General features: G+C 38.3%; 48 protein-coding genes and 1 pseudogene. 20 read left to right on the top strand and 29 right to left on the bottom strand.

The features are described from left to right. Window positions 1-102: 102 nt before the first annotated feature. The 8 genes from HC176_RS12685 to HC176_RS19630 all read right to left on the bottom strand — a co-directional run bounded on the left by HC176_RS12685 (window position 103) and on the right by HC176_RS19630 (window position 9,817). The gene (locus tag HC176_RS12685) at window positions 103-402 is read right to left on the bottom strand and encodes a hypothetical protein (RefSeq protein WP_167918854.1); all 300 of its coding nucleotides are present in this window, start codon (window positions 400-402) and stop codon (window positions 103-105) included. A 105-nt stretch (window positions 403-507) separates the two neighbouring features. Further along, complete coding sequence (locus HC176_RS12680; RefSeq protein ID WP_167918852.1) at window positions 508-3,660, bottom strand: FG-GAP-like repeat-containing protein; 3,153 nt, start codon at window positions 3,658-3,660, stop codon at window positions 508-510. A gap of 92 nt (window positions 3,661-3,752) precedes the next feature. Then, entirely contained in the window at window positions 3,753-5,144 is a 1,392-nt protein-coding gene (locus tag HC176_RS12675; RefSeq protein WP_167918850.1) for a T9SS type A sorting domain-containing protein, read from the bottom strand. A 101-nt stretch (window positions 5,145-5,245) separates the two neighbouring features. Further along, window positions 5,246-6,070 carry a hypothetical protein gene (locus tag HC176_RS12670; RefSeq protein ID WP_167918848.1) on the bottom strand — a complete coding sequence of 275 codons (825 nt, stop codon included), beginning with the start codon at window positions 6,068-6,070 and terminating at the stop codon, window positions 5,246-5,248. Window positions 6,071-6,154: 84 nt separating this feature from the next. Further along, window positions 6,155-6,778: a response regulator transcription factor gene (locus HC176_RS12665; RefSeq protein ID WP_167918846.1), complete on the bottom strand. Its 624-nt coding sequence runs from the start codon at window positions 6,776-6,778 to the stop codon at window positions 6,155-6,157. A 46-nt stretch (window positions 6,779-6,824) separates the two neighbouring features. Next, window positions 6,825-8,678 carry a tetratricopeptide repeat-containing sensor histidine kinase gene (locus tag HC176_RS12660; RefSeq protein WP_167918844.1) on the bottom strand — a complete coding sequence of 618 codons (1,854 nt, stop codon included), beginning with the start codon at window positions 8,676-8,678 and terminating at the stop codon, window positions 6,825-6,827. Between the two features lie 38 nt (window positions 8,679-8,716). After that, entirely contained in the window at window positions 8,717-9,385 is a 669-nt protein-coding gene (locus HC176_RS12655; RefSeq protein WP_167918842.1) for a hypothetical protein, read from the bottom strand. 246 nt (window positions 9,386-9,631) lie between these two features. Next, window positions 9,632-9,817 carry a hypothetical protein gene (locus tag HC176_RS19630; protein ID WP_209309708.1) on the bottom strand — a complete coding sequence of 62 codons (186 nt, stop codon included), beginning with the start codon at window positions 9,815-9,817 and terminating at the stop codon, window positions 9,632-9,634. Window positions 9,818-9,855: 38 nt separating this feature from the next. Between HC176_RS19630 and HC176_RS12650 the strand changes: the two genes are divergently transcribed. Continuing rightward, window positions 9,856-10,242 (top strand): pyrophosphohydrolase domain-containing protein, encoded by a 387-nt coding sequence (locus HC176_RS12650; protein WP_167918840.1) that lies wholly within the window; start codon window positions 9,856-9,858, stop codon window positions 10,240-10,242. Window positions 10,243-10,366: 124 nt separating this feature from the next. Here HC176_RS12650 and HC176_RS12645 read toward each other — a convergent pair whose 3' ends face one another. Beyond that, entirely contained in the window at window positions 10,367-11,437 is a 1,071-nt protein-coding gene (locus HC176_RS12645; protein ID WP_209309707.1) for a branched-chain amino acid aminotransferase, read from the bottom strand. Between the two features lie 94 nt (window positions 11,438-11,531). On the opposite strand from HC176_RS12645, the gene HC176_RS12640 reads away from it, so the two are divergent. From HC176_RS12640 to HC176_RS12630, 3 genes are all read left to right on the top strand, one after another. Then, entirely contained in the window at window positions 11,532-12,035 is a 504-nt protein-coding gene (locus tag HC176_RS12640) for a DUF4920 domain-containing protein (protein ID WP_167918838.1), read from the top strand. 6 nt (window positions 12,036-12,041) lie between these two features. Further along, window positions 12,042-12,779, top strand: coding sequence for a tRNA (5-methylaminomethyl-2-thiouridine)(34)-methyltransferase MnmC2 (gene mnmC2, locus HC176_RS12635; protein ID WP_167918836.1), 738 nt, complete (start codon window positions 12,042-12,044; stop codon window positions 12,777-12,779). A gap of 409 nt (window positions 12,780-13,188) precedes the next feature. Continuing rightward, complete coding sequence (locus HC176_RS12630; RefSeq protein ID WP_167918834.1) at window positions 13,189-14,103, top strand: TIGR01777 family oxidoreductase; 915 nt, start codon at window positions 13,189-13,191, stop codon at window positions 14,101-14,103. A 17-nt stretch (window positions 14,104-14,120) separates the two neighbouring features. Here the strand turns inward: HC176_RS12630 and HC176_RS12625 are convergent, their stop codons facing one another. From HC176_RS12625 to HC176_RS12605, 5 genes are all read right to left on the bottom strand, one after another. Further along, window positions 14,121-15,338: an ATP-binding cassette domain-containing protein gene (locus HC176_RS12625; protein ID WP_167918832.1), complete on the bottom strand. Its 1,218-nt coding sequence runs from the start codon at window positions 15,336-15,338 to the stop codon at window positions 14,121-14,123. 16 nt (window positions 15,339-15,354) lie between these two features. Next, window positions 15,355-16,227: an N-acetylglucosamine kinase gene (locus HC176_RS12620; RefSeq protein ID WP_167918831.1), complete on the bottom strand. Its 873-nt coding sequence runs from the start codon at window positions 16,225-16,227 to the stop codon at window positions 15,355-15,357. Window positions 16,228-16,305: 78 nt separating this feature from the next. Further along, entirely contained in the window at window positions 16,306-17,307 is a 1,002-nt protein-coding gene (gene gap / locus HC176_RS12615; RefSeq protein ID WP_167918829.1) for a type I glyceraldehyde-3-phosphate dehydrogenase, read from the bottom strand. A gap of 17 nt (window positions 17,308-17,324) precedes the next feature. Further along, window positions 17,325-18,311: a 6-phosphofructokinase gene (gene pfkA / locus HC176_RS12610; RefSeq protein ID WP_167918827.1), complete on the bottom strand. Its 987-nt coding sequence runs from the start codon at window positions 18,309-18,311 to the stop codon at window positions 17,325-17,327. A gap of 135 nt (window positions 18,312-18,446) precedes the next feature. Beyond that, complete coding sequence (locus HC176_RS12605; protein WP_245234892.1) at window positions 18,447-22,841, bottom strand: translocation/assembly module TamB domain-containing protein; 4,395 nt, start codon at window positions 22,839-22,841, stop codon at window positions 18,447-18,449. Between the two features lie 158 nt (window positions 22,842-22,999). On the opposite strand from HC176_RS12605, the gene tsaD reads away from it, so the two are divergent. The 8 genes from tsaD to HC176_RS12565 all read left to right on the top strand — a co-directional run bounded on the left by tsaD (window position 23,000) and on the right by HC176_RS12565 (window position 29,492). After that, window positions 23,000-24,022, top strand: coding sequence for a tRNA (adenosine(37)-N6)-threonylcarbamoyltransferase complex transferase subunit TsaD (gene tsaD, locus HC176_RS12600; RefSeq protein WP_167918825.1), 1,023 nt, complete (start codon window positions 23,000-23,002; stop codon window positions 24,020-24,022). A gap of 156 nt (window positions 24,023-24,178) precedes the next feature. Continuing rightward, complete coding sequence (locus HC176_RS12595; protein ID WP_167918823.1) at window positions 24,179-24,814, top strand: peptidylprolyl isomerase; 636 nt, start codon at window positions 24,179-24,181, stop codon at window positions 24,812-24,814. Between the two features lie 2 nt (window positions 24,815-24,816). Next, window positions 24,817-25,533, top strand: coding sequence for a 16S rRNA (uracil(1498)-N(3))-methyltransferase (locus HC176_RS12590; protein WP_167918821.1), 717 nt, complete (start codon window positions 24,817-24,819; stop codon window positions 25,531-25,533). Between the two features lie 12 nt (window positions 25,534-25,545). Continuing rightward, window positions 25,546-26,187, top strand: coding sequence for a DUF4159 domain-containing protein (locus tag HC176_RS12585; RefSeq protein WP_167918819.1), 642 nt, complete (start codon window positions 25,546-25,548; stop codon window positions 26,185-26,187). A gap of 76 nt (window positions 26,188-26,263) precedes the next feature. Next, a complete protein-coding gene (locus HC176_RS12580) occupies window positions 26,264-26,761 on the top strand; it encodes a TrmH family RNA methyltransferase (RefSeq protein ID WP_167918818.1) in 498 nt (165 codons plus the stop codon). A gap of 104 nt (window positions 26,762-26,865) precedes the next feature. Beyond that, complete coding sequence (locus HC176_RS12575; RefSeq protein ID WP_167918816.1) at window positions 26,866-27,954, top strand: AI-2E family transporter; 1,089 nt, start codon at window positions 26,866-26,868, stop codon at window positions 27,952-27,954. A gap of 6 nt (window positions 27,955-27,960) precedes the next feature. After that, a complete protein-coding gene (locus HC176_RS12570; protein WP_167918814.1) occupies window positions 27,961-29,139 on the top strand; it encodes a class I SAM-dependent methyltransferase in 1,179 nt (392 codons plus the stop codon). Beyond that, entirely contained in the window at window positions 29,136-29,492 is a 357-nt protein-coding gene (locus HC176_RS12565) for a hypothetical protein (RefSeq protein ID WP_167918812.1), read from the top strand. The genes HC176_RS12570 and HC176_RS12565 overlap by 4 nt, the downstream gene beginning before the upstream one ends. On the opposite strand, the gene HC176_RS12560 is transcribed toward HC176_RS12565, so the two are convergent. The 6 genes from HC176_RS12560 to HC176_RS12535 all read right to left on the bottom strand — a co-directional run bounded on the left by HC176_RS12560 (window position 29,489) and on the right by HC176_RS12535 (window position 33,079). After that, complete coding sequence (locus HC176_RS12560) at window positions 29,489-29,947, bottom strand: RNA methyltransferase (protein WP_167918810.1); 459 nt, start codon at window positions 29,945-29,947, stop codon at window positions 29,489-29,491. The two genes, HC176_RS12565 and HC176_RS12560, sit on opposite strands and share 4 nt — an antisense overlap. Window positions 29,948-30,132: 185 nt before the next feature. Further along, window positions 30,133-30,852, bottom strand: coding sequence for a pirin family protein (locus tag HC176_RS12555; protein WP_167918808.1), 720 nt, complete (start codon window positions 30,850-30,852; stop codon window positions 30,133-30,135). A 20-nt stretch (window positions 30,853-30,872) separates the two neighbouring features. Then, a complete protein-coding gene (locus HC176_RS12550) occupies window positions 30,873-31,745 on the bottom strand; it encodes a pirin family protein (protein WP_167918806.1) in 873 nt (290 codons plus the stop codon). A gap of 52 nt (window positions 31,746-31,797) precedes the next feature. Continuing rightward, window positions 31,798-32,235, bottom strand: coding sequence for a MarR family winged helix-turn-helix transcriptional regulator (locus HC176_RS12545; RefSeq protein WP_167918804.1), 438 nt, complete (start codon window positions 32,233-32,235; stop codon window positions 31,798-31,800). Between the two features lie 27 nt (window positions 32,236-32,262). Beyond that, window positions 32,263-32,547: a GNAT family N-acetyltransferase gene (locus HC176_RS12540; RefSeq protein ID WP_167918802.1), complete on the bottom strand. Its 285-nt coding sequence runs from the start codon at window positions 32,545-32,547 to the stop codon at window positions 32,263-32,265. Further along, the gene (locus HC176_RS12535) at window positions 32,522-33,079 is read right to left on the bottom strand and encodes an NADPH-dependent FMN reductase (protein WP_167918800.1); all 558 of its coding nucleotides are present in this window, start codon (window positions 33,077-33,079) and stop codon (window positions 32,522-32,524) included. Before HC176_RS12535 ends, HC176_RS12540 begins: the two co-directional genes overlap by 26 nt. Before the next feature lie 146 nt (window positions 33,080-33,225). On the opposite strand from HC176_RS12535, the gene HC176_RS12530 reads away from it, so the two are divergent. Both HC176_RS12530 and HC176_RS12525 read left to right on the top strand, forming a co-directional pair. Next, window positions 33,226-34,854 carry an acyl-CoA carboxylase subunit beta gene (locus tag HC176_RS12530; protein WP_167918798.1) on the top strand — a complete coding sequence of 543 codons (1,629 nt, stop codon included), beginning with the start codon at window positions 33,226-33,228 and terminating at the stop codon, window positions 34,852-34,854. A gap of 59 nt (window positions 34,855-34,913) precedes the next feature. After that, complete coding sequence (locus HC176_RS12525) at window positions 34,914-35,336, top strand: DoxX family protein (RefSeq protein ID WP_167918796.1); 423 nt, start codon at window positions 34,914-34,916, stop codon at window positions 35,334-35,336. A gap of 70 nt (window positions 35,337-35,406) precedes the next feature. On the opposite strand, the gene sppA is transcribed toward HC176_RS12525, so the two are convergent. From sppA to holA, 9 genes are all read right to left on the bottom strand, one after another. Continuing rightward, on the bottom strand, window positions 35,407-37,167 hold the full coding sequence (gene sppA / locus HC176_RS12520; protein WP_167918794.1) for a signal peptide peptidase SppA: 1,761 nt from the start codon (window positions 37,165-37,167) through the stop codon (window positions 35,407-35,409). 51 nt (window positions 37,168-37,218) lie between these two features. Then, entirely contained in the window at window positions 37,219-38,295 is a 1,077-nt protein-coding gene (locus tag HC176_RS12515) for an AMP-binding protein (RefSeq protein WP_167918792.1), read from the bottom strand. 1 nt (window position 38,296) lies between these two features. Next, the gene (locus tag HC176_RS12510; protein ID WP_167918790.1) at window positions 38,297-39,253 is read right to left on the bottom strand and encodes a CPBP family intramembrane glutamic endopeptidase; all 957 of its coding nucleotides are present in this window, start codon (window positions 39,251-39,253) and stop codon (window positions 38,297-38,299) included. After that, window positions 39,244-40,302: an o-succinylbenzoate synthase gene (locus HC176_RS12505; RefSeq protein WP_167918788.1), complete on the bottom strand. Its 1,059-nt coding sequence runs from the start codon at window positions 40,300-40,302 to the stop codon at window positions 39,244-39,246. Before HC176_RS12505 ends, HC176_RS12510 begins: the two co-directional genes overlap by 10 nt. Further along, on the bottom strand, window positions 40,303-40,980 hold the full coding sequence (locus HC176_RS12500) for a metal-dependent hydrolase (RefSeq protein ID WP_167918787.1): 678 nt from the start codon (window positions 40,978-40,980) through the stop codon (window positions 40,303-40,305). 78 nt (window positions 40,981-41,058) lie between these two features. After that, entirely contained in the window at window positions 41,059-41,973 is a 915-nt protein-coding gene (gene menA / locus HC176_RS12495; RefSeq protein WP_245234891.1) for a 1,4-dihydroxy-2-naphthoate octaprenyltransferase, read from the bottom strand. Then, window positions 41,961-42,800, bottom strand: coding sequence for a 1,4-dihydroxy-2-naphthoyl-CoA synthase (locus tag HC176_RS12490; protein ID WP_167918785.1), 840 nt, complete (start codon window positions 42,798-42,800; stop codon window positions 41,961-41,963). Before HC176_RS12490 ends, menA begins: the two co-directional genes overlap by 13 nt. A gap of 673 nt (window positions 42,801-43,473) precedes the next feature. Beyond that, window positions 43,474-44,139, bottom strand: a complete 666-nt coding sequence (locus tag HC176_RS12485; protein ID WP_167918784.1) for a uracil-DNA glycosylase — start codon at window positions 44,137-44,139, stop codon at window positions 43,474-43,476. A gap of 4 nt (window positions 44,140-44,143) precedes the next feature. Continuing rightward, window positions 44,144-45,148 (bottom strand): DNA polymerase III subunit delta, encoded by a 1,005-nt coding sequence (gene holA, locus HC176_RS12480; RefSeq protein WP_167918783.1) that lies wholly within the window; start codon window positions 45,146-45,148, stop codon window positions 44,144-44,146. 128 nt (window positions 45,149-45,276) lie between these two features. On the opposite strand from holA, the gene HC176_RS12475 reads away from it, so the two are divergent. From HC176_RS12475 to HC176_RS12450, 6 genes and pseudogenes are all read left to right on the top strand, one after another. Beyond that, window positions 45,277-45,723: a type I restriction enzyme HsdR N-terminal domain-containing protein gene (locus HC176_RS12475; RefSeq protein ID WP_167918782.1), complete on the top strand. Its 447-nt coding sequence runs from the start codon at window positions 45,277-45,279 to the stop codon at window positions 45,721-45,723. Further along, window positions 45,720-46,715: a glycosyltransferase family 2 protein gene (locus tag HC176_RS12470; RefSeq protein ID WP_167918781.1), complete on the top strand. Its 996-nt coding sequence runs from the start codon at window positions 45,720-45,722 to the stop codon at window positions 46,713-46,715. The genes HC176_RS12475 and HC176_RS12470 overlap by 4 nt, the downstream gene beginning before the upstream one ends. 171 nt (window positions 46,716-46,886) lie before the next feature. Next, window positions 46,887-47,723 carry an OmpA/MotB family protein gene (locus HC176_RS12465; protein WP_167918780.1) on the top strand — a complete coding sequence of 279 codons (837 nt, stop codon included), beginning with the start codon at window positions 46,887-46,889 and terminating at the stop codon, window positions 47,721-47,723. Window positions 47,724-47,864: 141 nt separating this feature from the next. Further along, window positions 47,865-48,638, top strand: coding sequence for a 3-keto-disaccharide hydrolase (locus HC176_RS12460; protein ID WP_167918778.1), 774 nt, complete (start codon window positions 47,865-47,867; stop codon window positions 48,636-48,638). 224 nt (window positions 48,639-48,862) lie between these two features. After that, window positions 48,863-49,354, top strand: coding sequence for a T9SS type A sorting domain-containing protein (locus tag HC176_RS12455; RefSeq protein WP_167918776.1), 492 nt, complete (start codon window positions 48,863-48,865; stop codon window positions 49,352-49,354). A gap of 6 nt (window positions 49,355-49,360) precedes the next feature. Further along, a pseudogene (locus tag HC176_RS12450) lies at window positions 49,361-50,309 on the top strand (hypothetical protein); the annotation flags it as partial.

The following is a 50,309-nucleotide window of genomic DNA, read 5'->3' as shown; positions in this document are numbered from 1 at the left end:
TAAAAAATCATCGTTCAGAAAATCTTCTTTCTTCATAAGTGTATAAAATTTAAAATTAAACAAAAAAAAATATCGAGGGTTGCAACCCTCGATATTTAAACTTTACACACTTAGTGAGATACTGCCGTTAAATGGCCCGTCAAGCACCTGTTGATCAACAATAACCTCGCCATTGGCAATAATAGAAACAATATCGTTGTCTATCTGCCCGTGGTCCCAAACTTCTATGGTTGTTTCCCTAGTCGATATTTCCATACACCCCAGATAAGTGTTTTCCCTTCCTAAATTGGTTGTTGGAATGGTTGATGTTTCGTTTACAACTACTGGATCTTCTTTTTTCTCGCACGATAAAAGAAACGTTAGAATGCATAATAGTGCCAAGGTTTTTTTAATAGTTTTCATAATTTTTGTTTTTATGGATTAATAGCTTGATAAATTTAGCTATATGTACCAATGCAAAAAATCCCCGATAGTGGGGATTTTTGAGTTAAAACAGCCTTTATTCCATCACTTTTTTACAATGCGCTTTTTTATGGTTTTTCCGTTTGTTTTTACTTGTAGCATGTACACTCCCGTATTTAAACTTTCAATATTAAAAACGCCCCATTGGGTTGCTATCTGTTTTTTAAAAACCTCTTTTCCGCTCGTATCAAAAATGGCTACATGGGCATTGTTTTGGCCTTTTAATTTTATGTTCAATACAGATGTTGTTGGGTTAGGATAAATACGCAACTGCTCCAATTGCTGTTCTTCCGTGCCCAATGTGCCCACGTTTAGGGTTATAAATGCTCTTCTAATTACAAAATCTGGGGTATCTGTATTTGTAATTTCGCAATGATAAATGCCGCTATCAGAAGTTTGGGCATTGTTGATTACATAGGTATCAGAATTACCGTTTTCGGTTATTGCCACATTATCTTTAAACCATTGATAAGTGTTCTGGGCCAAAACTGTTTTGGTTTTCATCCCTTTTGATGCTATTGGCACATCGGTTACAGTTAGTGTAATGTCGCTTCCTACGCCAATGTTAGTGTCTTCGGGTAAATCTTGGGTAAATTGTGGACTAAATTGAAAATCGGGAATATTGGCTTTATAGGTTTCCAATTCATCGGCAATATCAGTGAATTCAAAATAATTGTTGTATATATGAAGTAATTCCAAAGGCAATGCGGTCAAATCTGGAAAATCTCCGGAATAGGCACTGGTATTATCGCCCCAACCCGGGCCAATGGAACTATGCAAGTGTAAGTGTTTGAGTTTTGTTAAATTAGCTAAAGAAGCCGGTATGCTTCCAGATAAACCACTTTGGTTAAGCCAAAGCGTTTCTAGGTTTACCAAGTTGCCAATTTCTGTGGGGATACTTCCAGAAAAGTTATTTGGCGCTAAATCCAAATACGTGAGCTTAGTAAGATTGCCAATTTCTGGAGGGATGTTTCCTGTTAGTTCGTTGCCCCAAAGGCTTAAATAGGTCAACTCGGTTAAGTTGCCAATTTCTGCGGGTATACTGCCCGTTAAATTGTTGTTGCCAATATTCAGGTCAACCACTCTATTATTTACAACATTGTAGATACCATACCAAGTATTTAATGGTTTTGTGGCATCAAGCCAATTGGTGTTGTTGGTCCAGCTATCGCCGTTGGTACTGTTGTACAAAGCTACCAGGGCATTGTAATCGGCGCTTGTGGTTGGCGGTTCGGTAAAATGGAAAAACCCGCTACGGAGTGTTAAGCCTGCAACTATGCCGCTTGTTGCCTCATAGTAGTAGTACCACTTATAGTCATCGGCCGTGTTAATGGTTACATTTAGCGATGGCCCGCTGGATACATAACCGCCATCGCTACCATCTGCATTAATGCGGTACCAATCGTAACTGTTTTGGCTCCCGCTTACTGAAACATTTAAAGTTTCGGTTTGGCCTATGTCCAAAACAGCTTCCACATCTGGGCTAACTTTGCGTTGTGGGGCATAATAAAACTGCGGCACATTGCTAAAGTAGGTGGCAAACTCGTTTTCAAAATCTCCAAATTGAAACTTGTTGTTATTTATGTCAATATCGGTCAAGTTATTTAAGTGTGTCAAATCTGGAATCTGGCCTTCAAGTTGGTTACCTCCTAAATACAGCCACTCCAGATTTGCACAATTTTGAATGGAAGTTGGAATGTTTCCTGTTAGTCCGTAGGTATAATACAAAACCAGTTGCCTTAGTTTGATTAAATTACCTATACTAGGAGGAATCTCTCCTGCTATATAGGCGTCTTGGATCCAAAAATCTTGCAATTCTGTCAAGTTTGCAATTTCTGGAGGTATGGTACCCGAAACATTATTTTGTGAACCAAGGTCAATACCCGTTACCCTGCCATTGGTTTCGGTAATGCCGTACCAACTGGACAGCGGTTTTGTGGTATCCAGCCAGTTGGTGCTGTCAAACCAATTAGAGCCGTTTAGGGCATTGTACAGGACTACCAAGGTGTTGTAATCGGGGTGATTTTCAACATCAAGTTTTACGTTTCTATAAACCTTTCCATACACGCTTGCATCGAGGTCGACTCCAAAAAGAAATAAATCGTCATCACCATCATTGTCAATATCACCCAAGAGTTTAATTTTTGAATAGTAACCCCCAATAAAAGAATGATCTTCGGCAAGGTTAAAAGTAGCATCTGGTCCACCAAAATACAAATTTGTTTTAGGTTCATTAAATGTATTTATCCCAGTAAAAATCACATCTAAAAAGCCATCTTTATTAAGGTCGGCAGCATCAATAGACCCATTGGCCAATCCCTCAAAGTTGGTTTCTTTATAAGTAAAGTACCCAGGGGCATCATTGCGGTTTAAAAACAACGTGGCACTTTTTACGTTTGTACCGTTATTGGCTCCAGTTATTATAATGTCGTCATCAAAATCATTGTCAACATCCAAGAACAAAAAACCACCGTTCCCTTGGGCAAATTGATGGTAAGGCTGTTCAGTAAACGTACCTGAACCATTATTGAAAAAGTATTTTGATATATATTCGTTACCATCGTAACCTGTAATAAAAAAATCCAGATCGTTATCGTGGTCTATATCATGGAATTTACAATTGCTTACCGAAACATTTGGAAAAGGGGTGATGGCTAGGGTGAATATACCGCTTCCGTTGTTTAAATATAGGTTGGTAAGTCCCGTTGCGCCAATTTCTCCACTTAGCAAAAGGTCGACGTCGTTGTCTCCGTCAATGTCTCCTGTGGTAATGTCTCCCCTGCTCATTCCCGTAAACGCATTTTGTGTGTCTTCTGTAAAACCGCCATTTCCATCATTCAGATAAAGTTTTGCTACTCTACTATAGGTATTGTTAACTCCCATATAAATTATATCCATATCATTATCATTATCAGCGTCAAAAAAGTGTGCAGTACTTACTGAAGCCCCTTTAAAAACGTTGGAGGCACTTTCGGAAAAAATGCCATTTCCGTCATTTAGGTAAAGCTTTGCGATATAAACTCCCAAATTGTTTCCAGTTACGAATAGATCTAAATCGCCATCGCCATCAACATCCGCCATATCGGTAGCCCCTTGACCTACCGGTGGTACACCCGAGTTTTGAATTTCTTGAAAATAAAATTGGGCATTGATAAGTAAAGGGGCAATAAAAATGAATGAAAGTAATAACCGTTTCATAATAAGAGATTTTAAGATTAATTAATCGCATTTTAATTTACCTAAACACCCAATACCAAAACATCGCCAATATTGGGTATTTTAGGGTTTGGTTACTTTTTTACCATCCGTTGGTTTACAACTTCGTTTTTTGAATGGATTCTTAAAACATACAGCCCTTGGGGCAGGTGGGAAATGTTTGCCGTGTTGTTGATTGGCTTTGGTGTGGAAATCAACTTTCCTGTTACATCAAAAATTTCAATCCCTTCTATTTTTTGGTTGGTTTTGATGTTAACATTCCCTGAAGTTGGATTTGGAAATACGCTTACCCTATGCTGCATAAATTTATTTTCTTCCAAAGAAAGTGTACTATTGTTCACTTTAAAAAGCCAATAATCAGAATCGCCATTTGGGGCTTCGGTATTGTCGCCAGATGCCTCGTCAACATCGCTGACTATTATAAAATGGCCGTCGCTGGTTGACAATACTTGTTGGGGAAACTCGTCTGATCCTGTACCAAAAGTTTTTTCGCCCACCAGATTGCCGTTGCTGTCAAGCTCTACCAACCAAATATCGTCTCCGTTACTGCTTTCGGTTTTATCCCCTGAAATATTGGATGAACTTGTACAAGCGAACACATAGCCGCCACCGGCCTTTTTAAATCCACTGGGCTCGTACTCAAAACTATCGCCTCCCAAGGTGCTCTGCCATTCTATAGTGCCCGTGCTGTTAATCTTCAACACCCATAAATCGCTCTCTCCTTTACTGTTTTCGGTTTTGTCTCCCCCGATGTTAGAATCGGAATCTCCGGCCAAAATGTATCCACCATCATCGGTAGGCATCAGAACAGTTAAAATGCTTATGGCTTCTGAAGTGCCTCCATAGGTTTTTTGCCAATCTATAGTATTGCTGGCATTTATTTTAATTACCCAATAGTCTTCATTATTGCTTGTATTTATGGTTTTATCGCCCGAAATGCCCGATTCGGCAATTACCCCGAGTATATATCCGCCGTCGGCCGTCAGCTCAATAACGGTGGTTTCTTCATCGGCATCTCCTCCTAGTGTTTTATCCCAGGTTTTCGAGCCTGAACCATTGGTTTTTACAACCCAAACATCGGTAAAACCTCTGGAGTTTTCAGATTTGTCTCCAGATATATCGGAATCGGAATCGCCCAGAATAACAAAACTACCGTCGGCTGTTTCAATGGCGGTTACGGCATAGTCGTCACCACTTCCTCCATAGGTTTTATCCCACTGCACAACGCCGCTGCTGTTGGTTTTTACAATCCAGTAGTCTGCCGCTCCTTTACTGGCCTCGGATTTATCTCCTGAAATGCCGGATTCTGAGCTTCCGATGAGCATAAAGCCTCCATCTGAGGTAGGGATCACATCTTCAATATGATCAAACGAATTTCCCCCTATGGTGTTCTGCCATATTATCTGGGCATTTAGGTTGAAATGAACGGTAACAGAAAAAATGATAAAAAGTAGTATTGGTTTCATAACTTGATATTTTATTGATTAATAGCTTTTTCGAAGTTATAGAACTACTTAACATAAAAACATCCCCATTATTGAGGATATTTATTGTACTGTAGAACTTCTTAGTTGTTGGGATTCGCATTTTTATTTTCAGATAGCGAAACACCAATATTGATTCCTATGCCCAGCCACGGTTTTTTATCATATTTCCAATTAACATCTTTGTCGTTGTTTCCGAGAAAATCTACTCCGTATTGAAAACCTATATTTATGGAATTTGTAAACTGGTACATTAAGCCAACAGAACAACTAAAGGCACTAGCTGTCCTATTAGCTTCTTCGTTATCTGAAGTTTCCAAGTTGCTGTTTTTAGGGTTAAGATTTACAGTTGCCAGCCCTATTCCAACAGTAGGGGTGATTAGGTCTTTATCGAACTTTAGCCGGTCTGTTCTTATTGGAAAACTTAGATTCATACCTATATTCACATTCTGTTCAAAATCAAAATCGTCCATCCTTATTTTAAACGGAACAGTAAAGACTCCAGCAGACACCCCTTTAAACCTAGTATAAACTTCTGCGGTTAAATCTTTAAACTTGTTTAATGGTAATCTATGGGTTTTAATAAACCCAATTTCACTATCTCCCCTATTTTTCGATCCATCATTTTGTGTCTTTTCAATTTCGGCTTGTTTCTGAGTGTCATAGAAGAACATGTTATTCAACAATTCTACTTTCTTCCCACTTCCCACAAATTTGTAATAAACAAAAGACACACTTTTTGAATCTAAACTATCAACATCAGTAACATATACGTTATGCCCTTTTTTAAATTGTACTGATTGGTCATCATTGTAAACCGGTGCAAGAAATTGATACGTTGCCTTTTCCTTTTGGCAGAAAGAAGTCGTTGAGCAAAAAATTGACAACAGAAATAATAGCTTTTTCATGGTACGTAAATTTTATTGATTACGTACCAAACTTATGAACCTAAACACCACCAAACCATACCCAATACAGGGTAAAAACGCGAATTAAAACCTATACTTTTTCTCCAGGGCATAACGCATCAGTTCGCCTTTGCCTTGAAGTCCTAAAATGCGTGCCATGTTTTTGCGGTGGGTATCTACGGTGTGTGTGCCAATAAATAACTGATCGGCAATTTCGCGCGAGGTTTTCCCTTGTGCGATCAGTTCGAGTATTTCAATTTGCCGTTTGGTGAGTACGCCCTTGGTTTTGTTGCTCGATTCAGAATTAAGTGCATTGGTGTTGATGTTGGCATCAAAATAAGTTTTGCCCTTTGCTACCGCCAAAATGGCCTGGTGCACTTCTTCCAACGACGAGTTTTTTAAGATGTACCCAGAGGCACCGGCATCCATCATTTGTTGGATAGCTTCCAACTGGTCGAACATGGTAAAGGCCAAAACATAAATTTCTGGGTATTGGTTTTTTATTAGCCTTGTGGCCTCAATGCCATCTGTTTTAGGCATGCGGATATCGGTAAGCACTACGTTGGGGCGCTTCTTCCCCACTATATCAAGCAGTGCTTGGCCATCGTTGGCGGTGCCCACTATGGATATACCGTCTTCGTATTCCAATAGCAGCTTAATGCCATCGATGAGCGATTGGTGGTCTTCGGCTATGGCTAATCGTATCATTTTAGTTTTTAGTTTCAGGTTTGCTGTTAATGGTTCTTAATTTTCGTTAAATGGGTATATCAATTATTATGGTGGTGCCTTTGTTCGTTTCAGACTCTATGGTCATTTTACCGTCCAGAAATTCCACCCTTTTATCAATACTGCTCAAGCCCATACCTTTGTTTATTGTGGTTATTTGGCTGGGGTTAAAGCCCTTGCCGTTGTCTTCAACCATAATATTCAGGCTGTCGTCGTGGTTGGTTATGTGTATGGTGGCCTCGGTGGCATTGGCGTGCTTTATAACGTTGGCCACGAGTTCTTGTATCATCCTAAAAATGGCAAGTTCCAAACTGTTTTTCATTCGGTTTTCAAGTCCGTGGTCAATCACCTCGATGGCCAGTTGGTTGGCGTCCGAAATTTTGCTGGCCATATCTTGTACTGCCCTTAACAGCCCTTGTTTGGCGATAACGCCAGAGTTTTTGGCATGGGCAATGCTGCGTATTTTTTGGTAGGCTTCGTCTAAAAGGTTAGTGGTTTTGTTGTACAGTTCGGGGGTTTGCTTGTCTTTTAGTGCATTGAAGTGCAGCTTTACAGTGGCCATAAGGCCGCCCAGATCGTCGTGCAGATCGTTGGCTATGCGCTGGCGTTCTTTTTCCTGTCCCTCGATCATGGCATCGATGCTTAACAGTTCCTGTTCTTTTAAAACGGTGGCCAGTTTTTGGGTTTCGAGGGCTTTTTCCTGTTCTGCCAGTTTTTGTTTTTTACGGGTGTTCTTTTGGATGAGGAAGGCCGTGGTACCGCCGAAAACCAAAAGGGCAAAAGCCACTGAAAGATAAATGTTCCTTTTTTGTTGTTCTTTTTCTACTTTTATTTTTAATTCTAAGTTTTCCCGTTCTTTTTTTTCTGTTTCAAATTTTATACTGTATTCTTCTATTTTTTTCAACAGCTCGATACTGTTTAGCGAATCGTTCAAAACTTCAAATTTTTTTCTGTTGTATAACGCTTCTCTGTAATTTTTAAGTGTTTCGTAATAGTTTGCCAAATCTTCAAAAATGAATGATTGCATTTTTATGTTTCCGGTAGAATCTGCGTACTTTTTGGCTTGCATGTAATATTTAACACTTGATGCTGAATCATTTTTTATTTTACTGATTACGCCTTTGTTAAAGTACAAACTGGCCATGCCTTCTTTACTTATTTTATAGTTAAGTGCTTTATCGAAATAGGCTTCTGCTGAGTCTATTTCGTTCATTTGCCCCAAATAAATGCCTCCAATATTTTGCAGAACAGATCCGCTTATACTGGAATTGGGGTTGGTGCTGAACGCCTTTTTATAATAGAATATAGCCGAATCCTTTTGGTTGGTGGTGCTAAAGTAGGTTCCTAAGTTATTGTGGTTGTACACTAAATTGGCCGTGTCTTTCAATGCCTCTAATTGGTTGTTGTTTTTTTTCAGGTAGTAGTAATTTTTGTCCTGTTTGTTTATCTGCGCATATACTATGGCTGTTTTTTGATACACTTTAGATTTTAATTGCATAGAAGCCAAATCGTTACCATCTAAAAGTTTCAATGCCGATAAAAAATAGTAAATAGATGAATCGGGGTGTGTTTTAAGCAACCTGTGGATATTGCCAAAACAATAATCTAAATTGGCTTTGTCGAAATTTGGTAAAACGGCATAGTTTTTTTTTGATTTGTACAAATACTGCTTTGAAGCTTCTTTATCGATCCAATAGCTGTTTTTAAATAGCTCGATGAAGATTTTATTTTTTTCGGCAGGCACTAACGAATGGTTTTTTAGGCCACCCTCCAAAAACCTTATTGCCTTTTCATAGTCTTGTTTTAAGTACAGTTTTTGGGCACTGTCCATCAATTTAACAAATACATTTTCTTGCCCTAATGCAAAGCATGTAAAAAGCATAAAAAATATGGAAAGCCTAAGGTACAATGTTATTTGGTTTAGTTAGGTTGTCTCCATTTATCTGGAGTGTTGGGCGCTTCATTGGTTGTGGTTGCTATGCCAGATCTTTCGGTCCCCTTATCTGCAACCCCAGAACTGTCATCACTGCGGTTTACTTTTGGGTTGAATTTAATCCTTAATACCTCCTCTCCATTTTCTCTAGACAGAAAAGTTTGGAATGCTTTTTTCGCACCCGCATTTGAATCAAAATGGGTTGAATCGAGCTTAAACGAAACTAAATAAGAAGATTCGGAGTCATCAAACTTCACTTTATATTTCATTATATTTTTGGTGTTTTTTCTATTATTTTTAATTGTATATTTTTTTAACACAATAGATTCTATTTTACACTCATAAGCAATAAACGTAATGGTATAATTTAATACTCTTGTACTATCAGCATTAAACTCGGCTGTAATTACCGGCTTAAAATCCATTGACCCTAAATTTGTGCCTTTACATATTTCTGATTCGGTATAATTGATCGTATTATTTATGACATAAGAACCAGACTCCTCGGAAGGGTTTCCCATTTTTTTTATAGCATTTAATATTTCCTTATTCTGTTTTTTAATAATTTCTATATCCGCTTTGCAGCAGTTTTGGCAAGAAACTATAACACTCAACACAAAAAGTGATAGTAAAACAACTTTTAACTTATTTTTCATTTTTTATGGCTTTAGGTTAGCATTACACAAATATCTCCAAAAACAAATAGCGAAAACATACCCAAAACAGGGTAAATTTAAATCGTGGCGCAAAATGGTTACAATGGTTTTGGGGAGGTAATCTATTATTAAGAAATCAAAAATTTCTTATGATTAATTTATGTGAAAATCGTACAAAACCACTCAAAATATCGACAAAAAGCAAATAAAGACGAAGTAAGGGCTTTACCTAACAAAAACCCCTAACTACTTAAAGAAAAACTTGATAGCCGAAATAAAAAGAATAAAGGCAATAAAGGCGATAAGAATCCAAACACTACCGGCATAAAACTTTTTATGGAGTTTTAAATCCTTGCGATACGTGTAGGCTATAATGATGGCGAAAACAATAAAAAATAAAACGCCGAAAACAATTTGACCTTTACTGAACATATGGTTATTTTTATGCAAATTTAATGAATTAGCAATAGATGAAAAATAAAATAGAAGCCGTAAAGGCATTTCATACAGCATTTAAAATCGGGCACCGCGAAACCCCAAAAGCCGATTTAGGAACGGAGAAAAACCTGTTGCGTTACAAATTGATGCGTGAAGAGAACGAAGAATATTTGGAAGCGGCCAACAACAACGATTTGGTTGAAGTAGCCGATGCCTTGGGAGATATGCTTTACATTTTATGCGGCACCATTATCGAACATGGCCTGCAACATAAAATTGAAGAAGTTTTTGAAGAAATACAACGTAGTAACATGAGTAAATTGGGAGAAAACGGGGATCCCATTTATCGTGAGGACGGCAAAGTTCTAAAAGGGCCCAATTATTTTAAACCGAATATTGAAGCTATTTTGGATAAGTAAGAATCGTGTCATACTTAAATTGATTCAGCATAACTGATGTCTTTATTAAACAAAAAAAAGAAGCGAAATCGCTTCTCTTTTTTTTTGTTTTATTCCGTTTGGACGAACCTTAAGGACTTCTTTTTTACTTCACCTCCATTCGCCACCCAAAAGGGTCTTCAACTTTATTGGTCTGTATATCGGTAATACGTTTTTTTAGGAAACTCGCGTACGAATCGTCCGTTAATTTTGGCAATTCGTAATCGTTATCCTTGTAACCAAAACCAGAAATTGGCGAAATTACCGCAGCTGTACCTGCACCGAACATCTCTTTAAGAGAACCGTTTTGGGCCGCTTCAACCACTTCTTTTACACTTAATTTTCTAACTTCAACAGGGATGTTTTCAGATTTTGCCAACTCAATAATACTCTTTCTAGTAATACCATCAAGAATTCTATCGCTTGTTGGTGCCGTGACCAATGTATCATCAATACGAACAAAAATATTCATGGCACCAGCTTCCTCGATATATTCGTGACTGGTATCATCGGTCCAAATGACTTGTTGGTAACCTTTTTCAACCGCCAACTGTGTTGGGTAAAATTGCCCAGCATAGTTTCCTCCTGCTTTGGCAAAACCAACACCTCCATTAGCCGAACGCGAGTACTTTTCTTCAATAAGTACTTTTACTTCACCAGAAAAATAAGCGCCAGATGGTGCCGTACAAATAATGAATTTATACTCATCTGCCGGTGAGGCATGGAATCCGTTTCCGCTGGCAAATACAAACGGACGGATGTAAAGTGAACTGCCCTCCTTTTCAGGAATCCAATCTTCATCTACTTTTAACAACGCTTTTAAACCATCCATAAAATAGTTCTCTGGCAATTCCGGAATGGCCAATCGCTTGGAGGAAATATTCAAACGTTTAAAATTATCCAGCGGTCGGAATAACCAGACTTTTCCATCGGCATCTTTATAGGCTTTCATCCCTTCAAAAACCGACTGCCCGTAATGGAAAATCTTGGCAGAAGGATCTAAGGTAATGGGTTGGTAAGGCACCACTTTTGGAGCTTCCCATTCGCCGTTCTTAAAATCGCATTCCAACATGTGATCTGAAAAAACATGCCCGAATTTCAAATTATTGAAATCTATCTCGCTGATTTTAGAAGTTTTAGCTTTCAAAACCTCTATATCGTGGATTATAGTACTCATAAGTCCAGTTATTTAAAGAGACAAATTTAAAGAAAATCGTTTTTAAAAAAGCGGTATATTTACATAAATCGTTTAAAATTGAAATAATAATATTATGAAGCGCATAACCGTCTTCGTTTTTTGTGCATTCGCATTACTATCGTGCAAAAATAAAACCGAACAAGTTCCTGAAATACCGCAAGTCATTTCAGAAACCAACTATAAATCCTTCGGAAAAACCATCGTTCCTGACGATGCTATAGCTGCTAAATCCATGGCCGCACATTACGAAAAGATGTCTACCGGCGACAGCATTAATTCCAAAATTAAGGCCAAAGTAAACAGTGTATGCCAAGCCAAAGGCTGCTGGATGCGACTGGATTTGGAAAACGGCAACGAAGTTATGGTGAAATTTAAGGACTACGGATTTTTTGTTCCGAAAGACATCACCGGAAAACAAGTTATTGTAAACGGAAAAGCTTTTGTAGATGAAGTTCCGGCTGAAGCATTACGCCATTACGCCCAAGACGCCGGAAAAACGGAAGAAGAAATTGCCAAAATTACAACACCAAAGCGCACTCCTTCATTTGAAGCCGACGGTGTTTTATTGATAAACTAACCAACTTTGAAAAGAGAAATTATAGTTACCGCCGATGGTTCTACCACCATCTACATCCCCGAATGGAACGAACAGTACCACTCCAAACATGGCGCTATTCAAGAGGCTTACCACGTGTTTATAAAACATGGTTTGCTTTATTGCAACGAAAGGTACCATTCTAAAAATGTTATAAAACCATTAAAAAATGTCACTTCGAGCGAAGTCGAGAAGTCAGGTTCAGATAGAATTTCAATTCTAGAAATAGGTTTCGGTACGGGATTAAACGCCTTTTTCACACTTTTGGAAGCTGAAAAGCTGCAACAAAATATTAACTATGTAGGAATTGAAGCCTATCCTGTTTCAGCCGAAGACATTTCAAAACTGAATTACACAAAAGAATTAAAAGCCGAAAATAGCGCTTCTATTTTCAAAAAAATCCATGATGTTTCTTGGGAAGAAAGCCATCTTATAACAGACTCCTTTTCACTGACCAAACGGCAACAATTCTTTTCTGAAATTGATGATGAATCCAGCTTCGATTTAATTTATTTTGATGCTTTTGGGGCACGTGTTCAGCCAGAATTATGGACGGAAGACATCTTTAAACGCATGTACCGCGCATTAAAATCCAACGGTGTTTTGGTCACGTATGCGGCTAAAGGCAGTGTGCGCCGCGCCATGCAAAGCGTTGGCTTTTTGGTTGAAAAATTGCCCGGCCCACCAGGAAAACGTGAAATGTTACGCGCTTGGAAAGAAGCGTGACATTCAACGACCCCAAAAAAAAAGTAAAAACAGAAGTTAAATGCTGAGAGCAACGAAACATTCAGCGATTTAGAATAACTTCACAGAGCTAAATGTTACGCGCTCGGAAAGAAGCGTGACATTCAACGACTCAAAAAAAAAAGGAAAAACAGAAGTTAAATGCTGAGAGCTACGAAGCATTCAGCGATTTAGAATAACTTCATAGAGCTAGATGTTACGCACTTGTAAATAAGCGTGACATTCAGCGATTCAAAAAGACAATAAAAACGGAGCTAAATGCTGAGAGCGACGAAATGATAAAGCTGTTTTCTATTTACTAATAATCAATATTTTCAGCACTCAATCTGTTAAACCTAACCTAAAATCGAAGTATGGCACCTTTCGTTTTGTAATTTTATAAAAAAAGAACATGCGCATTTTAATTACAGGGGCAACAGGATTAATCGGACAGGAAATAGTTAAGCTATGCCATGAAAAAGATATTCAGGTACACTATTTAACTACGAGTAAATCCAAAATTGAGAACCAAGAAAACTACAAAGGGTTCTATTGGAATCCGAAGGACGAATACATCGACACCCAATGTTTTGACGGCGTAGATACAATTATCCATTTGGCGGGGGCAACAGTTGCCAAACGATGGACACCTGCTTACAAAAAGACCATTATTAATAGCCGAAAAAACACCACTGAACTTCTAATAAATAATTTAAAAGGTGAAAATCACCAAATAAAGCACGTGGTTTCGGCCAGTGCCATTGGAGTGTACCCCGATTCCTTAACAAACTATTACGACCAAACTTTCAATCAAATCAGTCCCACGTTTTTGGGTAAAGTGGTGCACATTTGGGAAAAAGCAGTTGATGGTTTTGCCAAAGTCGGTGTTGAAGTTTCGAAAATTAGGATTGGCTTGGTGCTTTCTGAAAAAGGTGGTGCTTTACCACAAATGGCCAAACCCATTAAATTAGGTTTAGGAGCAGCTTTTGGAAGCGGAAAACAATGGCAATCGTGGATACATATTACAGATTTGGCACGAATGTTTCTATACGTTGCCGAAAACCAATTAAGCGGCATTTATAACGGCGTGGCACCTAACACAGTAAGTAATACCGACGTTACCAAAACCGTAGCCAAGGTTTTAAAAAAGCCCTTGTTTTTGCCCAATATCCCGCAATTTTTCATGAAGTTGGTTTTGGGCGAAATGCATATTTTATTATTTGAAAGCCAGCGCGTCAGCTCAAAAACCATTGAGGATAAAGGTTTTCATTATAAGTTTAATTATTTGGAACCTGCCTTAATCGATTTACTGGGAACAGAGAGTTAAAACTTATTGCATTTTCGTTACACCCGCTGCCCTGTAGAACCCGTTTCTGATGGCGTTAGCTGATAGGTAAAATGCGGATTGATGTGCTCTTCCTTTCGGTGCGATACATAAAGAATGGCCGTGCGGCTTTCTTCTGATATTTTATTGATGAGTTGTGAAAATATTTTGGCATCAGTATCATCGAGTCCGTTGGTAGGCTCATCCAGAATAAGCAATGGCGGATGTTTTACCATAGCGCGGGCAATGAGCACCAAACGCTTGTGTCCGGGCGAAAGAAATACAAAATCCTTATCTTTTTTTTCAAACAATCCGATGAGTTTAAGCCATTGATGGGCAATATGAATTTGTCTTTCGGTGGGGTACTTATACAATCCAATGGAATCAAAAAAACCAGAAAGAATCATTTTTTCGATGGAATCCAATCGCCTGAAACCACGAAGCATTTCTGAGGTATAATGGCCTATATTGCTTTTAATATCCCAAACCGTTTCTCCGGTGCCCTTTTTCATTCCGAACAAAAGAATATCTTGATTATAGGCTTTGGGGTTATCTCCCGAAATTAAGGTGAGTAATGTGCTTTTTCCCGATCCATTAGGTCCTACCAATTGCCAAAATTCGCCTGGTTTTATTTCCCAACAAATATCTTTTACAATGGTGCGCCCCCCATAGGCTACGTTTACCTTGTTGAATTTAACCAACGGATTGAACACTTCTGTTGGAACATGCTCGGGCTCGGGTAAATCGTTTACAAAATAATTTTTGTCATCGGTTTTCAATTCACCATCCGCTTTTACGAATTCCCCGTTTTTGAAAGTATAAATCGTTTTTATAAACGGAAGAATATCTCGCTTTCTGCTGGTTATTTGAATGATGGGTTTGCTTTGGCTTAAATCCTTAAGCGTATGGGAAATGTTGGTTTGTGTGGCTACATCTAAACTATCGAATACATTATCTACAATAATATAATCGGGGTTTTGGTTGATTAAATGCCTTAGCAGTGCTTTTTTGCGCTCGCCTTGCGAAGAATGCTCTAAGCTATTTTTGGTATCGGTGAGCACACTAAAATCATCGTGCCGCTTTTCTTCCTCTATAAATTTATTAACTGTAATTTCAGAAAACAAACTCCCCTTTAAACCAGAGAGCGGCTTATACCGCTCACCAGATAAAAGTTCATCAATAAGCTGCTGTTTATTGGCACTATTAGAAATATAGTAAGCTACATGCCTTGTCGACATAAATGTTCGGCTTGATTTACTTCTGCTTTTTTAAATTTTCAACATGGAAAGGTATTAAACCGTCAATTGGCCTGCGCTGGAAGTTACCAGCAATAAAGCCCATTTCTTCGGCAACTTGCTTAATTTCTTCTTGTGCATAATAAGCAATAGATCCCGCAAAATGTACAGGTGTTGTTTCAAGCACCTCTTTATATTGCATAATCATATTTTCGACGAAAAGACGGATGCCTTTCTTGATAAGATTTATGGTGTACTCGGAATCTTTATTCAAAAACATAAATTCAGCAAAATTGGCCAAATACGCATTCGGGCTAGGTTTTTTATAAAGATTGTTCTTAATAAAATCGGCCTCCATATTGTATCTACTACCAAAAGCCACCTTTATATTTTCCGGCATGTGATTGTAATAATAATCCCGAATAAGCTGCTTACCGTAGTAGTTTCCTGAAGCATCGTCCATTAAGGTGTAGCCTAAAGAAATTACACGTTGGTGCAGTTTTTCGCCATCAAAATAGCTGCAGTTCGATCCTGTTCCCAAAATACAAACCACTGCCGCTTCTTTTGGATGATTAATTGTTGAATAAACTGCCGCGAGTGTATCTTCATTCACCTCGACATGGGCATTAGGAAAAAGGTCTTTTAAAACCCCAATCAATAACTTTTTGGCGTTATCGGTACCACATCCTGCTCCATAAAAATAAAGATGCGTTACATTCGGGCTATTTTCAACCAAAACGTCGCTTTTTTGGATGCGCTTGGCCAATTTGCTTTCACTTAAAATAGCAGGATTAAGGCCTTCTGTGCGAACCTTTTCCAATAGTTTATTTCCGTTATAATCTACAGCAATCCAATCGGATTTTGTAGAACCACTATCTACAATTAAAATCATAAGTATAAAGCTAAAAAGAAACTCCACAGCACTTAACGAAAAGTACTGCGGAGCTCATTATATTAAATAATCTTCAAATTAAATTTTACTAATGTGTTGAGCTAAGTCAATCAATTTAGTAGAGTACCCAAATTCATTATCGTACCAAGATACTAATTTAAGGAAATTATCATTTAAAGCAATACTTGCTCCTGCATCGAAAACACTAGTTAATGATTCTGAAACGAAATCTTGAGATACTACAGCCTCTTCAGTGTAACCAAGAACACCTTTTAAATCGGTTTCTGAAGCTTTTTTAAGCGCTGCTTTTACTTCATCCCAAGATGCTGATTTTTCAGTTCTTACGGTTAAATCTACAACAGATACATCTGGAGTTGGTACTCTAAATGCCATACCTGTTAATTTTCCGTTCAATTCTGGAATTACTTTACCTACGGCTTTAGCTGCACCTGTAGAAGAAGGAATGATGTTAGCCAATGCGCTACGACCACCTCTCCAATCTTTTCTTGAAGGACCATCAACAGTCATTTGAGTTGCTGTAGTAGCGTGAACGGTAGTCATTAAACCTTCAACAATACCAAAGTTATCGTTGATTACTTTAGCCAATGGCGCTAAACAGTTAGTAGTACAAGAAGCATTAGATACGATAGTATCAGCTGCAGTAATTTTGTCGTGGTTTACACCCATTACAAACATTGGAGCATCAGCAGAAGGAGCAGAAATAGCCACTTTCTTGGCACCAGCAGTAATGTGAGCTTGAGCTTTATCTAAAGTAGTGAAAATACCTGTACAATCTAAAACAACTTCAGCACCTACAGCATCCCATTTTAAATCTTCTGGGTTACGCTCTGCAGTGATACGGATTTCGTTTCCGTTTACTACTAAGTTTCCATCTTTGATATCAACAGTACCGTCAAAACGACCGTGTACTGAATCGTACTTCAATAAATATGCTAAGTGCTCAACGTCCAATAAATCGTTGATTCCTACTATTTCAATCTCTGGTCTAGAAGCTGCTACTCTAAAAGCAATTCTACCTATTCTTCCAAATCCGTTAATTCCAATTTTTAATTTTGACATAATCTTGTTTATAAATGTTAAGTGCTCATGATATCTGAGACACGCAATAATTCTAAGTTTATTTTAGTTTTTCCTTTGATGGCTTGCTCTAAAGGCGTTAGTTCCATTTTACTGTTTAGCAAACCAACCATGTAATTTGTTTCACCGTTCAATAAGGCTTCTACCGCTTTCACGCCCATTCTGCTCGCCAGTACGCGATCAAAACAAGATGGCGAGCCACCACGTTGCATATGCCCTAATACAGATACACGCACGTCGTAACCTTCCATGTTTTCGTCAACATAATCTTTTAACTGGAAGATATTTTTTCCAATTTTATCACCCTCGGCCACAATAACAATACTTGACGATTTTCCAGATTTTCTACTTTTATTTAAAGACTCTACTAAACGATCCAATCCTAAGTCTTCTTCGGGAATCAATATTTCCTCTGCTCCACCAGCTATTCCCGCGTTTAAAGCAATATGCCCCACATCGCGCCCCATAACTTCAACAAAAAACAATCGGTTATGCGAACTTGCCGTGTCTCGAATTTTATCAATGGCATCGACAACTGTATTCAAAGCCGTATCGAAACCTAAAGTATGGGTTGTTCCAAAAATATCGTTATCAATCGTACCGGGAATACCCATTACCGGAAAATCAAATTCTTGATTGAAAATAAGGGCTCCGGTAAACGAACCGTCTCCACCAATAACCACCAAACCATCAATTTTGGCATCCAATAAATTTTGGTAAGCTTGCTGGCGACCTTCTTTAGTTCTGAAACCTTGCGATCTTGCCGATTTCAACATGGTTCCTCCTTTGTTAATAATCCCCTTTACACTTCGGGCATCCAAACATTCAAAATCACCTTCAATCAACCCTTCGTATCCTCGATAGACTCCAAAGCATTCAACGCCATGATAAGCGCATGACCGTACAACAGAACGGATGGCTGCATTCATTCCTGGAGAATCTCCTCCCGAGGTTAATACAGCTAATTTTTTTATAGTTCCTGGCATTCGTATTTTTAAATTTTGAAGCGTAAAATTAATAAACTAATACCATATATCTAAAGCATTTTTAGCAATTTAATGCTTTTTTAAAACTACAACGTTTTAGTATTTCGATAATTGAGAATATAACAAAAAAACTTGTTATTCTTCGGGTGGTTTAACCGATATAAAATCAGGAAGGGCGGTGGTTTCTTCTTTTTCCGGCTGCTCTTCAAAAACCTCATCTTCCTCTTCCTTAGAATTGGCAAACAATTTTTGAAGTAGTTCTTTAAACGTATCGAAATCTACATTATACGACAATCCGACGCCCTGCGTATAACCAATGGCTTCACCAAAATTACGAATACTATTTTCCCTATTGAATACTTTCGCCGTTAAAGTGCCTTCTTCATTTAAAAGAAAATCGATTTCCACATCGCCCGCAACAACGGTTTCGGTAGCGCCACCAACAGGCACTCCCACTTTTCCATTTATCAATACCCGATCGCTGATTTGTGTTTGAAGCGTTACTCCAAAACGGTCGTCAGTTTGGTAATCGGGACGATTTTGACCAGCTTCGTAGTTCAACCCTATATTGATTTTACTATCACCACTGGTAAAAATACCATTTATAATACCGTTTAAACGTTCGGCAATGGTACCCGAAAAATTAAGCGCGTTCAAACCTCGCGAAAATGATCCTGTGGAAATTAAATACAATGCCTGATTTTGGCGATCATCAACCGATTCCAATCGGTACTGCAGCTCCGATTTTACGGTAGAATTCACATTAGGGAACTCGAAGGTGAAGTCTGGGTTGGGTTGCTCCAAATCGCCTGTAAGCTCAATATTAAGTTCAACCGGAATACTACGATTGATGGGATTATCCAATAAAGGCGATGGATTGGCTTGAGTTCGGTAAATGGCCAACATATCTATTTGGGCTTTCAACGGGTCGCCATCCCAGGCAATGGTTCCACCGGGCTGTACGATAAATTCCTTTTGAATCAATCCGCCATAAGCGAAATTATAAACCCCTTCGAATACGGCAAAATCGCCCCACATATCAAACTTGCCATTGGTATTTATCTCAACTAAAAGACCTCCGCGTCCGCGCCCTTTAAGGGAATGCCCCGTTTCTTTATCAATGATAATTTCTACTTCGGCATCTTCTGTAACATCAAGATCGAAGTCCATTTCCAAACCTTTAATTTCTTCAAAAACAATTTCGGTACCTTTCTTTTTCGCTTCTTTTTCTTCTTTGGTAATAAAATGGATATACGAGTTATCACCGAAGGATTCGGCATCCGTCAACGGAATTTTAAACACGGTGCCGCGTTTGGTTTCGCCCACCACACTTATTACCAACTGCTCGGTTGGGCCATTTAATCGAGCACGACCACCAATAAAACCAGTACCATAGTATAAAGCATCTTCAGTCTCTTTGGTATCTAAAACCAACAAGCGTGGCGTGTTAATTTCTAAATCCATGCTCCAATTGGAGAAATTAACGTGACTTAACGAACCACTTAAAGTTCCTTTTGAATCATATTTGGTATCGGTTAGTTTTATATTGTTGAAAATAAAGGTCTGCTCTTTTAAAGTGAGTGAGGCACTACTATTAAAATCGTAATCCACATTTAAATACGGTATGCCCAAACCACCTTTTTTAATGTTCAATTCGCCATCAATGTTAGGGCGTTTTAAATCGCCTCCCACATTTACATCTCCTGTAACCGTACCTCTAATATTGGTTAAAACGCCTTCCAGCAATGGGTTTAAGGGAAACAAATTAAAATCGTTAAAATTTAAAGCCACACTAATGTTGGCCTGTCTTCCAGCAACGCTAATATCGCCTTTTGCGGTGAACGATTTGGCCGTATCGTCTTTTATACTAGCATTAACCACATAGTTGGTAAGCGATTCGTTTCCGGTTACTGTAGCATCAAACGAACCCAGTAAAAAATCGTTTACGGTTAAATCATCAATCACTATGGACGAATTGGGCAAATAGCTACCGTTTTTCTGAAGGATATCCAATTTACCGTTAACATTTCCGGCAAGCGATAAACTATCGATATCTGGAGTAATCTTAGCTAAATCGACATTGGAAAAATCTAACTTTATATCCTTTTGGGTGGAATCCTTCAAAAAACCCGAAAGTTTGATTTCTTCGTTTTTATGATTAATTTTAAACTTGTTGATATCCAGTTTGGTCAACTTTTTATCGAAGGCTATTTTATGAAAACGGTCTTGCGCTTCATTGATGTACCACTTGTTGTTTTTTATGGTGACATCGGATTTTTTAAACCCAACCACCGACTCGTTTGCTTCATTTATAGTATGGTAAAAACTTAAATTGTAGCTATCGTTACCTCGTTTCCCTCCATTGAATTCCGATCGCATAAACAGTGTGTCATTTACGGTAACATTAATCAAATTGAAATCGGATACTTGGTAATATTTGGCATCCAAACTATCAATTTCCACATAGGTATTAAACAACGGGTTGTTATTGTCTACCTGGATTTCTATACCATCAGCGTAATAGTCCAACAATTTAATTTTGGGCGATTTAAAAGTGAGCTTAAAGCGTTCTTCTTCGCTTTCCACCCTTCCGCGGATAAAGGTGTTTTTACCCAATTCGATATCGGGGAATATCACCTCGACAATTTTGTTATATATTTTAAAATTGAAATCGACGCTCTGATTTGTTTTTACTTCGTGCGGAATGTAATTGGTATAAATATGCCCTATGGAATTTTCGAATAGCTTTTTAATATCTTTTACAAGGAACTTGCCATACAGACTGCCATCGATAATATCGGGCGAGTTGAATTCTACAGATCTTATATCGCCATCAAACCGAGACGAAATATCAAACTTATCGAAATAATAAGTGTCATGTTCATTTCTGTAAACCGTATTGGTAAATGTTAATTTTCCGTAAGCATCGTCAAGGCCACTACTGTTCATATTCATTTTTACACGGCTGGTCAATACCGAAATACTATCCTGCTTCACAAAATTGAGCGTGTTTAAATCGGCGTGATCTATCACGGCCTCGAAGTCGTATTTTTTAACCGCTTCGGAAAAATCTACCAAACCGTTAAAGTTTAATTTTAAATTTTTGTCATTCACCATTAAGTTTCCGTCAAAAATCTTGTTCATGATGTTTCCAGCCACCTTGATGTTTTTGTAATTGTAATTGTTATAACTCACTTCAAAAACATCACCTTTTACTTGAGTATCGATAGTTTCGGCCACGAAGCCTTTTCCGTTTACATCAAAATCCAAAGAACCTTGGCCAATGGTAGGGTCGTTTAAAAACGTTCCAAAATCAAAGGCTTCAAAAACAATATTACCCTTATAATCGGCATTATCGATATCGTTTATTTTAGTGATTTCTAAATTAGAATTCACCATTCCCAATTCGGTGTCAATTTTAATATCGGCCAAAACGGTCGATTCTGTTACTTGCGAGTTTCCCACAATAGTGAATTGCCCCAAACGCTCGAACGACGACGGAATGGCATCGCCCAAAACATTGGGCAACAAGTCTTTTAAATCGTTGTACGTTGACGACAAATTCCAAAAATCACCGTTCATATAGAAATTGCCCGGCTCTTTGTTCAACAGGTTTTTAAATTTTATATCGCCATAAACCAGTGTCCTGGAGCTGGTGGTCAATCTTAAATTGTCGGCTTTTAAATCATTTAAGGTTCCCGACAGGTTTACACTAAACCGAGCGGTTTGATTTTTCCCAAACTCGTTGTAAAAGGTGTTGAGCTCATCCAAAAAAACCGAGGAATCTTTGAAATTGGCCGTAACCTGTACCTTATCTTCAAAAAACTGCAGATCTTCCCTTTTATATGAAAATTTTAAATCGCCCTTTAAAATAGAGCCCGGTGTTTTTACTTCCAAATCCTCAAACGTCATATCGGTTAAGGTATAGCTGAAATTGGTCATGAGGTTTTTAACCACCACACCCCTGCTGTCTTCAAAAGACAAAGTGTTAATTCTGGCGCTTACATCGCTCCCGTTAATTAAAAAATTGGTGGCATTGATGTTCAAATCGTTAAAATGAAGTCGCTCTAGAGTTTCCCGATTTTCGTCTGATAACAAAAAAATACTATTATTAATCGAAACATCGCTTGACGATAGCAAAAAACTGCTCTTTTCGGTTCTAGGATTGTCGCTTTCAAACTTTCGGACAAAAACATCTAAATTAGTTTCAGCTTCCTCCTTATAGGTTTTTATATTAAAAAACAGCTCCTCAACATCAATATCGCCAAACGCCAAGTTACTATTGGCCAGGTTGGTAAAACTTAAAATAGACGTATTCAGTTCTTTGATGCTTATTAACGTATCCTGCTTGTAATCTTCAATGTAAATGTTTTTTAGTTCTACATCGCCATTAAACTGCATGCTTACCCCGCCAATATTAATATTGGTTTTAAATTCTTCGTTTAAACGCTTGGTAGCATAGCGACCTAAATTAGTTTGGACAAAGGGAATAGAAAGCACCAACACCAAAATGATGAACAGCAAAAGCAAAATGCCAATGATTTGTGATATTATTTTCAGAATTTTTTTGATACGAACAAGCTTATAAGTTTGTTAAGAATCTTTTACTTTTGCACCTACGAATACCTTAATGCGAAAGCCAGTTATTCGTTTTCAAAATTAACAATTATTGTGCCTAATTTTTACTAATGTCTTCACAAAATATTTATATCCTCGGAATTGAGTCTTCATGCGACGATACTGCCGCTTCCGTAATGCATAACGGCAAAATTTTGAGCAATGTTATAGCCAACCAAAAAATACACGAAGAATACGGCGGCGTAGTGCCCGAACTGGCTTCGCGCGCGCACCAACAAAATATCGTTCCGGTGGTACACCAAGCGCTAAAAAAAGCCAATGTTACCAAAGAACAGCTTAACGCCATTGCCTTTACACGTGGCCCAGGTTTAATGGGCAGTTTGCTTGTTGGTACCTCGTTTGCCAAATCTTTGGCTTATGGGTTGGATATTCCACTGATTGACGTCAACCACATGCAAGGCCATATTTTGGCGCATTTTATTGATGAAGAAGGTTACGAAAAACCACCGCTTCCGTTTTTGGCCATGACCATTTCTGGCGGGCACACCCAAATTGTAAAAGTGAACGATTATTTCGACATGGACGTGATTGGCGAAACCATTGACGATGCCGTGGGCGAAGCCTTCGATAAAAGCGGAAAAATTTTAGGCTTGGGCTACCCTGCTGGCCCCGAAATTGATAAACGGGCTAAATTGGGTAATCCGAAAGCCTTTAAGTTTACCAAACCTAAAGTGGACGGACTCAACTTCAGCTTTTCCGGATTAAAAACGGCCATTCTATATTTTGTACAAAAGGAAACCAAGGCCAACCCAAATTTTGTTGAAGAAAACCTAAACGATATTTGTGCCTCGATACAACACACCATCATCGGTATTTTAATCGACAAGCTGAAAAAAGCCTCTAAAGAAACGGGCATTAAGCATATTGCTATAGGCGGTGGGGTTTCGGCAAACTCCGGAATCCGACAGGCTTTAAAGGACGGCGAGAAAAAATTTGGATGGACCACCTATGTGCCTAAATTTGAATTCACCACCGATAATGCCGCCATGATTGCCATTGTGGGCCATTTAAAATATTTGCAGGAAGATTTTGCTGAACAGGATGTAGTAGCCTCGGCACGTTTGAAGATTTAGTTTTTCAGAATTATAATTGTCATTCTGCCGAAATTGTTTGAGCATATCGTAAAAAACCAAGTTATAAACAATACATTCTTAAAAACTTATTTTTTATTGAAAGGATTGGTGCTTCATTAGGTTTAAATTTGAAAATGAAATTAAAAACCTACTTTTATGACACACAAATTACTTACCCTATTTTTACTGTTAACATCACTGTTTTCAACGGCGCAAACTTCAACTGAAAACGATTTAGCTTCCATTGAAACGCCCGAACAGATTGAACATTTTTTAGCCACAAAAAATTCAAAAGACAACAAATTAATCACCTTCAACGAAGAAAAACACAAAACCATTCTGGCCAACGCCCTTTTTAAACTGGGTAAAGGTGGCACGCACGTTAACGAAAGTGAATTTGAAAAGACCTATTACAAAGTAGTTGAAAAGACCTCGAAAACTTATTACCGCGCCTCGTATATTTATTTGGATGGCACGAAATACGACACCAAAAGCATCAATGCACTAAGGGATAGAATTATCGCCAAATACCACAATGGTGCACCTTTCGATTTTTTGGCCAAGCAATATTCCATGGACCAAAATGCACAAAAAGGTGGCGATTTAGGTTGGTTTGCAAAAGGCGATTTACACCCCGATTTTGAAACCGAAATACTAAATGCCAACCACCCCATAAATGAGGTTTTCACTATTGATATTCCGAAAAATAATTGGTATTATGTCGCGGTTATCACGCATGAACATAAAGACATATCGGAAATTGAAGTTTTAAAAATTGTGGAACCTAAATAACAATGCAACTTTTTTACAGTCCAAATATTGACGACAACAGTACCAGCTTTACTTTCGACAAAGACGAAAGTCGGCACATTGTAAAAGTGCTCCGAAAATCGGTTGGCGACACATTAAAAATAACCAACGGAAAGGGTTGGCTGTTCACTGCCGAAGTGGCCGTGCCCAACATTAACAAATGTTTGGTAAATATCATTTCGAAAACGTTTCAACCTAAAAAAGATTACAAATTGCACTTAGCCGTAGCTCCCACCAAAATGAACGACCGCTACGAATGGTTTTTGGAAAAAGCCACCGAAATTGGCATCGATAGCATCACGCCCATTATTTGCGACCACAGCGAACGCAAAGTTATAAAACCCGAACGGTTTGAGCGTATTTTACAATCGGCCATGAAACAATCGCTGAGTTGCTATTTACCAAAATTAAATGACGCCATGCCATTCAAAAGTTTTATGGAACAGGAGTTTTCGGGTAATTTGTTTATTGCCCATTGCGAAGAAACCGACAGAAAATCCTTGAAAAGTCAGTTGAAGCCTAATACCAATGTTACCATTTTAATTGGTCCAGAAGGCGATTTTTCTACGAGTGAAATTGAAACGGCCATTAAAAACCATTTTATTCCTGTAACTTTGGGCGACACCCGATTGCGCACCGAAACGGCCGCTATTGTAGCTTGTCATTCGGTGGCTTATACTAATGAAGGGCACAATGAGTAATTCACTTTAAACATGAAACAGGTCTTTTCGATTTTCTTTTGTCTATTTTCATTTTTCGTCTTCAGTCAAAATCTGGCGGTTTTAAAATATAAGGGTGGCGGCGATTGGTACGGCAACCCCACGGCTTTGCCCAATCTTATCGCGTTTTGCAACCAAAACATCAACACGCAAATCAATCCGAAACCCGAGACTGTTGAAACGGGAAGCTCCGATATTTTTCAGTATCCGTTTTTGCACATGACAGGTCACGGCAATGTGTTTTTCAGTGAAACCGATGCCGAAAATTTGCGAAATTATTTACTCTCTGGCGGATTTTTACATATCGATGACAACTATGGCATGAAACCTTACATCACCAAAGAGTTAAAAAAGGTTTTTCCCGAAAAGGAATTAATCGAATTGCCCCTTAACCACCCCATTTTTAGCACAGCATTTAAGTTCCCCGAAGGATTGCCGAAAATACATGAACACGATGGCAAACGCCCGCAAGCTATGGGCATTTTTGTTGAAACCCGACTGGTGTTACTTTTCACTTACGAAAGCGATTTGGGCGACGGATGGGAAGACCCCGAAGTACACAACGACCCTGCCGAAGTTCGCGAAAAAGCCCTAAAAATGGGGGCCAATATTGTAAAATTTGCTTTTGAAAATTAAATGGTTCTCGCAAAGACACAAAGACGCGAAGCGAAGCCAAAAACTGTGAATTGTTTACTGCAAACTGCCAACTAAAATGCAACTCACCCACTACAATACCCACTTTAAAAATCGTACTTTTCCAATTACCTTGGTTTGCGACAACGTTACCAACGCCCCCAATATTGGAAGTTTGTTCAGAATTTGTGACGCCTTTGGTGTTGAAAAACTTATACTTTGCGGCGAAGTGTCTTTAGGACGAAAAATGGCCAAAACCTCGCGCGCCACAGAAAAATATGTGAATTTTGAAATTCAAAAATCTGCCTCAAAAGTGGTTGAAACGTTAAAGCAGAGCGGCCACCAAATTATAGCTTTAGAAATTACCAATTCCAGCTCGCCCATTCACACCTTTAATTTTTCAACAAAACAACCTATTGCGCTCGTTATAGGCGATGAGAATTTCGGAGTTTCGGAGGATATTTTACAACAATCGGATGCTGTTATCCACATCGAGATGTTCGGGCAAAACAGTAGCATGAATGTGGTACAAGCTACTAATATTGCACTTTACGAGCTTACCAAGCAACTCGTTTAATGATGCAACTGCTTAAATTATCGGATTAGACACCTTCAAATTTACGTTTAGAAAGATTAATGCGACATACTTCACCGATAAGCACAAATTATTATATTTACTAAATGAACTCCAACACTATTTCCAACGGTATTTTAAAAGCGGTGAGCATTATTTTGGGCATAGCCTTACTCTTGTATTTTTTATACCAAATACAATCGGTTATTGGCTACATTGCCATTTCGGCGGTTATTTCGCTAATTGGCCGCCCCATTGTGCTCTTTTTAGAACATAAGCTAAAATTTAAAAACACCATTGCTGTTGTTGTTACTATGGTTGTTTTGTTAAGCCTTTTTATAGGATTGGCAGGTCTATTTATTCCTCTTGTCATTAAGCAAGGGCAAAACCTTTCGCTATTGAATATTGAAGAATTGCAGCAAAATATTGAAAATTTATATGCTGAAATTATCCAATATTTTGATTTGTACCATATTGACGTGGAGCAATCCCTAAAAGAATCTGATTTACTATCGAAAATAGACTTTGCCCTAATCCCCAATTTTTTAAACAACATAGTTAGCGGTTTGGGCAGTTTTAGTATTGGATTGTTTTCGGTGCTTTTTATATCATTTTTCTTTTTAAAAGACAGCCGATTGTTCGAAAATGGCATCCTCACGTTTATTCCAGACAGCAAGGAATCCCGTTGGAAAACGTCATCTAACCAAATCAAGGATTTATTGTCTCGGTACTTCGTGGGTCTCATTCTTCAGATTTTCGTGATATTTATAATTTATACCATCGGCCTGCTGATCATCGGGGTTGAGAACGCCATTGTTATTGCTTTTTTGTGCGCTTTGTTGAATTTAATTCCATACGTTGGTCCGCTAATTGGAGGTATTTTAATGACTGTTTTAACCATGACCAGTCATTTGGGCGAAAGCTTCAGCGATGTTATACTGCCCAAAACGTTTTGGGTTCTCCTTGTTTTTGCCATTGGCCAATTAGTCGATAATTTTGGAAGCCAACCCATCATTTTTTCAAAAAGTGTAAAATCGCACCCGCTGGAAATCTTTTTGGTGATTTTAATTACCGGGATTTTATTTGGCGTCATCGGACTCATTATCGCGGTACCTGCATACACCGCCATAAAAGTGATTTTAAAAACTTTTTTATCGGAAAACAAAATCGTAAAAAAACTCACCAAAGATTTATAATTTCTTTTGAATCCTGCCCTTTTAAATACTGAAATACAAGAATTTATTTCCCATAATTTCAATTCTGATGTCGCCGCTATTCTACTGAAAGGCACACCCTTCCCTGAATTGGAAACCAAAGACATCATTGAGCAAATTGAAGCTAAAAAGCGTTGCCAAAAAAAACTGCCCACTTGGTTCACAACCGAAAACATTTATTACCCCAACAAACTGAATATTGAACAAACCTCTTCTGAAATTACGGCCGAATACAAATCGCGATTAATGGATGGGCACTCCATTATCGACCTCACCGGTGGCTTTGGGGTAGACTGTTTCTATTTTTCAAAACGCTTTAAAACGGTGGTGCATTGCGAAATTAACGAAAGCCTCTCCAAAATCGTTTCGCATAACTATAAAAAGCTACAGGTTGAAAATATTACAACCATAAATAATGATGGTATTGCATATTTAAAATCTGCGAAAAACAACTTCGACTGGATTTACGTCGACCCCTCGAGACGTCACGATACTAAAGGCAAAGTCTTCTTTTTAAAAGACTGTTTGCCCAATGTACCCGAACATATCGATGCACTTTTTGAATGCACCAACCACATTATGATAAAAACATCGCCGCTGCTTGATTTTTCGGTGGGTATCGGCGAGTTAAAACACGTAAAAACCATCCATGTGGTAGCTGTAAATAACGAGGTAAAAGAACTTCTGTGGATATTGGAAAAAAACTATTCTGACCAAATAACCATTGAAACGGCAAATCTCAAAAAAGAAAACAACGAACACTTTTCTTTTATTTTTGAAGATGAAAAGGGAGCTGTTTCAACTTATAGCGCCCCCCTTTCCTATCTTTATGAACCCAATAGCGCCATTTTAAAATCGGGTGGCTTTCATTCAATAGCAAACCAACTTGGTGTTTTCAAACTTCACCCGCATTCGCATCTCTACACCAGCGAACAATCTGTTGATTTCCCCGGAAGGTTTTTTAAAATTGAAAAGTGCTTGGCTTACAACAAAAAGGAACTGAAAAAACTAGGCATTAGCAAAGCAAATATCACCACACGGAATTTTCCAGAAACGGTGCAGCAAATCCGAAAAAAATTCAAAATAAAAGACGGCGGCGGCACTTATCTGTTTTTTACCACGGATACCAACGAGCAAAAAATAATTTTAGTTACCAGTAAAATATGACGGTTGAAGATTTAATTGGAGAATACAGCATTGTGGGCAAAAATCAAGAGTTGGAAGCCACTCAATACAGTGGCACACTAAAACTTACGCTTAACGAACACCACCGAATTGAAGCCGTTTGGACCATTGGTAGCGACCAAAAACAATTTGGCACGGGCTTTTTTAAAAACAACATTTTGGTCATAAATTTTTACTATAAAGCCGAACATTCCATTTTTAAAGGCGTGGCTGTTTACAAATGCCTAACCAAAGATGTCTTAGAAGGCTTTTGGTCTGAAAAATATGGCGACCCTAATTTTATTGGTGAAGAATATTGTTTTAGGAAAGGCAGCCGTAAAGAAGCTTTAAACTAGCTTCGCGGTTTATTCAATTGCCTATCGTACATAACGATGCTACCAGCTACCGCAACATTCAGGCTTAATTCCGATTTAAATTTCACTAAAAAATGAGATTTTTCAATAGCCTGCTTAGAAAGCCCGTGGTCTTCTGCTCCCAACAAATAAACGCATCGTCTGGGGTGATGAAAGTGCTCTAAATCTTCGGCTTTATCATCCAATTCCACCCCCACTATTCTAGCTCCTTTGGGCAGGTTATTAAAAAATTCCTCAAACGTTTCATAATGAAAATAAGGCATCGCCTTTACGGCATTGTGCGTATCGCAAGCTTGTTTAGCATATCGATTACCGATAGTAAAAATAAAACTAGCGCCTAAATTTTGCGCCGAACGCCAAAGTACCCCCAAATTTTCTGGGGTTTTACCATTTTGAATACCAATACCGAAAAACTCGTTTGTAAAATTATCGTTCATAGGTTGGCAAAAATAGCAAAGATTTGAAAAGCCCCCATTTTATTCAAAAAGAAGTTGATAAAATGAGGGCTATCCAGATTAAATAAATTCATCAAAACTCGAAACATTAAAGTTTTAAAGAGGTTTATGTTATCCAATCGAAATGACAAAAAATGTAATTTTTCAATAAAATTATTTTGAAACTTTTATGCATCCATGGGCACTTCAACAGCAACAAATTGAGAAGGTTTGTTCGCTTTAATTTCAATTTTTGACACTTCTGAAACTCCAATGGCATCCCTGGAATGCAAAACGGTTCCTGCCACTTCAACTTCCCCTTCTACCAAGAAAATGTAAAGTCCGTTGGCTTCGTTTTTCAGCTTGACTTCAATTGATTTTTCTGCATCCAAATCACTTCGGTAAATATAAGCCTGTTGACTAATAGGCAGCGCGTTGCCTTCCAATTTATCTTTTGGGGCCACTACAGTTTGTAAACGGTTTTTCTGTGCTTCCCAATCAAATTTACGCTGTTCGTAATTTGGGGTTACGCCTTTTTCTTCGGGAATAATCCATATTTGAAGAAAGTTGACTTCATCGGTTTGGCTATCGTTAAACTCAGAATGTGTTAGCCCGATTCCGGCACTCATTACCTGCACCTCACCCACTTCAATGGCGCGTTTATTGTCCATGCTATCTTTATGCGATAACGCGCCTTTCAACGGAATAGAAATGATTTCCATATTTTGGTGCGGATGGGTTCCAAAGCCCATTTTAGGTTGTACCACGTCGTCGTTTAACACCCGTAGAACTCCAAAATTCATCCGTTCGGGATTTTGGTATCCTGCAAAACTAAAGGTGTGGTGGGATTTTAACCAACCGTGGTTGGCAAATCCGCGTGTATCTGATTTATGGATTACTTTTTTCATATTTTCAACTTTTTACTTTTTTAATTTACTGGAAGAAACCCCATTTTACCCGATTGAAAATCGCGCATGGCTTCTAAAATTTCGGTTTGGGTGTTCATAACATAAGGCCCGTAGGTTGCCACGGGCTCGTTAAATGGTTCGCCCGACACCACTAATAATTTAGAGTCTGCTTTCGCTTTAATTGAAAAGCCGTCACCATCGCGATTAAATTCCAAAATTTGGTTATCGTCAAGTTTCACTTCTTCCGTTGAGTTAACCACCACATTTCCGCTTAACAAATACACCAAAGCATTATGTGACTGTGGAATATTGATGGTTGTTTCCCCTCCAGATTGGGCTTCTAAAACAAAGGCATTCACAGAAGTTTGTGTTTTTATGCGTCCGTAAACACCGTTTAATTCACCGGCAACAATTCTAACATTTACTTTTTCGTCTTTAGAGGTTACCACCCTAAATTCATTATGCTTAATATGTTGGTAAGCCGCGGGAATCATCTTTTTTTCGGCAGGCAAATTCAACCATAATTGGATGCCTTCAATATACCCGCCCTGTTTCACGAAATCTTTAGTTGGTGCCTCGACATGAATAATTCCGCGTCCAGAAGTGGTCCATTGCACATCGCCCGCTTTCACCACGCTCTCGTTTCCCAACGAATCGCGATGTAATTGTTCACCTTGAAACAAAAAGGTAATCGGTTCGAAACCCCGGTGTGGATGTGGACCTAAATCGAACGGATTATGTACCTCAGAAATATGATAAGGCCCATAATGGTGTAACAAAATAAAGGGATCTACCATATCAATTTTTCTGGTGGGCAACGGTTGTCTTAACCTAATATCGCCCATATTAACAAAATGGCTGGGGCCAATGTTTTTAATTGTATTTAGTTTCATTTTAAAATCCTTTCTTTTTATTTTCCATGGAAAATATTTAATTAAAAAAATGTTATCGCATTTTATCTAGCAATCGGCTCAACTCTGCCGCTTCATCATCACTAAGGTTTTCCAATAATTTACTGTTGAAATTATCTGGAATTTTCTCTAAAAGCGCCAAGCCTTCTTTTGTGATTGCAATTTTTACAATGCGTCTGTCGTGTTCACATGGGAGGCGTTCAATTAAATTTTTGGCGCAAAGCTTATCCATTAACCTTGTGGCATTTGGAGCGCGCTCAATCATACGATTTTTAATGGTTTGTACATTCAAAGGCTCACTGGCTCCGCGTAAAATACGAAGGATGTTATATTGCTGCGGTGAAATTCCAAAAGGTTTAAAAAACTCGTTTTGGTAGCCAGTTATCCAGTTGGCCGTATACACAATATTTATTAACGCCTTTACGTGGTTATTTTCAAATTTTGAATTGATATCTTTTGCTAGGTCTCCCATGTTTTTTTAATAATTTATTGTTGCCTATTATTTATAAAGCACATCGTGATATTCTGATTTTTTCTTAAAAACAGCATTTGCAAACGGACACAATGGTAAAATTTTTATTTGCTTTCCGCGCGCGTACTGTACCGCTGTTTCCACTAATTTATAACCAATGCCTTGTCCTTTTAAGCCAGCGTCGACCTCCGTATGATCAATAATCATTTTTTCCTCTCCGGCCATGCTATAGGTCATTTCGGCTTTTGTTTCTCCATCTATTTCAATGTAAAACTGACCTTTATTTTTATGATGCCTGTGTTGTACTTGCATGCTCTAAACGCTTTTCAAATTCTGAAACTGCTTTTTTCAATTCAGAATCCAATTCCTTGTTAATCAGTTTACCGTCCGAAAAGTTTTCCTTAAAGTTCGGCAACGAAAACACGCCAGTAATCTCGGCATTGTGGTACGGAAACCTATTTTGCGCAACGCTTAAAACTGAAGCCCCACCCCTACCTCCTGGTGATGCAGCCATGAGCAGCATGGGTTTCCCGAAAAAGGTTTTACTTTCTATTCTCGACATCCAGTCGAAAATATTTTTAAAGACCGTAGAATACGCTCCATTATGCTCTGCCAATGAAAGCACAATACCCTGAGAAGACTTTATCAGATTTAAAAATTTATGGGCATTTTCTGGAATTCCTTTTTCGTTTTCTAGATCTACGCCAAAAACAGGCAACTCAAAATCGTTTAAGTCCAAAACTTCAACCGTGGCATCATCGAGTAAACCCGAGGCATAAGTCACCAACTGTTTGTTAATCGAATTCTTACTGTTACTCCCTGCAAATGCAATAATCTTTTTCATATCTAATAATTTGATAGCTCAAAAGTACAAAATAAAAATTTATTTTCCAAGGAATATATTTCCATGTAATATTATTTAGTATTTCATTAACATTATCCAATAAAAAAAATGGAAACTTTTGTACTTTAGCGACAAACTAGGACTACATGGATATCAACTTCAACAAGAACGAAGATCATAACAAACTTTTGGTTTCAGAACTTAAAAGACGTTTAGCAAAAGTAAGTTTAGGGGGCGGAAAAAACCGAATAGAAAAACTGCACAGCAAAGGTAAAATGACTGCCCGCGAACGCATTGATTTTCTGTTGGATGATAATAAAACAGCTATTGAAATTGGTGCTTTCGCTGGTGAAGACATGTACAAAGAACACGGCGGTTGCCCCTCCGGCGGTGTGGTAGTTAAAATGGGGTATGTAAAAGGAAAACAATGTATTGTTGTTGCCAATGATGCTACCGTTAAGGCCGGAGCCTGGTTTCCCATTACCGGAAAAAAGAATTTACGCGCACAGGAAATAGCCATTGAAAACCGATTACCCATTATTTATTTGGTCGATTCGGCGGGTGTCTATCTGCCCATGCAAGATGAAATTTTCCCAGACAAAGAACATTTCGGTCGTATTTTTAGGAACAATGCTATTATGAGCAGTATGGGCATTACCCAAATTGCAGCCGTTATGGGCAGTTGTGTGGCCGGCGGCGCCTATTTACCTATTATGAGCGACGAGGCTTTAATTGTCGATAAAACCGGTAGTATTTTCTTGGCCGGAAGTTATTTGGTAAAAGCTGCTATTGGCGAAACCATTGATAACGAAACTTTAGGCGGAGCTACCACCCACTGCGAAATTTCAGGAGTTACCGATTATAAAGCGAAGGATGATAAAGACGCCTTGACTACCATAAAAAATATTATGGATAAAATTGGGGATTTTGATAAGGCCGGTTTTAATCGCTCCGAAGCCAAAAAACCCATTGAAAAACCTGAAGAAATTTATGGTATCGTTCCTAAATCGAGAGCCGACCAATACGATATGTATGAAGTTATAAAACGATTGGTTGATAACAGCGAGTTTGACGAATACAAGGCCGGATACGGACAAACTATTATTACCTGTTACGCCAGGATTGATGGCTGGGCAGTAGGTATTGTGGCCAATCAACGTAAACTCGTAAAAACTAAAAAAGGCGAAATGCAATTTGGCGGTGTTATCTATAACGACAGTGCCGATAAAGCCACCAGATTTATTGCCAATTGTAACCAAAAGAAAATCCCATTAGTGTTTTTACAAGATGTTACGGGGTTTATGGTGGGCAGTAAAAGCGAACATGGCGGCATAATAAAAGATGGTGCTAAAATGGTAAATGCCGTGAGCAATTCGGTTGTACCCAAGTTTACCATTGTGATTGGGAACAGTTACGGCGCTGGAAATTATGCCATGTGCGGAAAAGCATATGATCCCAGGCTGATTGTGGCTTGGCCTAGTGCTGAACTGGCCGTTATGAGCGGAAATTCGGCCGCTAAAGTATTACTGCAGATTGAAAAAGCCTCGTTGGAAAAACAAGGTGAAAAAATAACCAAAGAAAAAGAAGCCGAACTGTACGACAAAATAAAAAGCCGATACGACAACCAAGTATCGCCATATTACGCTGCAGCTCGAATCTGGACTGATGCTATTATCGACCCGTTGGATACACGAGCGTGGATAAGCATGGGTATTGAAGCAGCCAATCATGCTCCTATTGAAAAGCCTTTTAATATGGGCGTGCTTCAGGTGTAATTTCCAAAACTGACCATTTTTTCGTATCTTATGTATTGAAAACCAACAACTTTTCAATCATGGATACAATAAAAACCCTAAATAAGTGGGCCAACCGCCATACTTATTTGCCCATTGATCTGTTACGTATTGTACTCGGTGGCTTTTTATTTTTTAAAGGCATCGATTTTATGTCGAATAGCGCCATGCTCATGGAGCTTTTTAAGCCCATGCAAAATATGGCGGGCGGTATGATTATGGTACACTACGTTGCGCCAGCACACCTTATTGGCGGGCTCTTAATTGCTTTTGGATTGTTAACCCGCTGGGCTATTTTAGGACAGTTACCTATCTTAATAGGCGCCATACTTATTAATTTTGTGGGAGAAATGCATTCTGGAAATTTAGTTCTGGCCTTAACAACACTTTTAGTTTGTGCTTTCTTTTTAGTTTATGGCTCCGGAAAACACTCTTTAGACTACTATTTTAAAATGCAGAAATAAACAAAAAAACGAGCGACTTTATTGCCGCTCGTTTCTGCTTTAATCATCGTTATTGGAAAGAAACACTGCTTTATTTTATATCTGTTGAAAAGGGAAACAATAATTGCATACCCTTTTTTTCAGACATAGATTTAATCTCTTTTAAAGCCTTATAATTTTCCTCTCCCAACTCTTCCTTTAGAATGGTTTCTTTTGTTTTTATCACCCCGAATTTTTCCAACATCTCGTCCAGATTTTTTTTGAACACGGGCAATTCCTTAATTTGATAGTCTTGAATTTCGGCGGCTTCGGCAGCGTGCTGTAAAGCCACATCAAGCCCACCCAACTCATCTACCAAACCAATATTCAGAGCATCGGTTCCCGTCCAAACCCGGCCTTGGGCAATGGCTTCCACTTCATCTAAAGTCATTTTTCTTCCTTGGGCAACACGATTGGTAAACAATTCATAAATATCTAAAATACCTTCCTTTATAAATTTACGTTGTGTTGAATTTAGCGGTTCGAAAAAACTGTAAGTTACCGCATTGGCGTTGGTTTTTACCTGTTCTGCATTTATACCCAAATTATCGGCCAACTGCTTGCCATTAGGCAACACACCAAACACACCAATACTTCCCGTAATAGTGGTGGGTTCGGCAATAATGTAATCGGCATTACAGGCCATGTAATACCCTCCCGATGCTGCAAAATCGCCCATTGAAACAATTACCGGTTTTACTTTTTTGGTCAATGTAATCTCACGCCAAATAAGCTCACTCGCCAATGCACTGCCTCCAGGTGAATTGATGCGAAGCACCACGGCCTTAACATTATCGTCTTCTCTGGCCTCTACCAAAGATTTCCCCATGGTTCCTTGACCAATAGCGTTTTCGTCGCCTTCACCGTAAATAATATCGCCCTCGGCATAAATTACGGCTATTTTATCCTTTTTATATCTATTAACCTTGTTTGCAGCAAAACGAGCATAATCGCGAATTGTAACCGATGGTAATTCTTCATCGATGTTAATTCCAACCGCACGTTTTATACCGTTCATGTACTCATCGTAATAACCAATTTTATCTACCAATTTAGTTTCTAAAGCCATTTCAGGATTTCGGGCCAATAGACTATCGGCGATAATATTTAACCGCTCTTCCGAAATGTTTCTGCTCGACGAAATATCGCTTTTCATTTCTCCCCAAAGCGAGCTTAAATATGCCGAAATTTGTTCACGATTATTATCGCTCATTTCGTTATCTAAAAATGGTTCAACAGCACTTTTGTACTTGCCTAAACGAACCACTTCCATTTTAAGCCCCGTTTTTTCCTGAAAATCTTTAAAATATAAACGCTCTGAATACAGGCCCTTAAATTCCATCATTCCCACTGGGTTGATATAAATAGTATCGGCCACCGAACTTAAATAGTAGTCTTTTTGGGTATAAATATCGGAATACGACACTATGAATTTTCCAGATTCCTTAAACTTGAGCAGTGCGCCACGAAGGGCTTTGGTTTGCGAAATACCGGCATCGATAAAATTATTATCAATGGAAATGCCTTTTATTTTATCGTCTGTTGCAGCATAATTTATAGCGTCAATAAGATTGAATAATCCGTTTTTATCGTGTTCGTTTAAAAACGGGTATTCTTCAAATTCTATTTTCCCTGCATAATCCTTAATAGGGAAATCCAATCTCAATTCGAGTACCGAATTAGGTTTTACTTTTACGGTTTCATTAGGGTCGGCACCAAAAAGTGCGCCCAAAACAAGTAATCCGAAAAAACAAAGTGTTACAAACACTATTATCCCGACTACAGTGGCCAGCACGCGTTTTAAAAAATTCATAATTAATATTTTTTAGTAAGTTGCAAAAATAGCCGAAACGTTACGCCAAATCTATAAATTTAACAGTTCCAGTGTTTTTTCCCTATGGATTTTCCCCGACGAGGTTTGCTTAAACTTGGGCACGGTAAGCACCTCTTTGGGCTTTTCGTATTTATCCAACACATCAAAAATAGCGGGGTCTAGATTATTCTCTTTGGCCTCTAAAACCAACACCAGTTTTTCACCCAATGTGTCATCTGGTTTTGAAGCTATAAAAAACTCGCCCGGTATCTTGCTTTGCAACTTTCGTTCAATTTGCTCTGGAAATAATTTTATCCCCCCCGAATTAATAACATTATCATACCTACCCAACCATTCAAAACAGGTGTTGGAATGAATTTTTACAATATCGTTAGTAACAATTTTTTCTTCGGAAAGATGTGGAGCCTCGATTACCAAACAGCTTCTGTCGTCGGTTGAAACGGTAATATCGGGCAATGTATTAAAATATGAGGTTTCTAACGATTCGCCCGCCTTAAAATTATTCAACTTTTTAACCGCAATATGCGAAACGGTTTCGGTCATACCATAAGTTTCATAAACCAATGGCTTTTTATCCTTTATCATTTCAATGATTGGCTTTGATACCATACCACCACCAACAATAGCAACTCGTATACTTTGCAAATACTTGGCAAAGTTTTTTAACTGCATGGGTGTAAAGGCACAAAAATCATAATCTTTTTCGTAGTCGATTAGTGGTAACGCTGCTGGCTCGGTCATATCGAGCTCCAAGCCCAACATAATGGCCCTAACAATCATCATTTTGCCTGCAATAAAATTGGAAGGCAAGCAATTCAGCACCTTATCCCCTGGTTGCAGATTGAAAAAATCGCCCGTTGCAATCGCCGAATTGACCATTGCCTGCTTCTTTATTTTTATTTGCTTAGGCTTTCCGGTAGAACCCGATGTTTTTACTACAACATGGTCATGCTGATCTAGCCAATCCAACAAAAAATTCCCTAAATCTTGTTGATAGGGCAAACCCTCTTTCACATAACTGTAGGCCACTTCCATAAGCTCGTCGTACTTGTAACTTAGGCCATCCAGTTTAAACTTTAAATGTACGTTGGTGTAATGTGGTATCATATTATTCTAAAATTTTATTTTCTTTGGGCGGTTCAACAACGGTTCCTAATAACTTTTCTTTCCAATTATTCCATTTATATCGTTTTGAAAGAATGAAAATCAAAATAGGAAAAACTACAAATACGGGCACAAAAATTTCAGCTATGGCCATTTCGGAAGGATCGGACAAATCTTTTAAAATAGAATGCGTTTGGAACGCTGTCCAATCGGCCGTAACCAACAATGCTGTAAACAAATTATTTGCTGCATGAAAGCCCAAGGCCAGCTCCAAACCTTCATCCATCAAGGTAATAACCCCTAAAAACAATCCAGTACCGATGTAATAGACCATAATAATATAACCCAGCTTTTCTACCTCAGGATTGGCAATATGCATTAAACCGAAGCCTATTGAGGTTATTAGCAAGGGCACCCATTTAGTCTTAAAAACAACACCAAGCCCCTGCATTAAGTACCCTCTAAAAAAATATTCTTCAAAACTGGTTTGCAACGGAATAAGCAAAACGGCTATTACGGCCAAAATTAAAAACGGTTTCAACTGAAAATTAAGTTGGTAATCCTCTGGTGCCAAAACATAGTCTAACAATACCAAGCCACTCGAAAGTATCCCCCAAAGGAAAAAAATGAACCAAAAGCGTTTCCAATCAATTTTATCCCTTACCGTGGTGAGCATTTTTATGGATTGTTGATGCAGTGCTTTCGCCGAAATAAATACGCCCAATAAGCCAAATGCAAACGAAATAAGCATTAAAAACAGGAACAGGTTACTGCCCAGAAGCTCAATCATTTGCGGAATATCGGTTGGGATTTGCTCCATGTTGGTGCCAAACAACTTAACCACAATGGCTATTCCCAAGGGTACCATACCAATAAATTGCCACGCAGCAAAAATTATAACCACGCCCAAAACGTAGCGCCACCAATCGTACAAACCCTTAAATGCCTGCTCTATATACATAGTTGTTCTTTTAAAAATTTTAAATTCCAGTGTTTGTGATTTGCATATTGCAATGTGCCTTTTTTCACTTCCAACGGACTTTCAAAATTATTGGTAAATAATCCGCCCGTGCCCAAACCTTGTGGCATTTTGCTGTGCTTTGCAAAGGTATATTGTGCAATGGCATTCAACCCGATATTACTTTCCAGAGCACTGGTAATCCACCAGCCTATATTTTGCTTTTCGGCCAATTGAATCCATGTATCGCTTCCGCGGAAACCGCCAACCAAGCTGGGTTTTAAAATGATATATTGCGGATTTATAACTTGCAGCAGCTTCTGTTTTTCAGCTTCTGTAAAAACACCAATAAGCTCTTCATCAAGCGCAATGGGCAACGGCGTGGTTTCGCACAATGCGGCCATAGCATCAAACTGCCCTTGTTTAATAGGTTGCTCTATGGAATGCAAATTGAATTCTGAAAGCTGTTTTAACTTTTTCAAAGCATTTTCGGGGGAAAACGCTCCGTTGGCATCTACACGAAGTTCGATATCTTTTGAACTGAATTCTTTTCGGATAGCCTTTAGTAAACCCAATTCCGTTTGAAAATCAATAGCGCCAATTTTCATTTTTATGCAACTGAAGCCCGCTTCGATTTTTTCCTTTATTTGTTGCTTCATAAAGGTTTCGCTACCCATCCAAATTAAACCGTTGATAGGAATAGCCGTCTGCTTATCTGTAAAATCAGAAGGAAATAATTCAAAAGTATCCTGACTTTCCAAAGATTTGAACGCCGTTTCCAACCCAAATTGTATACTTGGAAATTCAGTTAATGAAGCCAAAAGTGTCTCCAGCCCTGAATTAATGTTTTCGCAAACCCAATTTAGTTTTTCCTCGTAACCGGGCACATCATCGGCCGAAAGTCCTTTAAACAAAGCACATTCGCCAATCCCCTGTTTTTCATCAGAGTTTATAATTAAAAAATATGTGTCTTTCGTTTTTAACACCCCGCGAGAAGTGCCTCCGGGTGTTTTAAAATTTAAGGTATAGGGTTTATATGAGGCGTTCAGCATTTACAATTCTATATGTTCTCCAATTTCAAGAAGCATTAAATCTTTGTCCTTCTCGAAAAACTTCCTTTTAGCATCTTCGTGGTCTATTTCAATATATCCAAAGGTATCATAGTGATAGCCCATAACTTTGTTACATTCTACAAAATCGCTCGCTAGAATGGCATCATCAACGCCCATGGTAAAATTATCGCCAATGGGTAAAATGGCCAAATCGAGTTGGGTTTGCATGGGGATTAATTTCATATCGAAAGTCAGTGCCGTATCGCCCGCGATATAAATATTTTTATGTTCGCCTTCTAAAACGAAACCGCCAGGCTGTCCGCCATAGCTTCCATCGGGAAAAGAAGAAGTGTGTATCGCATTAACGTACTTCACGGCTCCGAATTCAAAATCCCATTTTCCCCCGTGGTTCATGGGGTGACCTTCAATGCCTAATTTTTCAAAATATCCAACAATTTCAAAATTTGAAACCACTACCGCCTGGGTACGTTTGGCTATGGTCTCTACATCGGCAATGTGGTCTTGGTGGGCGTGGGTAACTAAAATATAATCGGCCTCTAAAGTTTCAATGTCAATATGCGAAGCCTTTTCATTTGGCGATATAAATGGATCAACTAAAATGTTAACGTCGTCAATTTGAATGCCTAACGAAGCATGTCCGTAAAATGTAATTTTCATCAGCTTAAAAATTTATAAACGATAAAGTTCACGCTCGTTTCATAAGTCAATTTTAAACCATGAATTTACAAAATTATCCTATAACAAATGCCCCACTCCCATTAATATTGCCAATAAAACTGTAGTTAATGCCAACTTTTTTAGTTCGGGATCTAAAAGCTTGGGATTGGTATTACCGTTAACCTGTTTTAAATGAAGTAATAACGGTACATAAGCCACCACAAATATTAAATTGAAAGGCGATGTATAATATAAAATACCGAATAAAATAGAAACCAAAATAGCGGATAAAACCAACGCATTATGATAAATCTTCACATATTTTTCACCCAACTTGACAGCCAAAGTAATTTTGTTTGATTTTTTATCGGGTAGCCTATCGCGCATGTTGTTTAAGTTCAACACCCCTACACTTAAAAGTCCCACAGTTATGGCCGGTAAAAAAACAACATGGTCAATTTTTTTGGCATAAAGTACGTAGCAACCAATAACACTTACCAAACCGAAAAAGACAAACACAAAAACATCTCCCAGACCCCGGTAGCCGTAGGCCTTTGTGCCCATGGTATAGCGCATAGCCGCAACCACCGCACCTACCCCTAATAAAAAGAACAGCAAGGCGTGCCATAAATACTTTACCCCAAATGCTGTAAAAATGAGCAAAACAGCCAAACCAACACACACCAATACATTGATTTTTATCGCATTGAATAGTTTATCTGAAGTAATTTTCCCGGATTGCAAAGCACGTTCGGGTCCAATTCTATCGTTATTATCTGTGCCTTTTACACCATCGCCATAATCGTTTGCCAAATTGGAAAGGATTTGCAGGCTTAGCGTCGTTAATATTGACAATATAAAAATGCTCCATTGAAAAACACCGTTATAATGTGCCAGACAGGAAGCTAAAATAATACCAGAAACTGAAAGCGGCAATGTTCTAAGCCGCATGGCTGAAAGCCAAATAGAAACCTTCTTCATTATGGAATCCATTTTTTATCGAAGTTAGGCTTTCTTTTTTCTAGAAAAGCGTTACGGCCTTCTTTGGCTTCATCGGTCATGTATGCCAATCGGGTGGCTTCCCCGGCGAAAACCTGCTGCCCTACCATGCCATCATCTGTTAGGTTCATGGCAAATTTCAGCATTTTTATAGATGTTGGCGATTTAGCCAAAATCTCCTGAGCCCATTCGTAGGCTGTACTTTCTAATTCTTCGTGCGGAATCACAGCGTTTACCATTCCCATTTCAAAAGCTTCTTGCGCTGAGTAATTTCTTCCAAGGAAAAATATCTCACGTGCTTTTTTCTGTCCGACCATTTTAGCCAAGTAAGCCGAACCGTATCCACCATCAAAACTGGTAACATCGGCATCGGTTTGTTTAAAAATAGCGTGTTCCTTGCTAGCCAAAGTTAAATCGCATACCACGTGCAAACTGTGGCCGCCACCTACAGCCCACCCCGGAACCACGGCAATAACAGCCTTGGGCATAAAACGGATTAAGCGCTGTACTTCTAATATATTCAATCGGTGATAACCATCGTCTCCTACATAACCTTGATGCCCTCTAGCCTTTTGATCGCCACCGCTACAAAACGAGTAAACACCGTCTTTAGTTGAAGGGCCTTCAGCCGATAGCAAAACCACACCAATATTTATGTCTTCATTGGCGTCGTAAAAGGCATCGTATAATTCACTGGTGGTTTTAGGACGAAATGCATTTCTAACATTTGGTCTGTTAAACGCAATTCTCGCAACACCATTGCATTTTGCATAGGTAATATCTTCGTAATCTTTAGCTTTAATCCACTTTGCTTCTTTCATAATCACACTAATTTGCTCCAAAATTAAATTTTATTTTAAGAAACCTGCAGCTTATTGATAAAAGAAACCTTAGAAATTAAAAATTCCCTCAGCCCCGCTAAAAAAAACGCATTTTTCAACTTTACCAATAAAAACCGTTTCTAATTATAGAAATTCCTTCCTGCTTCAAAAATACTGCTAAGTCAGTTATTTTAGAAATGACCATACACCCGTTTATGACAAAAAAAGTGTTAAGAATTTACTTTATCGATAATTTTTACCTGTAAAGTTTTGGTAAAACATAAAAATGAAAAAGTAAGTAGATATGTGTATTGCCGTGTAGCCTATTTATTATTAATTTTACACCGTAATAATATTAATATTACATGTTATTAACATAAAAGTTGTTTTTCGACGAAATTATTTGTATTTTGCCGAAAATTATAAAACTAACCCCAATAGCCTATGATTTTAACAATTACCCTTATTCTTGCTGTTCTTGTTTCAATTAATTTTTTATTGTTAAGATTTAGTTGCAACAAAACCCCTAACAAAACAACATCTAAACAACCTGTTGTTTTTAGAATTGAAAACGAACCTGTAATCCTTGCTCCTACTGGTAGTTAATTTTACCAGCAGGTATTATTATTCTGAATAACACTGCTTAACCGATAAGTAATGACTTTTTGTGTACCTACCAATTCACTTTTGCCTTTCCTTTTGATTCTAAGTATTGGTTAGCCAAACTAAAGTGCTTATTTCCAAACCAGTACCCCCTATTAGCACTTAAAGGTGAAGGATGACCAGAGTTTAAAATATTATGCTTTTTAGCATCAATTAATTTTGCTTTTTTCTTGGCAAATCCGCCCCAAAGCAAGAACACCACATTCTCTTTCTCTGAACTTATTAATTTAATCACTGCATCGGTAAAGGTTTCCCAGCCTTTATTTTGATGGCTTCCCGCTTGATGTGCCCTAACCGTTAAAGTAGCGTTTAGCAATAACACCCCTTGCTTGGCCCAACGCTCTAAATTACCACTGGTTGGATATGGCGCGCCCAAATCGGTTTCTATTTCTTTAAAAATATTAATAAGTGAAGGTGGATGTGAAACACCATCGGCTACAGAAAAACATAAGCCATTGGCTTGGCCTGGGCCATGGTAAGGATCTTGACCAATAATGACCACTTTTACATCGTTAAAATGGCAATGGTTAAACGCATTAAAAATTTCAGACCCCGGTGGAAAACATTGATGCTGTCTATACTCTGCTTTTACAAACTCCGCTAGGTTATTAAAGTAAGGTTTACTGAATTCCTCTTGTAAATAAGGTTTCCAACTCTCGTGAATAGTAACATCCATAAAATTAATTTAAAATACGAACCAAAAGTTCCTTTAACAGATCGCCCTGCGGTACAGCATTGGCGCCTACCCCTTTTCCTTTAACATCAAACTCTCTTAGGGTAGCCACAACCATGCTGACTTTCCGCATAGGGTAATTTCGAGCTGCATCAATATATTCGTTGACAAAATAAGGGTTGATTTTTAGCGCTGAAGCTACGCTGCGGGGTGACTTATCATTCAATCCATGAAACTGCAACAGTTGCGAAAAGAAGTTGAATAACAGAGACACCGTTACCACCATGGGGTTATCTTTTGGGTTTTCACCAAAATACTTTACAATTTTAAATGCTTTAGCTGCATTTCGTTCTCCTACGGCCTTCCGAAGCTCAAAATTGTTATAATCCTTACTTATCCCTATGTTTTCTTCAATATGCTCGGGGGTTATCTGAGTACCTTTTGGCAGTATTATTTGAAGTTTCTCAAGTTCGTTGTTAATTTTACTTAGATCAGTACCCAAAAACTCCACCAACATTTGCGCGGCTTTGGGCGTAATATCATATTTCTTTGGCGATAACACACGGCGTATCCAATCGGCCACCTGATTTTCATAAAGCTTTTTACTTTCATAAACCACCCCAGTTTTTTTGAGTGTTTTATAAAGTGCCTTTCGCTTATCAATTTTTTTATACTTGTAGTTAACCACCAAAACTGTTGAGGTCTGAGGGTTTTCGGCATATTTGGCCAGTTTTTCAATGGTTCTCGACAAATCTTGGGCTTCCTTAACTATAACCACCTGGTATTCGGCCATCATCGGAAATCGCTTCGCGTTACTCACAATATCCTCAACGGCAACATCGCGACCGTAGAGCACCATTTGGTTAAAACCGCGCTCTTCCTCACTTAAAACGGTTTCTTCAATAAAGTCTGAAATCCGGTCTATATAATAAGGTTCTTCGCCCATCAAGAAATAAATGGGTTTTAGTTTTCCGTTTTTTATGTCGGTTACCAGCTGTTTTACTTCGTCCAAATCTTCTAAAAAATTTCAACTTATCATCGCCAATTCCATAACACAAGAAGTGCATCGGCGGAATTTGGTATCATAAATTGGTATTTACTGTTCTGTAGTTTAACTTTGAAAAATAAACGCAACAACTTTTGCAAGCACTCAATTTTCCGCAGTATTCATTTCGATTCAAAAATAAAGAAAATAAAGTTTCTATTTTTGATGCTATTCGTAAAAAATTCGTGATTTTACAACCTGAAGAATGGGTAAGGCAACATTGTATTCAGTATCTAATAGAAGAGAAAAAATTCCCAAAATCGTTGATTAACGTTGAAAAGGAACTGACCATCAACGGTTTGAAAAAACGTTATGATATTGTGGTATTTAACCCCAACGGAAGCATACATTTAATTGTAGAGTGCAAAGCGCCTTCTATCAGCATAAACCAGTCTACATTCGATCAAATTGCGCGCTACAACCTGAAGTTAAACGCTACTTATTTAATGGTTACTAACGGACTTAATCATTATTTTTGCCAAATGGATTTTGAAAATTCGCGCTACCAATTCTTAAAAAACATCCCCGATTATACCCCATGAGTATCGCCATTGTCATATTAAACTGGAACGGCAAAGCGTTGTTAGAGCAATTTTTACCATCGGTGATAAAGCACTCGAAAGCAGCTGCTGTTTATGTGGCCGACAATGCCTCAACCGATGGTTCGGTGGCGTTTGTTGAAAACGAATTTCCGTCTGTAAAAATCATAAAAAACGCCGAAAACGGAGGCTATGCTAAAGGGTATAATGATGCCTTGAAACAGGTTGATGCCGATATTTTTTGTTTATTAAACAGTGATGTGCAAGTAACAGAAAACTGGCTGCAGCCTATTATCGACACTTTTAACGCCCAGCCCAATACCGCTATTATTCAACCAAAGCTGCTCGACTTTAAAAAGAAAGACCATTTTGAATATGCCGGTGCCGCCGGTGGATTTATCGATAAGTTTGGTTACCCCTACTGCAGGGGACGTATTTTTAATACCGTTGAAAAAGATTCCGGACAGTACAACGATGTTTCCGAAATCTTTTGGGCCTCAGGTGCCTGCCTTTTTGTGAGAAAGTCTGTTTTTGAACATTTAAATGGCTTTGATGAACATTTTTTTGCCCACATGGAAGAAATTGATTTATGTTGGCGCGCCAAAAACTTAGGTTACTCGATAAAATACGTAGGCGATTCAGCGGTTTATCACGTTGGTGGGGCAACATTGAGCAATGCCAACCCTAAAAAAACGTTTTTGAATTTCCGTAACAGTCTTTTTGCCTTAACTAAAAACGCCACTGGCCCTATTCTTGTAAAAATGGGAGTTCGGCTAATTCTTGACGGTATAGCGGGAATCAAATTTCTATTGGAGCAAAAGCCACGGCACCTCTTTTCAATTTTAAGAGCGCATTTTAGTTTTTATAAAAGTCTAGGGAGGCTACTAAAACAGCGAAAAGCAACTGTAACCAAAACTAAATATTACCAGAAAACTTCGATAGTTTTCAGCTATTTCATAAAAGGAGACAAATATTATAAAAAGGCTAATAAATAGGTTTACCACGTAGTAAACCGTCATTTATTTAGTAGTATTCCCACATTAATAATTTCTTATTCCAAAAGACCCCTATTAAGGCGTAAAAATTTTGTTAAAAACTTTAAATGGCGCGTTTTTTGTATATTTTTGTTGAAACAATTAACACGAAATATTAATCCTTTAATAATTATGAGAAAAGTTTTATTGCTTAGTGTATCATCAATGATATTCTTAAGTTCATGTGTATCTAAAAAATTATATACCGACCTTCAAGCCAAACAAAAAGAAACTCAAGATCTTTTGAATTCGGCTACGGTAAAATTAAACTCTTGTTTGGAAGAAAGAGCTTCTGCCACAGCAAGATCTCAAGCTTTAGAAGAGCAAGTTCAAGACTTAAGAAACTACAACGACAACCTACAGGTACTTACTGCTAAAGGCGCTTCAAACATCGAGAAGACCTTAGAAAGCATGAAAGAAAAAGATTTAAAAATCACTCGTTTACAAGACGCCCTTACCAAAAAGGACAGTGTTACTTTAGCTTTAGTAACCAGCTTAAAGCGTGAGGTTGGTATCAACGACCCAGATATTGAGGTTAACGTTGAAAAAGGTGTTGTTTACATCTCTATTGCAGATAAACTGTTATTCCAAAGTGGAAGCTACGTAGTTACCTCTAGAGCTAAAGAAGTTTTAGGAAAAGTAGCTACAGTTGTTAACGGTAAGCCTGACTTTGAATGTATGGTAGAAGGCCACACCGATAGCAGATCTTACAGCAAGCCGCCATTATTGGATAACTGGGATTTAAGTGTAAAACGTGCTACATCTGTAGTTAGAGAGCTTCAAGAATTAGGCGTTAGCCCAAGTCGTTTGGTTGCTGCCGGACGTAGTTCTTATGTGCCTGTTGCAGATAACGATACTGCTGAAAACAGAGCTAAAAACAGACGTACACGTATTTTGGTATTACCAAAAATCGATCAGTTCTACGACATGATTGAAAAAGAAATGAAAAATTTAGCAGCGGGTAATTAATCTGCTTTTAAAATAATTTTAGAAAAGCTCAACCTTTTTAGGTTGGGCTTTTTTGTTTTCAACATTCTGACCTGCCAAAGTATATTTTCATTAGATTTATAGTTTTGTAAACATATTTCATCAATTAAATTCCGAAAAGACATGCTTCAAAACAACCATACCGTATACCGATTACTTTTTATTTGTTTTACTTTTATTTCTCTATATAATTGTAAAAACAGTTCAAAAACAGACTCAGAAGGTTTTGTTAGTATTTTCAACGGAAAGAACCTTGAAAATTGGAATGGTGACCTCACCTATTGGAGTGTAAAAAACGGTAATCTGGTTGGCGAAGTCACCCCAGAAACATTGCTTAAAAGAAATACCTTTATTATTTGGCAAGGTGGTAAACCTTCAGATTTTGAACTGAAATTGGATTTTAAAATTTCTGACAAAGGCAATAGTGGTATCAACTACAGAAGTACCATGATTGATTCACTCCCATTTGCTTTAAAAGGCTACCAAGGCGATATGGATGGCCGAATGAGATATACTGGAATGAACTATGAAGAACGCGGAAGAACCACATTGGCCAGTCGTGGTGAAAAAACCACTGTAAACCCACAACCCAAAAACCAAAGCCCGGACTCACTGAGATTAAATGTAAAAAACAACAGATGGCAAAGTTTGGATGTTGCTGAATCATTGGGCAGTGCCGATGATTTGGCAAAACATATCAAAACCTATGATTGGAATACTTTTCACATCATCGCAAAAGGAAACCGACTGAAACATTTTGTTAACGGCATACTTATGAGTGATGTTACCGACAACGACCCAACAAATGGCTCAAACTCTGGTTTTATTGGAGTACAAGTACACACTGGCCCTCCAATGAAAGTGGAGTTTAGAAATATAAAACTGAAGGAATTATAGAAATACTAATTAGAAAAGTAGCCACTTAAAAAAACAGCTTACGCCTCCTTCTAAACACTGATAATACCCCCCCCAGTACTAAAACCAAAATTTAAGGTATAGTAACCTTAAAAAACTATTTCTTTTGTAGGATTTGTTTTTATTAAAATAAAAACATTACATTTGAACGAACTTTTAAAGCGCTTTATCGATAAATTATTTAATAACCTCAAATCCAACCTTTAATGAAACAACAAAGAAAAAAAGCCCTAAAACTGGCTTTAGCGACGGCCTTTTTTGGGTTAGCTGCAAACCAAATGGATGCGCAACAAACAATGCTTGCCTCTGGAAATAATGCTACCGGAAGCGGAGGCAGTATCAGCTACTCCGTAGGCCAAATGATTCATGTAAACAATTCTAGCGAAGATGGCTCGGCCATACAAGGCATTCAATTTGCCTTCGACGATGCTAACCTGAGCATTATTGATCTACAAACCAATTTTAAAATTAAAACCTATCCAAACCCAACCACATCGGTTCTTAACGTAAAAATAAACGGAACCGAAAAAGCCCCTATGGATTACCAGCTATTTAATACATCGGGACAAATAGTACGAAAAGGACGCGTAAACGGAAACTCGACAAAAATTCTTGTTAACGACCTGCCTACCGCTTCCTATATTTTAAAAATACATAATAACCAAACCACAAAATCTTTTAAAATCATCAAAAATTAACCTACCATGAACAAACCATTACAATTTTTAACCGCTTTTTTCTTTGCCCTCACACTAAGTTTAAACGCACAATCTCCCGAAAAGTTAAGCTACCAAGCCATTGTTAGAAATTCTAGCAACGCTATCTTGGCCAACCAATCGGTGGGGGTACAAATAAGTATTTTGCAAGGTACTGCCAACGGCACGCCCGTTTATGTTGAAACACAAAATTCTACCAGCAACGCTAATGGCCTTATCAACCTAGAAATTGGTACCGGAAATTTAGTTAGCGGGGCTTTTAACACTATTGAATGGGGCAACGACACGTATTTTATAAAAACTGAAATTGACACTAATGGAGGAAACAATTACACTATTACTGGCACGAGCCAACTAATGAGTGTGCCTTATGCACTTCATGCCAAAACGGCCGAGAGTATTTCTGGTGGCATTAACGAAACCGACCCTAGCTTCACAGCTTCTGCGGCAAAGGGCATTACAAGCACAGACATCACTAACTGGAACAACAAACTTGCAGTAGAAGTAGATGGCTCTGTGACCAACGAAATTGAACTGCCAACCGGTGGAAACGACGGACAGGTTTTAAAAACCGATGGTAATGGAAACTATGCTTGGGTAGACCAAACTACCGACACCAACACGCAGTTGAACGAAACGCAAGTAGATGCTTTTGTGGCAAACAACGGCTATTTAATTGCTGAGGTGGATGGCTCTGTGACCAACGAAATTGAACTGCCAACCGGTGGAAACGACGGACAGGTTTTAAAAACCGATGGTAATGGAAACTATGCTTGGATAGACCAAACTACGGATACCGACACACAACTGAACGAAACGCAAGTAGATGCTTTTGTGGCAAACAACGGCTATTTAATTGCTGAGGTGGATGGCTCTGTGACCAACGAAATTGAACTGCCAACCGGTGGAAACGACGGACAGGTTTTAAAAACCGATG

Source organism: Tamlana crocina, from assembly GCF_012037625.1.
This window is presented reverse-complemented; position numbering and strand designations above follow the sequence as displayed.

Excerpts from the sequence above, each read along its gene's own strand:
- HC176_RS12640 (WP_167918838.1), top strand. The coding sequence starts at position 11,532 with ATGAAGCGCATAACCGTCTTCGTTTTTTGTGCATTCGCATTACTATCG.
- HC176_RS12580 (WP_167918818.1), top strand. The coding sequence starts at position 26,264 with ATGCAACTCACCCACTACAATACCCACTTTAAAAATCGTACTTTTCCA.
- HC176_RS12595 (WP_167918823.1), top strand. The coding sequence starts at position 24,179 with ATGACACACAAATTACTTACCCTATTTTTACTGTTAACATCACTGTTT.
- sppA (WP_167918794.1), bottom strand. The coding sequence starts at position 37,167 with ATGAATTTTTTAAAACGCGTGCTGGCCACTGTAGTCGGGATAATAGTG.
- HC176_RS12485 (WP_167918784.1), bottom strand. The coding sequence starts at position 44,139 with ATGGATGTTACTATTCACGAGAGTTGGAAACCTTATTTACAAGAGGAA.
- HC176_RS12590 (WP_167918821.1), top strand. The coding sequence starts at position 24,817 with ATGCAACTTTTTTACAGTCCAAATATTGACGACAACAGTACCAGCTTT.
- HC176_RS12470 (WP_167918781.1), top strand. The coding sequence starts at position 45,720 with ATGAGTATCGCCATTGTCATATTAAACTGGAACGGCAAAGCGTTGTTA.
- HC176_RS12465 (WP_167918780.1), top strand. The coding sequence starts at position 46,887 with ATGAGAAAAGTTTTATTGCTTAGTGTATCATCAATGATATTCTTAAGT.
- HC176_RS12565 (WP_167918812.1), top strand. The coding sequence starts at position 29,136 with ATGACGGTTGAAGATTTAATTGGAGAATACAGCATTGTGGGCAAAAAT.
- gap (WP_167918829.1), bottom strand. The coding sequence starts at position 17,307 with ATGTCAAAATTAAAAATTGGAATTAACGGATTTGGAAGAATAGGTAGA.
- HC176_RS12620 (WP_167918831.1), bottom strand. The coding sequence starts at position 16,227 with ATGATTTTAATTGTAGATAGTGGTTCTACAAAATCCGATTGGATTGCT.
- HC176_RS12685 (WP_167918854.1), bottom strand. The coding sequence starts at position 402 with ATGAAAACTATTAAAAAAACCTTGGCACTATTATGCATTCTAACGTTT.
- HC176_RS12500 (WP_167918787.1), bottom strand. The coding sequence starts at position 40,980 with ATGAAAATTACATTTTACGGACATGCTTCGTTAGGCATTCAAATTGAC.
- HC176_RS12545 (WP_167918804.1), bottom strand. The coding sequence starts at position 32,235 with ATGGGAGACCTAGCAAAAGATATCAATTCAAAATTTGAAAATAACCAC.
- HC176_RS12560 (WP_167918810.1), bottom strand. The coding sequence starts at position 29,947 with ATGAACGATAATTTTACAAACGAGTTTTTCGGTATTGGTATTCAAAAT.
- pfkA (WP_167918827.1), bottom strand. The coding sequence starts at position 18,311 with ATGCCAGGAACTATAAAAAAATTAGCTGTATTAACCTCGGGAGGAGAT.
- HC176_RS12505 (WP_167918788.1), bottom strand. The coding sequence starts at position 40,302 with ATGCTGAACGCCTCATATAAACCCTATACCTTAAATTTTAAAACACCC.
- HC176_RS12575 (WP_167918816.1), top strand. The coding sequence starts at position 26,866 with ATGAACTCCAACACTATTTCCAACGGTATTTTAAAAGCGGTGAGCATT.
- HC176_RS12515 (WP_167918792.1), bottom strand. The coding sequence starts at position 38,295 with ATGATACCACATTACACCAACGTACATTTAAAGTTTAAACTGGATGGC.
- HC176_RS12525 (WP_167918796.1), top strand. The coding sequence starts at position 34,914 with ATGGATACAATAAAAACCCTAAATAAGTGGGCCAACCGCCATACTTAT.
- HC176_RS12625 (WP_167918832.1), bottom strand. The coding sequence starts at position 15,338 with ATGTCGACAAGGCATGTAGCTTACTATATTTCTAATAGTGCCAATAAA.
- HC176_RS12650 (WP_167918840.1), top strand. The coding sequence starts at position 9,856 with ATGAAAAATAAAATAGAAGCCGTAAAGGCATTTCATACAGCATTTAAA.
- HC176_RS12540 (WP_167918802.1), bottom strand. The coding sequence starts at position 32,547 with ATGCAAGTACAACACAGGCATCATAAAAATAAAGGTCAGTTTTACATT.
- HC176_RS12585 (WP_167918819.1), top strand. The coding sequence starts at position 25,546 with ATGAAACAGGTCTTTTCGATTTTCTTTTGTCTATTTTCATTTTTCGTC.
- HC176_RS12535 (WP_167918800.1), bottom strand. The coding sequence starts at position 33,079 with ATGAAAAAGATTATTGCATTTGCAGGGAGTAACAGTAAGAATTCGATT.
- HC176_RS12675 (WP_167918850.1), bottom strand. The coding sequence starts at position 5,144 with ATGAAACCAATACTACTTTTTATCATTTTTTCTGTTACCGTTCATTTC.
- HC176_RS12630 (WP_167918834.1), top strand. The coding sequence starts at position 13,189 with ATGCGCATTTTAATTACAGGGGCAACAGGATTAATCGGACAGGAAATA.
- HC176_RS12510 (WP_167918790.1), bottom strand. The coding sequence starts at position 39,253 with ATGTATATAGAGCAGGCATTTAAGGGTTTGTACGATTGGTGGCGCTAC.
- HC176_RS12655 (WP_167918842.1), bottom strand. The coding sequence starts at position 9,385 with ATGAAAAATAAGTTAAAAGTTGTTTTACTATCACTTTTTGTGTTGAGT.
- HC176_RS12460 (WP_167918778.1), top strand. The coding sequence starts at position 47,865 with ATGCTTCAAAACAACCATACCGTATACCGATTACTTTTTATTTGTTTT.
- HC176_RS12550 (WP_167918806.1), bottom strand. The coding sequence starts at position 31,745 with ATGAAACTAAATACAATTAAAAACATTGGCCCCAGCCATTTTGTTAAT.
- HC176_RS12490 (WP_167918785.1), bottom strand. The coding sequence starts at position 42,800 with ATGAAAGAAGCAAAGTGGATTAAAGCTAAAGATTACGAAGATATTACC.
- tsaD (WP_167918825.1), top strand. The coding sequence starts at position 23,000 with ATGTCTTCACAAAATATTTATATCCTCGGAATTGAGTCTTCATGCGAC.
- menA (WP_245234891.1), bottom strand. The coding sequence starts at position 41,973 with ATGGATTCCATAATGAAGAAGGTTTCTATTTGGCTTTCAGCCATGCGG.
- HC176_RS12455 (WP_167918776.1), top strand. The coding sequence starts at position 48,863 with ATGAAACAACAAAGAAAAAAAGCCCTAAAACTGGCTTTAGCGACGGCC.
- HC176_RS12680 (WP_167918852.1), bottom strand. The coding sequence starts at position 3,660 with ATGAAACGGTTATTACTTTCATTCATTTTTATTGCCCCTTTACTTATC.
- HC176_RS19630 (WP_209309708.1), bottom strand. The coding sequence starts at position 9,817 with ATGTTCAGTAAAGGTCAAATTGTTTTCGGCGTTTTATTTTTTATTGTT.
- HC176_RS12670 (WP_167918848.1), bottom strand. The coding sequence starts at position 6,070 with ATGAAAAAGCTATTATTTCTGTTGTCAATTTTTTGCTCAACGACTTCT.
- HC176_RS12660 (WP_167918844.1), bottom strand. The coding sequence starts at position 8,678 with ATGCTTTTTACATGCTTTGCATTAGGGCAAGAAAATGTATTTGTTAAA.
- HC176_RS12555 (WP_167918808.1), bottom strand. The coding sequence starts at position 30,852 with ATGAAAAAAGTAATCCATAAATCAGATACACGCGGATTTGCCAACCAC.
- HC176_RS12530 (WP_167918798.1), top strand. The coding sequence starts at position 33,226 with ATGGATATCAACTTCAACAAGAACGAAGATCATAACAAACTTTTGGTT.
- HC176_RS12665 (WP_167918846.1), bottom strand. The coding sequence starts at position 6,778 with ATGATACGATTAGCCATAGCCGAAGACCACCAATCGCTCATCGATGGC.
- HC176_RS12645 (WP_209309707.1), bottom strand. The coding sequence starts at position 11,437 with ATGAGTACTATAATCCACGATATAGAGGTTTTGAAAGCTAAAACTTCT.